The organism is Streptomyces sp. NPDC079020 (genome assembly GCF_044542225.1).
GTDB lineage: Bacteria > Actinomycetota > Actinomycetes > Streptomycetales > Streptomycetaceae > Streptomyces.
This window is the reverse complement of the sequence record NZ_JBITUB010000014.1, coordinates 107,282-164,952: the sequence shown is the minus strand read 5'-3', so window position 1 is coordinate 164,952 and position 57,671 is coordinate 107,282. Positions and strand designations below refer to the sequence as shown.

The window sequence follows — 57,671 nt, the reverse complement described above, 5'->3', positions numbered from 1 at the left end:
AAACGGCTCGACACCCTGCAGAACGTCATCGCCACCGGACGGGCCGGGCTGCTGTTCGTCATCCCCGGGCGGACCACCACGCTGCGGGTGAATGGCCGGGCTGTCGTCTCCACCCGCCCGGAGCTGCTGTCGCAGCTGACCGCCGTGGGAAAGCCGCCGGCCAGTGCGCTCGTACTGGGAATCGAGGAAGTCTACCCGCACTGCCCCAAGTCGCTGCTGCGCAGCGGGGCCTGGAAGCCGGAGCAGTGGTTGCCGACGGACGCCCAGCCGACCTCGGCCGAGGTGACGCTGGCCCAACTGCGGATGCCGGAGCTGACGATCGCCCACATCGAACAGGTGGAGGCGGACTCGCTGAAGTATCGGTACGAGTAGCGGGCCGATCCGCGAGTGAACACCAGCCGGCCGAACCCCCGACCCAGCACGCCGCAGTAGCCATCGTGGGTCAGCCCATTGGTCGGCAACCCGCGATCACGGATCGTGTCCGTTCCCGGGACCGGTCCCGCTCCACTTCCGCGTGAGAAAGGGTTCTGACACCGGATCGGTGGTCCGGACCCGCCGCCCGGGGACTGTCCCCGATCTTACTCGGGAGGGCCGCCCGTGACGTAACAGGTGTCGCTGCCCGGCGGTGGGCTTCCTGGAAGATTCTCCCGGGTCGCATCGGGTGTGCATACGGTGACGGCTGACGAGCTGACAGGTAGGTCCCATCCGGGAAACCGGCCGTCGGCGGAACCTGCGGGCCGGTGCCCAGGCGCATAGGGATGTGGTGTTCGTGGATGTGGTGCGGGAGTCGGCCGGTGCGGGGCGGGTGGTGCTGTGGGAGGAGTCGGCCCGGGACGGCGCGCAGGCGAAGACGCTGATGTCTCCTGGTTTCCGGGTGCGGCTGGCGCGTGAGTCGGGACGCATGTTCGGTGCGGACGGGCCCCGGCACGTAGTGTTCGCCGCCGGATTTCCCGCGGTGTGCGCCGAGGAGTTCGAAGCGGTGCGCCGGGTCGCGGTGGAGGCTGAAGGGGCGGTGAGTGTCGCGGCGGTCTGCCGCGGGGCGCGGCGGGATCTGGAGCAGGCGGTGGCGTCCGTGCGGGGCAGTCGGCATGCCCGGGTGATGGTGGTGGTGCCGCGTCCGAGGCGATGGCGCAGGTGATGGGTCCACCGCACCGCGCCGGAAGCCCTGCAGGCCGGGGCCGATCTCGTGAAGGCGGCCCGTGATCTGGACGAGGGGGTGGCGCGTGATCTGGACGAGGGGGTGGCGGTGGATGTGTGCCTGGCGGACGCTTCCCGTGCCGATCACGCCCTGGTGGCGCACCATGCGCGGGTCATGACCGGTGCGGGGGCGGGGCTGGTCGTCCTGGCGGACACCGTCGGTGCCCAACTGCCGTACGGCTGCGGGGAAATGTTCCGCTGGGTCCGTGCGGAAACCGGGAGTGAGGTGATGCTGGCCTCCCATCTGCACAACGATCTCGGGCTGGGGCTGGCCAACACCTTGCAGGCACTTGGCGCGGGGGTGCGGATGGTGTCCGCCTCCTGGCTGGGCATAGCCGAGCGGGCCGGCATGGTCGCCACAGAGCAGCTGCTGTTCCTGCTCGCCCAGCACTCCGGAGAACTGCGGGGCGAGGACGCCGCGCCGTGGTGGATCCCACCGGATCTGACGCGGCTGCCGGTCATCGCACAGATGGTGGCCGCCGAGACGGGTGTCCCGCTGAGCGTCACCACACCCATCGCCGGGACCGGGGTGGGTTCCCTCTCCACCGGCACACCGTTCGTTCACCCACGGCTCTTCCAGCCCTACGATCCCCAGGAGGTGCTGGGCATCACGCCCCGTGTGGTCCTCACCCACCTGGCCAGTGCCCGGGTCGTCACCGCCGTGGCCACCCGCCTCGGCCACACCCTCGGCCCGGTACAGACCCGCGGCGATGGCCTGGGTGAAACAGCGCGCCTACCGCACCGGCGAGGCCGTGGTCGAGGACGGCGTCTTCGCCGGATACCTCGACGGCCTCACCCACCGGGCGGCTGGAGGCACACCGTGAGCCCCGACGCCGCCGCAGCGCGCGAGGCGGCAGGCATGGACGACGCCCGTCGGGCCCTGCGCGAGGGTACAGCCGTGGTGCTGCCGAACCCGGCACCGCTGACCCACGTAGTCACCGCCATCCGGCCGCACACCGTGAACGAGGCCAAGGCTCGGCCCCCCGGGCAGCCGGTCGCCCTGTGGGCCCACCACGCCGAAACCCTCCACACCACCACCACCGCCTGCACCGACCTCGGCCCCGCGAGCGTGGCTCTGGCCGGCCGGCTGCTGGCCGAGGAACACCTGACTCTGCTCCTGCCGCTCCGCGCGGGCGCCCGTGTGCCGGCCTGGCTCGCGCCCGCGTGCAAGGACGGCCGGGTACTGCTCTTCGGCGCCCGCTGGCAGCCGCTCGTACCGCTCCTGGACGAACACCCCGTGCTGTACGTGAGCAGCGCCAACCGCACCGGCCGACCGCCCGCCCGCCCGCCGCCACCCCTGCCGAAGCACTGTCCATGTTCCCCGCCGCCGTCCCCGTCCTGCACGTGCCGCACCCGGACGACGACCCGCCGAACAGGACGGCCCGGCGGGCGACGACCACCATGTCCCTGCACCCCGACGGCCGTCTGACGCTGCACCGCCACGGCGCCCAGGACCGGCCCTACCCGCACCCGGACGACTACCTCGCCCACCTGCGCATGCGGTACGCACCCTCGTTCACCTGAAGCGGGTCACCTGGCCGCGCGGAAGGCACCCCTCGCGGCCGCCCTCGCCCCGCGCAACGAGACGGCCTGCCATCCCCAAGGGACCGGACCCGTGCGGGAACCCGGATCGCGATCCCGCTCCGGTTCGCCCGGTCGCTCTTCCTTCTCAGGCGGACCGGCGTGAACGGGACCCGCCTCGTATCCGTCGGCATTCACGCCCCGCGCACTGGCCCAATACCACCTCCGTCAAGAACTCGATGCGCACCAGAGACCCCCGGGGTTCGCATATACGAGGGCAGGCAGCCTGTTGCAGGATCGATCGGGCCGCCGGAAATCCTTCCGGGGGCTGTTCGGAGATCCGACCGAGAGGTGTTGAACATGTCCATCACCATCAAGCCCGTCGCGAAGACCGTCATGAGCAAGGTCGCCGGTGCTGTCCTCTGTGGCTGATCCACAGCGGCAACGGTGAATCGGCGCGGGAGGGCGCATCCACCCCCTCCCGCGCCTCCCCCGGTCGGGCCTCGCACGCATTGTCCGAAGGGTTTGGTCATGGCAACCTCGGCGCATGCAGATCACAAGCCTCAGCTTCGGCACTGTACGTTCTTCGTTCCCCATCAGGGCAAGGTTCTGATGATCGTGGGTGATCAGCACTTCAAACTTGAGCAGCACGGCGCCGAGCTGAAGGACTTCCTCAATCTGAAGCGGTATCTCGACGGGCGTCACACGGTCGAGGAGATAGCCAAGATCACCGGTGTGGCCGTGTCCGACGTCCAGGGAATCGTGGAGAGAGTTTCTCGGAACAGAATCTTCTCCGCCAGGAAGACGCCTCACTGGAGAAGATCCCCGCCGACGCCTTCCTGCGGCAGATCGACAAATCGACGGCGATGTGGACCGAGCAGATCGGCTACCACCGTCTCTGGTCAGGGCTGGAGAACAAGGACTTCCGGCGCGAGGTCTTCCTGGGCCTGATCCTGGAGACGTACCACTACATCAACTCCGCCAGCAGGCACATCTCCACGGCGAGCGCGCACTGTACGGACCCTCACTGGAAGCGTCTGCTCTCCGAGTATCTGGCCGAGGAGTACAACCACGCCTGGATGGCCCGGGACAGCCTGGTGAACATGGGACTGTCGAAGGCGGAAGTGCAGAACGCGCACCCCGTCATCAGCACCTGGTCCTGGATCAACAATCTCTGTGAAATCGCACGCGAGGACACCCTCGGATATCTCGCCTGCACAAAGCTGTTCGAAGCCCGTGGCACGGAAACCCTTGAAGGCGCCGAGACGCTCCAGCGCCTCGCGGAGGAATACGGATACCCAAAGGACTGTCTGTCACCGCTGGTCTCCCACGTGGCGGAGGACGTCAAGGCGAATCACACCGGCCTGCTCGAAGAGGCGCTGGAGCATCACTCCCACATTCCCGCCGCTCAGGCCCATCGGGCCGTGAACAACCTTCACGACCTCAAGCACTCATTCGACCAGTACAACGACGGCATCATTCTGTACTACTCGGATGTATCGAACTACATCCCGCGGCTGAAGGTCGACCACTTCAGCCTGTGAGCAGATTCGCCGATTCCGCGACAGTCTCCGGACCGGCCTCCGGGCGGCTGCCGTCGGGGCCGTTCTCACGTCTGTGGGTCGCCTATACGGTCAACGTGGCGGGTGACGAGTTCTACGTTCCGGCTGTGCCGTTGATCGCCTATCAAGTGGGCGCTTCGGCGGGAACCATGTCGATTCTCTTCGCGTGTTCACTGCTTCCGCAAGTGCCCATGGGGGTGCTGGGCGGAGTTGTCGCGGACCGTTCCAACCGGGTGAGCGTTCTTCGCGCCTGGTACCTGTGCTCGGCTCCGACCCTGGCGGCGGTCTGTGCGGCCTTCACTCTCACAGGAGTCCACCTGGCAGGTCTGGCCGCGACAGCCGTCCTGCTCGGAGTGGCCGCCCCGGTCTCCGCCGCCGCGTTCGGCAGTTCCATCCCCACCTATGTGGAAGCGTCGGAGCTGTCCCGGGCCAATGCGATGACCGAGGCGTCCCGGACCGTGTGTGTGGTCCTCGGGCCGGCGGCCGCGGGAGTGCTGGTGGGCCACGTGGCTCCGCAGTACGCCCTCCTGGTCAACTCGTTCTCGTTCGTCGTGGCGTTCCTGCTGTCGTGGAAAGCCCCGACGCGGGGTTTCATGACCGTCATGGGGGCGGCCACCGTTGCTCAGGGAGGCTCCGTCATCGTCGTGGCGCTCAGCGATTCCGTAGTGGTCGTCGCCTGCGCACAGGCTTCGTTCGTGTCCGGGATGCTGGTGTACACGGTCTACTGGCGTGCGATGCGGCAAGCCCATGTCCCTTCGGGGTATCTGGGAAGGGTTTCCGGCATTTGTCGCGCTATCGCCTTCGGCGGGGCATTTCTCGGCAGCCTCGTCTCTGCCGCCCTCCTGAGCGGAACGATGGCCGCGGACACTACGCTGCTCAGTGCCGGGCTGGTGGTGTGCCTGCTCGGAATCGTAGTGACCGCCCGGTCGGTGGTCCGCCGCACGACAACAGCGATGTGAAACAGATGACCTTGCTCCTGGGTGCGGCTGAGCTGCACCGTCTCCTCGACGTCCCCACATGCCTGGCAACGCTGCGGGAGGCCCTGGTCTCCGTTGCCCGCCAGGAGGACGGCGAACGCGCCGGGTACGCGGCCCAGCGCGTCCAGCACGATCTTCCTGCCCCGGGACGGATCGCGGCCGTATTCCCGGGCCTGCTCCCCGGCGTGCCCGCCTACACGGTGAAGGTGAACGCCAAGTACCCCGCGTCCGTACCCGCGATCACGGGTGTGATCTGCCTGCACGACCTGCGGAACGGGCAGTTGCTGGCCCTTGTGGACTCCGGCACCGTAACGGCCTGGCGCACCGGGCTGTCCGCCGCTCTGGGGACCGCCGAACTCGCCCCGCCGAAAGCCGGACCGGCCCGGACCGTCGGGGTCGTCGGCGCGGGCGAACAGGCCCGCCTCACCCTTCGGGGGCTGCACCACCTGACCGGCTTCGACCGGCTCGTCATCCACGACGAACGCCCCGAGGCCGCGGCGCGGTTGGCCGAGGAGTGGACCGCGCGGGGCATCGACTGCCTCATCGTGGACTCGGCCGCACACGCCTGCATGGCCTCGCAGATCACTGTGACGGCCACCTGGTCGCGTACACCCCTGCTGGACCGGGTCGATGTACCGCAGGGCAGTCACCTCACGTCACTGGGCAACGACGAGCCGGGGAAGAGGGAGCTCTCGACGGACCTCCTGCACAACTCCCGGCTGTTCGTCGACGACATCGCTCTGGCCACGACGGGTGGGGTTCTGCACGCCTCGGACATCGACCCGCACGACGTCGGCACCCTGGGCGACGTACTGGCGGGCACGCACCCGGGACGGCACAGCGCGCGGGAGACCACCGTCTACGCGCCGGTGGGCCTGCCGTTCCTCGACCTGGTTCTGGCCTGGCACGCCTACGGGACCGCGAAGGCGTCCGCGGTGGGAACCCACTTCGACTTCGGGAGCCCTCAGCGCCAGCCTCCCGCCACGCCGAATCCGGACCGGAAGGAAGAGGCATGACAGCGGCAGCAGAGCCCGCTCGTCTCCGGGCGGTCTCGTCGGCCGATTTCCCTCCCACCGCGCTCTACCAGAGCCCCTGGACCGTGTCCCTCGCGATCGCCTTCGCCTTCCGCGGGGCCGGCACGTACGTCATCGACGACATCGACAACGCCGGTGTCGAACGCGGGAATGAGGACCAGCCGCTCTTCCGGGTGGTCCGCAAGGAGGTGATGAGCAAGAAGGGGTGGACCAACTGCCGCCCGTTGTCGGCCTTCTGCCCGGACGGGCTGCTCCACCCTCAGCTGGCGCGCGCCGACTACGCCGGGCTGGACCGCATCGTGCCCTTGGCCGTACTGGCCCGGGAGAGGGGTACCACCGTCCCCCGCCTCCTGCGCACCACATCGCTGCCCCACGGGCTGTGGAGTCTGGCCGGACCGGACCGCGCCATCACGGCCGTCCCCCGGCACACGGCGGCGGCGGGGATCTCCGAGATCATCGCGCGCCACGAGGAAGCGGTGATACGCACCCTGCCGCGCGAGCAGGACCGGGCGCCCGCGTTGAGGCGATTACGCCATCTCATGCCGGATCCGGGTTCCGAACCCACTCTGCTGGAGTACTTCCGCACCTGTCGGGGAAGGGCACTGTCCCTGCTGGGGACATCGGCCACGGTGCTGTCCGCGGCCCGTGACCTGCTGCCGGGCGACGGAGGGAAACTGCTGCCCCGCTTCCGGCACGGCGACCCGCATGCCGTCGGCGCCTACAACACCGCAGCCCGGCTCCAGGGAAGCCGCACCCTCGGTCAGGACCACCCCCTGCCCTACTACGTGGTGGACCTTCATGACGGCCGGCGCCTGCCCCTGTCCCACGGCACCGCTGTGGGACAGGGGCAGATCATCGCGCCGAAGATCCTCGCCATGGAGGGTATGGCCAACATGGCCCTGCCCCTGGACACCGCCTCCCGGGCGACGATCAGAGCACGCGAATCGGCCTACCGTGAGCTGGACTCCGGATCCAGCCAGACCTTCTACGAGACGAACTGGCTGCCCGCGCTGCGCGGTTGCCGTACGGAGGTCTCGGTCCACGGCCTGTTCCGCCCCTTCGTGGGCGGACGCGCCAAGGTCCCGCTGGAGGACCTCGCCGACGCTCTCGTCCACGCCGGCCCCCCGGTCGTGGGCCAGGAGGACCTGTGGAACAGATGGGCGGCGGCCGAGACCCTCAAGGACCTCGCGACCTGGCAGTACCCGCTCTTGATGTGGGCCGTCGCCGGAGAGGACTGGCTCGCCCGGCTCCAGGTCCTGCGGTACGCCGCATACGAGAACGCCCCGCACACCTGAATATGGTGGCCGGAAGGACGGCACGGAACCTCTGGAGGGTGATCATGGGCGGTCGGGAAGCGGCGCGGGTGTGGGGGGACCGGTTCCCCGACCCGCTTGTGGTCCGGCAGCGTCGAGGTCCGGTGCCGACGGGCCTCGCACGGCTGGCCGACGGCCTCCGCGACGAGGCGTGCCGGCGGAGGCTGGCGCGGCTGACCATGGGACCGCCCGGCCACCCCTCTCTGGACGGTTCACAGGTCGTGACCGCCACCGATTACCGGCCGTACGAGTCCATGGGCATCTCCGGCTCGCCGGACGGCGACCGTCTCTGCGCGGAGTTCATGGACGCGCTGTTCAGCGACGAGGTCACCAGGAGCGTCCAGGAGAGCGGTCCGATGGCGATCCTGGCCGCCACGCACGCCGTCCGGCAGATCCTGGCCGGCCCCGGCAACCCCGTGGGGGACCGGCTGGCCGCGCTCGCCGCCGCCGTTCCCGCCAAGGGCGGTGAGGCCGGGCCGATCATCGCCGAGTACGTCGCCCGGCACGCCAAGGACCGCACCCAGGCCGCGTTGATGGCGGTCCGTGACTACTGGGGCAGCATCAACACGTTCTGGCTGCCGCGGGGAACCGGTGAGTTCCTGGACCTGTTCGGCGCTGTGTTCATCCTCGCCAGCGCCATCGACTACGCCGGTGCCTCGGACGACTCCGGGGTCGGTGGCCGGGACCTGCACATCAGGGCCGCTGCCGAGGGGACCGTCGCCGTGGCCGGGCGGGCCGCCGACCTCGCACTCCAGGAGACCGTCCTGACGTGCGGGGTGATGCTCGCCAAGGACGCCCTGCGCGATGTCTCCGCCCCGCTCCCCGACCCGCATCGGTACCTGGCCGACGCGGGCGGTGCGCCGACCCCGCACGAGTACCGGTGGGCCCGGTGGTGGGACGCGGCGATGCTGCCCTATTTCCGTCTGGGTTTCGGCTCACCGCCGTACCGGATGCTCGACGACGACGGAGCCGGAACCTTCGACGCCGCGTTCCGCTGCCACCGGATCCGCCGGGCGATCGACAACTCCTACCGCTACAACGAGATCATCGGCATCCTCACCGACTACGCCCACGGGGAGACCTGCAACGAGGCGCTGCTGGCCATCGCCGCGGGAGGAGTCCGGGCACTCACCGGATACGCCCCCGCGTGCGCCCGCGTCGTCGATGACGTCCTGGCGTGCGACTGCGGAGAGGACGGGCACGAGGAGGTGGGCGAGACGGCCATGGGCGCCCTCGCCTGGTACCTGCTCACCCCTCGCTACGACGTCCGCGCCCAGCTGCACGCGCTGTCCACCGCCGGAGGCGGCTTCCGGCGGGAATTCTCCCTGAGCGCGGAGAAGCCACGGCTCGCATCGGTCGCGCGGACCAGGCTGACCGACGGCGACATGCTCCACGGCCCGGGATGGGAACCGCTGTGGTACGAGGACGGCACACCCGAAACGCACTGGGCCGGTCAGCTCGCCGAACGTACCGCGCGACGCGTCGTCACCACCGGCACAGGTACCGGCATCTCCAGCGCCTGTGCCGCCGCGGCGCACAAGGCCATCAGTGCCTGTGCCACGACCGCGCCCGACAGGCTGCCGCACCTGGCACCCCTGTGGCGTGAGCTGTTCCTGACCGCCGCCGCACCCACCATCGACTCCACCGCTGTCGGCACCTCCGCCTCCCACAACGTCGTCACCCGGCTCGCCGGCCTGACAGCCCGTATCTGGTCGCACGTCATCGCCGGCCCCGGAACCGCCCCCACCCCACCCGGCAACGCCGACACCGTCCTGTCGATCGACACCTGCCACGCTGTCCGGGACAGCTACGCCCTGCCTCCCCGGCAGGGAATCCGGAGGGGGATTCCCTGCCTCCCCGGCAGGGAATCCCCCTCCGCCGAGCGTTCATCGGCACACTGACGAGCAGCGCTGAACTCAGCGGAATCGGCCCCTGCGGCCGGCTCATCGACGGAATCGTCACCGCCCTGACCCCGCAGGACCAGGACCAGGACCACGCCCGCGGCCGAACCCGCCGACCGTGACCACGAGGAATGCCGGCCGTCCCACGGAGGACATGTGCCATGAACGAGACCACCCCGAAGGGCGGGGCCACAGGACATCGGGCGTACGGGTGAGAGATCTGCGGCTGATCCCCCCGGCCCCCCACGCGTGGCCTCTGGTGGGCCACCTGGTGACCCTGGCACGGGACCCGTTGGCGTTCCTGAAGTCGCTGCCCGCCCACGGTCCGCTGGTCCGCGTCCACATGGGCCCCGTCCCACTGGTCGTGATCTGTGATCCGGAGCTGACCCGTCAGGCCCTGGTGGACGACCGTCTCTTCGACAAGGGCGGACCGGTGTTCGACCGCTTCCGTGACGTTCTGGGGGACGGCCTCAGCAGCTGCCCGCACCATGCCCACCGGCGGCTGCGCCGACTGACGCAGCCTGCGTTCCATCCCGACCGCCTTCCCGGCTACGCACGAACCATGACCGCCCGCATCGAGGAGGTGACCGGCTCCTGGACGCCGGGACGGACCCTGGACGTGCCCGCCGAGATGATGTCGATCAGCTCCCAGGTCACGGCCGCCACCCTGTTCTCCAACTCCCTGCCCGCAGCCGAACTCGGACAGCTCATCGACGACGTCAGGACGATCGCGGGCGGGCTCTTCCGGCGCATGCTCCTGGCCCCGCCCCTGGACCGGCTCCCCACTCCGGACAACCGTGCCCATCAGCGCGCACATACGCGCCTGCGTCACACCTGCGACCGGATCATCGCCGAGCGGCGCGCCGACGGCACCGACCACGGCGACCTGCTCTCGGCCCTGGTCGCGGCCCGCGACATTGAGGACGGCGGACGCGGTATGACGGACGCGGAGATCAGCGACACGATCCTCACCGTCTTCCTGGCCGGGACGGAGACGACCGCCAGTACCCTCGCCTGGGCACTGGACCTGCTGGCCCGCCACCCCGCGATCGAGCAGCGGCTGCACAGCGAGCTCGGCACCGTCCTGCGCGGAAACCCGGCGTCCCATACCGATCTGCCCTGCCTGGAACTGGCCGGACGCATCATCACCGAAACCCTCCGCCTGTATCCCTCGGCCTGGTTCCTCACCCGCACGGTCACCCATGACACGCAGCTCGGCGGGCACCCGCTCCCCATCGGCACCAATCTCGCCTACAGCCCCTACCTCATTCACCACCGCCCCGATCTGCACACCGACCCCGATACCTTCGACCCCGACCGCTGGGACCCCGAGCGCCCCCAGCCGCCCCGACACGCCTTCATCCCCTTCGCCACCGGAGCCCGCAAGTGCATCGGCGACGCCTTCGCGATGACCGAGGCCACCCTCGCCCTCGCCGGCATCACCTCCCGCTGGAGCCTCGAACACCTGCCCGGCCACCACCGGACCCGCCCCGTCCTGGGCGCGTCATTCGGACCGGGAAGACTTCGGATGCGGGCAACTCCTCGGTAGAGGCGGCGGAGTCCGGTCGCCAGGGGCGGATCGAGCCACGCGTCCTTTCGCCGCCCGGCCCGGCCACCGGTCACAGCGGGCCTCGGGAGTCCCAAGGAGGACCGGACGGGATCGATTCCGGTCCTGATTCCGTCATCGCCTGGGGCGTCAGCTGCGGAGCCGACATCCTCGGCTGGCTCAGCGTCGGCCACGGCCCCGGCACGTGGCCCGTTGTCGTATGGGAGCGGCACGGCTGGCCCCACTGGAAGATCTACGACTTCGGAATGGCGGAGTTCCTCCGGCGCCTGTTCGCCAAGGGCTTCGACGAGTGCCCACTCAGCGATGCCTCACTCTGGGGAGAACCCTCTCCGCACTTCGTCCACTGGCGCGAGGAACAACGGCGGTGGGACTCCGGTTTTGCCCCCTACACAGGCGAACCCGACCCATTCTTCGGCATGGCTTACACCTGATCGCGCTCTCCGTACCGTGATGCATGCGGACGTCCCGACAACGCCGCGAGGTGCCGTAGCTGTCGTCGCGCGCCCGCCAGGGATTGCGGGACAGCCTCTACTCGGTGTTCGCGAGGACGGTTCGCAGATGGGCTCCCAGCATCTCGTGGGACGCCACCTTCTCAAGACCGCATCGCCTGAAGAACGCGAGCCGGCCGGCCGGGTCATGCGGATCGGGAAACAGCACCAGCGCGTCGAGTCCGGCATCGCGTGCGTCAGTGGCGAACCTGCGGAGCAGTGTGCCGCCTATCCGCTCGCGTCGTGTGGCCGAGGAAACCAGAAGGGTCATGACCCTTGCCCGAGGCGCCGGAAAGAGTCCGGGCTCGAAGTCGCTCCGATCGAGAAACGTTCCCTCCACGAAACCGAGGACTGCTTCGTCCCGCACCGCTACGTATCTCTTCTCGTAAAGGTGCTGACCAAGCTTCAGCCTCTCCGCCTGATCCCGGTAGTCCTCAGCGGTGAACAGGGCGTGCAGCGCTTCGCGGTGGGTGTCGCGGTACTCGGTGATCTCTACGGTCATGATGCGTACCGTACGGCCGGAGGCCGACCGCGAGCACTCCCCCAGCGGCCACCGTTGCTCAGGTTGCCGACGAGCACAGGGTTTCGGAACTGTGCGGCGCCTGTCCCCGCTACGCTGGACGACCTGACTCCACGGAGGAGATGTTATGGGGCACGAGGACTGGACGGTGGACCGACTGCATGTCGCGCTCCCCCACTCCGCATCACGCCAACAGCTCCTCCATGACGTCAACCTGACCCCGATCGATGCCCTGCCCGCCGTCCTCGACGGGTGGGCGGCCGCGGCCGAGGACCTCGAAAAAGCGCGGCCGATGATCGAGGCGGCCCGGGTCAGCATGAAGTCCCACGGTGTTCTCCCCGAGGGTCTCGGGGCGCGGGACGTGACCGCGGACATCCTGCGCGAGGCCGGGCCCCGCCACGAGCGGACCGCCCCCACCCAGCACCACGGCAACGACACAGACCCGCAGGGTCACGGCCAGGGCGCGGCGTGACCTACCGGCTCCACATTTCCCCGGACGTCTTCGACATGTACAAGCAGCTTCCCGAGCTTGCCCGCCGGGACCTCTCACTCGTCCTGGTCGACGCGCAGCAGAGCCCACTTGAGCATTCCGAGCCCTACGGTCAGGACGACGGCATCATCCGTACCGTCGCCCAGGGGCACGCCACCGCCGTCATCCTCCTCGGCCACGACACCCGCATGCTCACCGTGCTGGCCATCGCGTACGCCGGGCCGAGCTGAGCCTTCGAGACCTGTGCCGTGTTCCGCTCCTCGTGGCACACGTCATCGCTCGTGCACGAAGACGCCTCTTCGGGTGATGGACCGGCGTGTACGGCGGGCCCGATCCCGTATGGGCAGCACAGTGACCACATGACCATCGAACTCGACGCCGACGTCGCAGAGTTGCCATTCCGCCGCCGGACTCCGCCCGAAGGTGTCCAGATCGCCAGGCAGCTGCTGGCCGGTGTCGGGAACTACCGGATGCGCCGGGCCATCATCCTTCTCGGCTACTGCCAGGACGGGTACTGGCTGCGCCGGTTCACCCACGACCCCACCCTGGCCGGGATCCTCGAACCGGCCGAACACCCGACAGTGATGAACTGGGATCAGGTCGTGGAACTCCTGCGCGCACCGGAGGCCCTCAAGGACGACGGCCTGGAGCCCGGTTCCATGGACCCCCACCTCGTCCTCCTTGAGATCGCCGCGTCCCTCGGCGCGGGCCACCCCGTCGACCTGCGCCGAGCCGCCCGTGTGCTGTCGGCCGCGGAGTGGCGGGACCTGCTCGGCCGCATCGAGCCCGCCGCTGACTTCGCCTGAGAAGTCATTCGGGTATACGCGGGGCCGGTGCTGTGCCATGCAGGACGCCGGCACAGCACCGGCATGGCCCACCGCCCGGCAGTTGATAAAATGATCGTCGTGACAGAGCTGGAAGAGCTGGTGCTGACACCCGGCGAGCGGGCACAGGGTGTCCGAGTCGACAGCGTGATGTTCACCATGGACTGGTCCGGTGAGGATCACCCGGGCCAACTGGCGGCGTTCGCAGCGGACCGAGTACGGACCTTCGGGTCCGAACCGACAGGCGTCGACACCGACGCCGTCTACCAAGCGGCAGAGGACGACCCGACGCTGCGTCGCGGCGATTTCCCGGTCCGCCAGCTCAATCATCTGTCCGGTGTGCTGGCACATCTCGGCTGCACGCTCATGGTGCGGGACAACGGCACCGACATGTACGAGGTACTGGTCGCGCTGACCGGTGAGCGCGCGCTGACCGGGTTGACGTACGAGGGCCTCCCGGTGCGGGCATGGGACTCGGAACCCGAAGAGACCCTGATCAGCCTGAACTGCCCCGACTGCTCACAGATGTTGGTCTGGGAGCTGCCGGCGTCCCAGACCCTGGCCGACGAGCACTGCGACTGCGGAACCGCGTTGTTCGACGCCTCAGGCCACCCGCTGCCCAACGTCACTCTCCACGACTGACCCGCTGAGCGGATACCCGGCTTCGCCGTCGGTCCGACGTCGCCGGCGAACGGTCCGGGTTCGTCGCCACTGAACACGGGTGCACGGGCACTGCCACAGCCCAGTCAGCGACCGCTGCGGAGAGCGTCGTCTCCCACGCGGGTATCCTGCTGCGGAAGTTGCAGAAGTTGCAGGCGATGCAAGTGTTGCAGGTGTCAGGGACAAGCGAAACGCGGTTTCAGCCGGGGGCAACATGGTGCGCGTGCTCAGGACAGTAGTCCCGATCCTCGCCCTGGTGGCGGTGGCGGCGGGGTGTTCCTCGTCCGAGGGCAAGGACGAACAACAGCTGACCGCGCAGCGGGAGAACTACTGCACGCAGTTGGGGGCGTGGCAGAAGGCGCGGAACGCGGCGGACACGGACACGCCGGAGCCGTCCGAATACGACGAGGTCGGGGCCGTGGCCGAGGACGCTTTCCTGGCGATGCGACCTCTCAGGGATGAGACCGTCGGTGGAGGCCGCACCTTGGCCGAGGCGACGGTGGCAGCGATGAACAACAGTGACTCCGAGGCGGAAGGGCGCGTTGTGCAGTACTGCGGAGACGTCGGCTTCGAGACGCTGACCCGCTGAAGGCTGTCCCGCAATCCCTGATGAATCAGCGCGCGGCGTCGCATGCGGTGCGTCGCACGGCGGAGGGGCATCCACTACTGGATGTATCCGGATGCAGCTGAATGTATGCGGACGTCCCGACAACGCCTCGATGTGCCATGGCTGTCGTCACGCACCCGCCGGGGATTGCGGGACAGCCTTGAGGTTCTGTCGTCAGGTGTCACGCCCACATGCAGGAGTGATGCGAGAGTGACGGCGGCTTCGCAGGACTATCACCCCCCATGGGCCGCCCGGTGCTGCGGCGGAACGTAGAGGGCGCTCCGGGGGACCTCGCGGCCCGACTTGGCGTCGACGATCAGCACGCCCCGGCCCTCACGGACGATCTGAAGGTCCGCCCCGACCGGAAAGTCGTAGATGCCGATGAGGGCCGGTTCGATGGCACAGAGCTCGTTGAAGTCGACGGGCCGCCAGTTCTTCGCGTTCGAAAGGTAGTCACCCGTGTCGGTGTCGCCCAGGATGCGCCAGCCATTGTCGGCCGGCTGCCGGGACGGCTTGCGATGCACCCAGCGAATCCGGCTCTCGCCCCCGAGAACGCTCCTCGTCGCCAGGCTCGCTCCGGCACCCGGAATGAACTCGGGGTACGGACGGGACATGCACTCCTCCTGCGGTGATCGGGCGGGGTTCCGTACCCGCCCCGACCGCCGTACGGGCAGGCTCGGCCTTCACCCCTCGGCACAGCGTCGCAACCCGCCATGACAAGACCCGCCGAGTCCGGATCCATCCTACAAAGCAGCTGCTGCCCTTTTCCGCTCCTGGTGCGGGCGGGACATGTGACGACACGGCCCAGGGCCGGACGGCCCGGCCAAATCCCGTTCTCTCGCGTGGCGGATCGGGGTGCGCCGACCGGGATCGGCCACGTGCTGTTGACCGCGCACACCATGCAGCCGGCGGCGGCGACGAGCACCAGCACCGACGGACCGCGAACGATCCCGATCAGCGCGTGCAGCCGTTCGACGGGACTCGACGCCCAGGGAACACAGAGTGCTCAACTGTCAACGGCTACCAGGTTCCGAGCCCGGCGGGGGCACCTCGGTAGGACAAATAGGGAACGCAACGAACACCGGGGCACGGACGTCTGACACCTTCCCCGTCAGGCGGATCGCCGACGCCGCGTCCCGGCCGAGGACCATACACGTCCCCGACTGGCGCGGCGAGGTGCCCGCAGGCCGCTTCTGGCATCCGAAGTGCCCCTGCTGTGAAAGCAGTTCATTCTGTCGACACCCATCGACGCGATGGATAGGTTGATCGTGATCCACTGAATCAGCCGAACGACCAGCAGGGTGATGCACTTGCGCGAAAATACCCAGATCGGCGGAGCATCTGCCGTAAGTCGTCGTACGCTCCTCCGCACCGGCACAGGGATAGCAGCCGCCGCCGCGAGCGGCGGCCTTTCCCTGTTAGCGGCCGGATCGGCGTCCGCGACCGTCCCGACATCGCAGCGCTTCGTATTCGAGGGGGCCGGCGGCAATCCCGTGGTGCGGGCCGCACTGCACCAGCCCTACTGGGCGATGCAGTCCTTCGCCATCGACCATGTCCACGGTCACATCTACTTCGTGCAGACCAAGGTCGGGAGCACGAGCGGCGACCTCTGGATGACCAGGACCAGTATGTCCGGCGTTGTGCTGGGCGCCATGGCGCTCCACGGGTTCGACCACGGTTCGTCGATAGCGGTCCAGCCGGACACGTTCGGATCTCCGTACGTGTGGCTCGCGGGTGACTGGAGGAGCCTGACCGAAGGGACACCCCCCAACAGCCATGTGATCTGCCGCATCAAGTACAGCGACGACAGCGTGCTCGGCTACTCCGACAGCGCGCGCGTCTGGACCTTCCCGATCGGCCTCTCCGACTTCCGGGACTGCCCGAGACCATCGATCGATCCCTACACCAACCGACTGCTCATCCGGTACATGGGAACGACGAGTCCATGGCGCCTCGCACTGTTCGACCTCCCCGCCGTCATCAACAAGGGCATCAGCGACACCACTCCCATCCTCGCCAAGCGTGCCCTCCCCACCAACGCCCAACTCGGACTGGCCGAATCCGACCATTTCCAGGGCGTGACTTCGTATGGCCAGTACGTCTACCTCTCCTACGGTGGGCCGCCCGCGAAGCCGACGGACCCGGCCAAACCGTCCTACCTGGTCCGTCTCGACATGAACAAGACGGGGGGTTCGGTCGAGCAGGTGTTCCAGACGACGGCGGGCGAGTCTCTGTCCGGTCGCGAGCCTCAGGGAATGGCGATCTGGCGTTCGCCGGACGGTCCGCGCCTCGCCTTCGGGTTCTCCAGCAGGGACCCTGACAGTCCGGACCAGTTCCGGGCGACAGTCTTCTACAAGAGCGAGCTCACCGGTTAAGTCCACTGAACCGTAAGCCCGTTCAGGCCTGAGCGATCCCCTCTTCCGGCCGTACGGTACGGGTCACCCCGTACCGTACGGATCCGGGGCCAACAGGCTGACCGGCTGACCGGCTGACCGGTGCCAGATCGGGGCCGGCCGCACGGGCCCTGACAAGGAATCCGACCAGGCAACCGGGCGGCCGCTTGAGGGGCCGGAAACCAGGGTGCTTCACCAGGCCCGTAGAAACTCCACCGAGCCGCATGCGGCCGGCCAAGGATCCGTCAGGCGTCCCCGATGGCGGCTGTCAGCAGGGGCCTTGACGATGCGGTCGACCGGACGGTCGCAGAAGGCGATGACGTCGAACGATGCGGGCCGGGGCGAAGCCGATGAGGCCCCTGGCCGACTTCACCGGCGTACTGCCCCGGCAGAACCCCGGGCCTCCCGACGCTCGGCCGGGAACGCGAACCCGCTCCCCGCCGGGGTCGACTCCCGGCAGATCTCCCCCACATTCGACCCGGCCTTCTCCCCGACCCTTTTACCCCGCATGTCCGCAGGCCCGGCCCCGGCTCCACCGAGCCGGGGCCGGAACCCGCGACGTGCGAGCAGCCCTTCTAAGCTGTCTCGTCAGGGTTGTGGGTGATCAGGTCCCCCGGCTGGCACTGGAGAACATCACAGATCCGCGACAGCGTCGAGAAGCGGATGGCCTTGGCCCGCCCGTTCTTGAGGACGGACAGGTTGACGACGGTGATGCCCACCTGCGCGGACAGTTCGGTGAGCGTCATACCACGCCGGGCGAGCATCCGGTCGAGGTGGATCCGGATGGCATGGAGTTCCTCTTCGGCCATCAGATGGTCCCTTCGAGGTCCTCTCGCATGCGCACACCCTCGCGCATGATCTTCCCCATGATCACCGCGGCAAGGCCCGCGAGGACGAGTTCCTGTGACCCGGACACCGTCGGCCCGGAACCCACGATCGGTGCCATGCTGGCCACGAGCCAGGACTGCGACCAGCCTACGACGAGGCCGGCCAGCGGCGTGCCCACCGCGACGAACCAACCGAGAGCGGAGAGCCGTCGCGACACCGCTTCGGTGAACGGCCCCTGCAACTGGACGGTTTTCAGCAGCCGGCAGAAGAGCAGCAGCGCGAGGGAGCCGAACAGCGGCCAGGGCAGTTCGCTCCCGAGGTCTGCAGCGCGCTGACCTGCTGAGGGGCCGTCCTGACAGAGCCGCGTGGCGCTGCTGGAAGCCTTCACACCTGCGTTGATCGACAGGCTGTCCGGCGCCAGTGAGGCGTTGCTCCAGAAGCCCGTCTGCACGCAGACCGCCCCGTCATCGAGCATGTGCGTAACCCCCGTGCCGACGAACACCAGCCCGGAGAGCACCGCCAACGTGAAGGCCACCGAGGCCAGAGCCCTTGTGAGTCGCGTGTTCATCGCACCCTTCCCTATCGAATATCGTTATGTTCGAGGCTAGTGGAGCATATCGATATTCGACAAGTCCATGGTCGCCGGCTCATCGGTTCTGCACGGCTGCAGGCCAACGGTTGGCTCACTCCACGAGCGGACAGCCCGACCCCCGGACGAGTGCCGGGCCAGTGCGGAAAGCCGGGGTGCCCAGGGGATGAGCGCGGTCCGCATCGCCACCGAACCTACTCAGGTGCACTCAGTTCGAAGCAACGTCATCAGGGTTGTGCGCGACGAGGCGCAACCCGTTGGGCCGGCTCACGCGCGCAGGCCTGGCCGGAATCGCCGGGGCGGGGCCGGGGTGCAGCCGGTGCCGACCGAGGTTTCTCAGGCGTTCTCGGCGTGCTCGCGCATCGCGATCCGGGCCAGCTTCGTCAGCATCATTCCGTTGCGGACCGCGACGAGATAGTTCACGGGGAGACCGTGCATCCGGGTGCCGGGGCCCCGGAGGGGGTGCCAGTCGAGGACGAAGAGGGTGTTCTCGCTCCAGGGGATCAGGTTCATGGCGATACGGGCTGCGCCGAACGGCTCTGCCTTCGCTTCCAGTTCGAGGCGGCGCTGCGGCTCGCAGATACGGACGACGCAGGTGTCATCGAGGGTCAGCGGGCCTGCACCGACCCGGACTTTCAGGCGGGCGCCGACCTCCGGCCAGTGCGGGTCCGCGGCGAGGACACGCCGGGTACCCGTGACCCACTCCCCATAGCGGTGGCCGTCGGACAGCAGGCCCCAGACCTCGGACGGCGAGCTCAGGATCAGACGGCTGTTCCGGGCCATTCCGATCACGCTCCTTCGCCACGGTTCTCCTCCGCCCGATGGCTGGGCGCGACCGCTCCGGGCCACCGGTCCGGGCGCCCACGGGCTTGGCCTCCAGACTCGTACCGACCACACCGGTTCCACAATTCGACAGGCCCATTCGGGGCAGCACCGCACCACGATGGATCAGATGCGGGGGCCCAGCGCGGTGGTGCCGGCATGGCCGACCCTGCTGGCAGGGTGGCCAAGGCAGGCACGGACCGGCTCCGCTCCGGTGCGGCGGACGCGTGGCCCGCAGTTCCCGCAGTTCCCGCAGTTCCCGCAGTTCCCGCAGTTCCCGCAGTTCCCGCAGTTCCCGCAGTTCCCGCAAGGAGCTGGTCTTCCCGGCCGATGAAAGTCCACCAGCCCGGTGCGGACATCACAGGCGGCGTACACCTCGCTCTTCGCGATTCGGCGCAGGCGCCCTCAGAACCCCGACACCGTCGGCATGACCAGCAGAGCAACGTACACCTGCGACGTGACGGTGATCATGCCTTTGCCGATCGGAGCGCAACCAGCCCCGCAGTGGCTTCAGGTCGGGGGCGTCCCATGTCTGATCGTGCGGCGGCCATCGAGACCGACGGCCGCCGTCGAACGAAGGGCAGTCCTCCTGCTGGAGAATCGGGTACTCGCCGCGAACACGGCCCGGGAGGCTTCGGGGGTGACTGGGACGACCCCTTACGACGCCGGCCGTGCCCCATTCACCCGCCAAGCACCGGCGCGCCTGGTGCGCTGCGATCACGCAGTGGATGTCGCCGATGGCGCAACGGGCTGGTCGCCACCGAGAATGCCCCCGGAGATGGGGTACCCCTGGCCACCTCTCGGCGGCGTTCGGCTCCGCGGGGAGCAGAAGGTGGGTCACAGGCCGGGGAACCGTCCGCGTACCGGCTGTACGCGGACGACTCCGACGACGCGGCCATGTGCGTGCCGGACGCCACCGAACGGGCGGAGCGTTGTCGGCCCCGTGCTGCGGTCAGGGACGCCAGTCGAAGGGGAAGTGCTTGCTGGATCCACCGCGGTATTCGTGGGAGAAGTCGAACCCTTCCGCACGGTCGCTCTCGACGACGCCCCAGGTGGCAATCTGACCGGGGCCGACCTCGGCGCCCGGAGCATTGATCAACTGGACTCGACGGGAGGGGTCGGCAGTCGGGCCGGTGAGAGCGACCGCACCGACGGAGACCTTGTCGGCGACACTGGCCCGCCAGTACGAGAGGTCCTCGGCGGAATCGAAGTGGACCGGCGCGTACCGCACCTCGCGCAGTTCGCTGATGAGCGAGCCGAACTGGCCCGGCCAGCCTCCGACATGACCGGCGAAGATCTGCTCCAGCGCACCACGCTGGTCGGGGTCGCCCTTGGCGTCGATGTAGAGCATCACCTTCATCGTGGCGTCCGGATCACCGACCCACATGTTCCCGGCGAACTCGCCCAGTGCCACCACCCCCAGGCCGTCCAGGCGCACGTCGCCGAAGTGCCCCTCGTGAACCTGCCAGACGAGCGTGAAGAGGCAGTCCCCGTGGGTCGGCGTCTGAGCGAACGTACAGGGGCAGGGCAGCGCGCAGCTGCACACGTCGAACCACTCACCCCGTAAGTGCCAGTCGGGCAGCGTGCCGTCATCCGTGCCCGCCCGGACGACGGTGGGGATGTTCTGTGCCGCGGCGGAAGTGGTGCACATCGTGGACCTCCCAGATCATTCATACCCCTAGGGGGTATTTCGTGGACAGGAAGGAGAGTATGACTCGGCACACCCGCGCGTCAACTACCCCCTGGGGGTATATCCGGCGCTTACCGGGTCGCGCGGGCCCGAACCAGCAGCACACCCATCACCCCACCGCTCACCCGGAGGGACCCGTCGCCACACAGGGGCACACGGACGGCACTCCGGGCCGGCGACTTCGGGAACCAGGTCGGCTCTACATACCGTGGGGGGGTATATTGCTGACCCGAGAAGTTATACCCCCCTCCGGTATAGGAGATTGCTATGTCAACCCCAACCGCCCCTCCGAGCCCACGCCGCTGGACGGCGCTCGTCCTCATAGCCCTGGCCCAGTTCACCGTCATCATGGACACGTCCATCATCGGTGTGGCCCTCCCCAAAATGCAGGTTGACCTGGGCTTTTCCCAGGAGGGCCTGTCCTGGGTGTTCAATGCCTACGTCGTTGCCTTCGGCGGGCTGCTGCTCCTCGGCGGACGGCTGTCCGACCTGCTCGGCGCCAAGCGGATCTTCGCAGTCGGCTGGATCGTGATGGCCGCGGGATCCCTGGTCGCCGGTCTCGCCTCCGAGGTCTGGGTCGAACTGACCGGCCGTGCCCTGCAGGGTGTCGGTGCCGCGCTGATCGCCCCGTCCGCCCTGACGTTGCTGATGATGCTCTTCGGTGCCCGCCCCAAGGAGCTGACCAAGGCGCTGGCCCTGTACGGCGCCGCGGCCCCCGCGGGCGGTACCGCAGGAGTCTTCCTCGGCGGTGTCATCACCGAGTACGCCAGCTGGCCCTGGGTGTTCTACATCAACATCCCGATCGCCCTGCTCGTGCTGGCCGCCGCCCCGTCCGTCATGCCCTCGGCCCCGGTCCGTCGCGGATCCGTCGATCTCGCGGGAGCGGCCACCGTCACCACGGGACTGGCCACCGCCGTCTACGCCATCGTCCGCGCCCCCGAAACCGGCTGGGGCTCAGCCCGGACCTGGCTCGTACTGTTGGCCGGTGTGGCCCTGATCGTCGTGTTCATCGCCATCCAGTCCAAGCGCCGCGAGCCGCTGATGCGGCTGGGTATCTGGCGGGCCCCCAACCTGGCCGGAGCGAACATCGCGCAGTTGCTGATGGCCGCCGCATGGATCCCGATGTGGTTCTTCCTCAACCTCTACCTCCAGCAGGTCCTGGGACTGGGCGCCTTCGCCTCCGGCGCGGCCCTGCTGCCCATGACGGTCGCCATCATGATCATGATGATCGTCCTGGCGCCCCGTCTGATGGCCCGCTTCGGAGGCAAGCCGCTGATCGTCACCGGCCTGCTGGCCCTCGCGGGAGGCATGGTGTGGCTGTCCTTCGCCCGGGCGGAGGGCACGTTCTGGGTCGACGTCCTGCCCGCCTCCCTGCTGGCCGCGGCCGGAATGTCGCTGGCATTCATCCCCTCCCTCGGCACCGCCCTGTCCAGTGCGCGCCCCGAGGAAGGCGGCCTGGCCTCCGGCATCGTCAACACCAGCTACCAGGTCGGCTCCGCCCTCGGACTGGCCGCGATGACGGCCGTGTCCGCGGCGTACGGCGCACGCGAACTCGGGAACCCCGGTGCCCTCACCCAAGGGTTCTCTGCCGCCTTCCTCGGCTCGGCCGCCCTCGCCGCCGTCGGCGCGCTCGCGTCCCTGCTCACCCTGCGAACAGCCCCCGCACAGGCTTCCGCTCACAGCGAGGAGCGGCCCGAAAAGGCTGACGCAGCCTGAAAAGACCGGCGCGCCTTCGCGCGCCCGTAACGCATGCCGCCCGATGGGGGAAAGAATCCCTTTCGGGCGGCACAGGGCGTTCAGGGCTCCTGCCGCATACCCCCCGGAACGGCCTCGGCGAGGCGAGGCGAGGCGAGGCGAGGCGAGGCACAACTGAACACGGATACGGACCAGGCACCCGTCGTCGGGGCGCGGAGCGTGCCCTCGCTCACCTGCACCGGATCCGCAGCCTGCCGATCCCCGGGCAGATCGGGGACGACAGCCACGAAGCCTTCCGCACCTCGGATGCCGCGAACTCCCGCTGCCCCGCGCTGGGCTGTCCGTCGGTGCCGACGATCCGGACGGCGTCAGCTTCCGTGTGCGGGCTGGAGGCCTGGGTAGCGTCACCCGGATCCACGAGACCGACCGCTGCGCGCTGAGACTGCGCAGCCCAGAAGGACTGTCATTCCGAGTTCACGCTCCGGGCCAATGACGCCGGCACGGCCGTGCGGTGCCGTCGGACCACGTCGGGCCGCCGCCGCGAAATGTCGTCCGAGTTTCCCGGTGGCGTACTCAGCGGGCGAGCGCCAGGGTGAGCGCTCTACCGGAGATCATCATGCGCTCGCGGACGCCGCCAGCCACAGCATCGGAGCTCGGCCCTTCGCGTCCGGCTGCTCGGGGGCCACAAGGCCCCTGAGCCACGCCCCAGAGCCTGTGCCGCGTCCACGAGGGCGACCTGTGGCGAGGTCAGCCTGTCAGCTGTCCGTGCCCAGAGCCGGCTCCGGCCGGCCAGAAGTGCCGCCGACCAGTCCAGGTCACTGCCGGAAGACATGGCAGGGGCCGTGTCCGACCGGGCAGCGCGCACAGTCCTCCGGGCCGCCTCGAAGATCGTGTCGCCCACCAGGTGGAGCGCCCGGACATCCAGCCGCTCCAGGCCGGCAACCGGCCCCGTATCGGGTGCGATGAGCAAGGTCGCCCGCTGCTCCCCCTCGTCCCATTCCAGGTGCAGAAAGCCGCCCTCGGCCAGGACGGACGGGTCCGGGGACAGGAAGACTACGCACAGGCCGAGGAGCGGCCATTGCGTCAGCCGGGAGGGCGCAAGAGGCTCAGAAGTTCGTCGTCCGTCGGGCGATGAGTGTGGGCGAGCACGTCGCGGAGAAAGCCCACGTCCACCGGACCGTCGTAGCCCCGTACGGTGATCAGGCGGCTTCCGGCGTCCTGGTACAGGGCGAGTCCCGGGTCGCTGTTGTCGGTGTCGTGCGTGACCACTCGGCGCAGCCCGTGGCCGAGATCCGTGCAGGTCACGATGTTCGTGGCGCCGCAGCTCACGACATCGAACGGTTCCGAGCCGTCTCCCTCCTTTCGGTGCATGGCGTACTCGATCATCGGACCGTGGCCGCCGACCTGGGGTCCCTTGCGGAAGGTCACCTTGAAGCTGCCTGCGCCTGCCCAGGCCATCGCATCTGACTCGTCCCGGACGGCGTCCGGAACCAGGAGGGTTTCGGTGGCCCAGGGCAGGGAGCGGGTGAAGTCGTGGAAATCCTGCCGGTCCTTCGCTTGTCGGAATTCGGACGCGAGCCACTGGTAGGTCCCCCAGCCTGCCGCGAGCACGACGAGGAGGACTACGGCCGAGCGGCGGGTAAGGGTGGACACGGCGCAAGGATGCCAGGCCGGCGAGAGCGTGACGTCAGCACGGCCTCGTGCCGCTCGTGCCGCAACGGTCCGGTCTCAGCGACGAGTTCAGAGAACACGCCAGGCGTCAGCCCGGTGGTCCGACCGGCTACGCGCTTCCCCCCAGGGTGATGACGGCCATCCGTTGCTCCACAGGTGCCCGGGATGCGGCCAGTGCCCGGCTGACCGTCTGCTGTGGCGGGGTCGGATGCCCGCCGGGCGACCGCCTGCGCCCGGCGGAGACATCGGGGCCGACGCCCCGATAGGCGCGGCAGTCGGGGCGGGCGGAGCTCGCGGTCCTCAGCGGCGGCAGCCAGGGACGGCAGCCCCGCGCCTTCCCGGCGGAGGCGTCAACAGTCCGACGTGCCGGAGACGTCGGCCCGGCCCCGGCCGATCGCGACCAGCGCGCGGTCCAGGACCTCCTGGACCTGGCCGAGGGCCGAGATCGTGGTCACCAGGCCCTGGGCCCGGTAGTGGTCGACGACCGGCGCCGTCTCGCTGCGATAGACCTCCAGTCGCTTACGCACAGTTGCCTCTCGGTCGTCATCACGCTGGTACAGCTCACCACCGCAGGCGTCGCAGGCTCCTGCCACTTCAGGCGGGCTGTAGTCGACGTGGAAGATGTGTTCGCGGTCCTTACGGCACAACCGTCGTCCGGCGATCCGGCTGACCACCTCAGCCTCGGAAATCCCCAGGTCGAGCACGGCATTCAGCTGCGAGTCCGAGTCGGCCAGGATGCCGTCCAGCGCCTCCGCCTGGGCAGGATTGCGGGGAAAACCGTCCAGCAGGAATCCGCGCTCGGCGTCCGGGCGGGCAAGGCGCTCTTTGATCACTCCGATGGTGACCTCGTCCGATACCAGAAGGCCGGCGCGCATCTGCGCGTGGGCGTTCTGCCCGAGCTCGGTGTCCTGGTCGATGTGCTCACGGAACAGGTCACCGGTGGAGATGTGCTGAATCGACAGATGCGCGGCAAGGCGCACTGCCTGTGTGCCCTTGCCGGCTCCGGGCGGCCCGATCAGGAGGATGCGCATCGATGAAGTGTCCCTTCGTCATGCGTGGCCAGGTTCGATCATAGAATTCGCACTAGCCGGGCGTCATGAGCGCGTAGACGCCTTTGTGCATGCCAGCAGATGACAGACACCATAAGGTTTCTTCGCCCGGGTGCCCCAGTGTTTCCGTGGCGTGCCCCTGCATGCCGAACGGGTTCGGGCGATCGTCGGCCGGGAGCGCGAGCGCAGCGGGCAATGAGCGGTCCGCACTTGCGTGGACCAGCATCAGGGGAGACCACCGAAGACATGATGCCCGCGCCTGTCAGGGCGCCGGCCCCTGGGTCGCCGCCGGGCGCAGGCGGTCGCCCGGCGGGCATTCGACCCCGGCACGGCGGACGGCCAGCCGGGCACTGGCCGCATCCCGGCACCTGTGGAACAACGGATGGCGGCGCCCATGTCCTGACGGGCCTCCCGAAGATCCCGGATCAGCCCCATCCGAGTGATGTCAGTCGCCCAGGCCCTCATCACCCTGGAGAGGCAGCGCTGAGAACGCCCACTGCCTCGAAGGCCGGTGCAGCACCGAGCTGGTGCACAGTTGACGGCTCAGCCCGGTGTCACCGCACCCTCCGGCACTCCGAACCACTCCTCCAGTGCCTCCGCCAGCCCGGCCGCCGGAATCAGTGTCCGTGCCCCCGAGTCGGCCGCCCAGGCCGTGAAGCCGTCCGGGCGGACGAGGACCGCCGCCAGGTCCGGGCGGGACGGGCAGCAAGCCGTCAGGATGTCGACACGGTCGGCGTATCCCGCGGCGAGGGCCCGGAGCTCCGGGTCGTCGGTGAGGTCGAGAAGGAGCGCGCGTCCGGCGTGGAGGTGGTCCGCGAGGCGGCCGTTGCCGGTGAGTTCGAGGTCCGGGGTGCTGCGGCCGGTCAGCGGGTGCCCGCCCGGCAGTTCGTACCGCACCCCGGCACCGTTGAGGCGCCCGGCGAGGTACGTGGTGCCCGCGACCGTCCCCGCCAGGTCGCTGACGATCTCGCGCAGGGCCCGGGACTGGGGGTCCGGGCGCATGGCCGCGACCTGGGAACGCGTCCAGTCCAGGACCCACGCGCCGACCGGGTGCCGTTCGGCGGTGTACGTGTCCAGCAGCCCTTCCGGCGCCCGGCCGCCGATCACCGCGGCAAGCTTCCAGCCGAGGTTCATCGCGTCCCCGATACCCAGGCTCAGCCCCTGGCTCCCGAACGCGGAGTGCACGTGTGCCGCGTCCCCCGCCAGCAGCACCCGGCCCTTGCGGTACTCGGTGACCTGGCGGGCGTGGTCGGTGAAGCGGGTCGCGGTCCGCACCCCGGTGATGGTGACGTGCACGCCGGATACGCGGCGCAGCCGTGCCTGAAGGTCCTCGGCGGTGACCGGCGCGTCCCGGTCGGCCGGCGGGCCGTCGAACTCCACGGTGACGATGCGGCCCGGCATCGGCCCGTGGGCGTACACCCCGGTGTCCGTGGCGGTCCAGCCGACCGTCAGGTCCTCGGCACCGGTCATCTCCACGACCGCCTGATGGCAGGTGATCTCCGGTTCCGTACCCGGGAATTCGAACCCTGCGAGCTTGCGGACCGTGCTGCGGCCGCCGTCGCATCCCACGAGCCAGCCGGCGCGTATCGAACCGCCGCTCGTCCGCACGGTCACGGTCCCGCCGTCCACGTCGAAGCCGGTCAGCTCCACACCCCGGCGTACCTCCACGCCCAACTCGTCCGCCCGCGCGCCCAGCAGCCGCTCGATGTCCTGCTGCGTCACCAGACTGATCTCGCCGGCCGGTCCGGCGTCGCCGAAGTCCGGCTCCGCACGGTCGACCAGGTCGGCGCGCAGCATGATCCCCGCGAAGTGCCCGACGAAACCCAGCCCTTGGGGTGCGCCCCGGTCGCCGTTCCCGCCCTCTTCCCCGCCGTTCCGCTCACGCATGAAGGCCCGGAACCGGTCCATCGACAGCCGATGCGCCTCGGCCAGCGCGGGCAGCATGCCCCGGCGGTGGAGTGCCTCGGCGCTGGGTGTGGTGATCGCCCCGCCCTTGACCGTCGGATCCACTTCGGTGAGGCGCTCCAGGACGGCCACCCGCGCGCCTCCGAGCCGGAGTTCACAGGCCAGCATCAGTCCGACCGGGCCGCCTCCGGCCACTACTACGTCATAGTCCATGGCGCACACTATGGCTGAGGGCTCAAAGGGCCCTTTCACCGCCCTGACCAGCCACAACAGGCGTCGCGTTGTCAAGGGGACAGCTCCGCCGACCGCGCAGAACCGCGCCTCGGCCGGCATATGACGGTCCGGCCGCCGCCCCTCGCGCGGGGTCCCGCTCCGCCGCCGGACACCGTTGGCCAATGCGGTCCGGCGCCACCCCGGGACGTTGCCGCTCCGGTGGAGACGCTCCCGCTCCGCGGGGTGCGTGCCCGTCACCCGAATGGGTCGACGGCACTCCGACGGGCGCGAATCCGCACCGGGAGGCAACCCGGTACACCGACCCGTCGTCCTCAACGACGGGTCGTCTCAAGGAGGTCAAGCGGTGGGTCCGCGCGCCGACATCGTCACACCACTGCCGGAACTGCTCGGGCACCACGCCCGGCACCTCGGGGACAAGGTCTGTTTCCAGGACCGGTTCACACGTGTGACCTACCGGGAGCTGGAACGGCGGACCGCTCGGCTGGCCGGTCATCTGGCAGAACTCGGTCTGGCTCGCGGCTACCGAGTGGCCGTCCTGCTCGGCAACCGTGTCGAGGCGGTCGAGAGCCTGCTCGCCGTCACCCGGGCCAGCGGCGTGGGCGTGCCTCTGGACACCGGGAACACGGAGGAGGAACTGACCCGCCTGCTGGACGACAGCGGGGCTCGGGTGCTCATCACCGATGACGCGTGCCTGGCGCGGCGGCGGACGCTGCTGTCCCGGCCCGGGCTGACCGTGGTGGTGGCCGAGGGCGGCGACGAGGACAGGACCGGCGGCCTGCCCGCCGAGGGGCGCCCCGCCGGGGGCTCGGGCGGCTTTCTGCGGTACGAGGAGTTGGCGGGTACGGAGTCCCTGACACCGGCCCGGGACGATCTCGCACTGGACGATGTGGCCTGGCTGCTCTACACCTCGGGCTCCTCCGGCGCTCCCAAGGGAGTCCTGTCCACCCAGCGCAACCGTCTCGCACCGGTCGCGACGGGCCTCGTCGGCGTCCTGGGCCTGTCCGAACGGGACCACGTGCTGTGGCCGTTGCCCCTCCATCACGCGATGAGTCAGGTGGTGTGCTTCCTCGGGGTGACCGCGGTGGGGGCGAGCGCGGTTCTGCTGCCCCGGTTCTCGGTGGCGGAAGTGCTCGGCGAACTGCGCCGCGATGACGCCTCGTTCACCTTGCTCGGCGGTGTCCCCACGACCTGTTCGGCGTTGCTCGACGCGGTACGGGGCGAGGAGAACGGAAAGGACGGCGGCGGCCTCGGCGGCCCCGCGCTGCGGGGCTGTGTCAGCGCCGGCGCCGCGGCGGGGCCCGGGTTCCGCGAAACCTTCGAGGCCGTCTGCCGCGTTCCCTACCTGGAGCACTACGGCAGCACGGAGGTGGGCCCGGTCACCATGCCGACGCCCGGCGGGGCGGCGTCCGGGACGTGCGGCCGGGTGCTGCCCGGCACCCGCGTCCGGGTCGGCGGTGGCCCCGACGGCCGGAACACGGGCGAGGGCGAGCTGTGGGTCAACGGGCCCGGGGTCATGGCCGGTTACCACAACAGGCCCGGGGCCACCGGGGAGGTACTGAGCGACGGCTGGTTCCGCACAGGTGATCTGGCCAGGATCGATGCCTCCGGTGGACTGGCGATCACCGGCCGGGCAAGTGATCTGATCATCCGGGGCGGGGTCAACATCCACCCTGCGGAGGTGGAGGCGGTACTGCTGCGGCTGCCGGGGGTGGCGGACGCCGCCGTGGCCGGACGCCCGCACCCCCTCTTCGGCGAGGTGCCGGTCGGCTATCTGGTGCCCGCACCCGGTGGCGGCGTGCTGGACAGGGGGCACGTCCTCGCCGCCTGCCGAGCGGAACTGTCCGCCGTCAAGGTTCCCGTCGAGCTCTTCGAGGTGGCGGAGCTTCCCCGTACCCCTTCCGGGAAGACACTGCGGCGGAGCTTGGCCGGTCTGCCCGCACGGGCGCTCGGCGCGGACGCCATCGGGGAGCCGTCGAAGGACCTGCTGGCGCTGGTGCGGAACGAAGTGGCGGCCGTACTCGGCTGTACGGCCGGGGCGGTGGAGCCGAGCACGGCACTGCGGGACCTGGGTATGGACTCCCTGACGGCGACGGTGCTGCGGGAGCGGCTGTCGGCGGCCACCGGCCTGCCGCTCTCCGAGGCGGTCGCGTTCGACTTTCCCACCGCGGCCGCGCTCGCCGCCCACCTCGGTGCGCGGAACGCCGCCGCGCCGGCCGGTGCCGGGTCCGTGAACCGGAGCGCGGCCCGGTCGGACGACGACCCCGTGGTGATCGTGGGGATGGCATGCCGCTATCCCGGAGGCGTGACCTCCCCCGACGAACTGTGGCGGCTGGTGGCCGACGGAAGGGATGCCATCGGCCCCTTCCCCACCGACCGGGGCTGGGACACCCGCGCGCTGTACGACCCCGATCCCGGACGGGCCGGACGGACGTATGTGCGCGAAGGCGGCTTCCTCTCCGGTGCGGACCGCTTCGACCCCGGCTTCTTCGGCATCTCTCCCCGCGAGGCGCTGGCCATGGACCCGCAGCACCGGCTGCTGCTCGAAGTGGCGTGGGAGGCCTTCGAGCACGCCGGTCTGGTCCCCGCCACCCTGCGCGGCTCGGCGACCGGGGTGTACGTCGGACTGATGTACAGCGACTACGCCCGCGGCCTGACGAGGACTCCGGAGCAGGTCGAGGGATACCTCGGCCTGGGCAACGCCGGAAGCGTCGCCTCGGGTCGTATCGCCTACACCTTCGGCCTCGAAGGCCCGGCCCTCACCGTGGACACGGCATGCTCGTCGTCCCTGGTGGCTCTGCACCTGGCGGCCCAGGCACTGCGCCGGGGCGAGTGCGCCTACGCGTTGGCCGGCGGCGCCACGGTGATGTCGGGTCCCTCGTCGTTCGTGGAGTTCAGCCGCCAGCGGGCGCTTTCTCCGGACGGCCGCTGCAAGGCGTTCGGCGCGTCTGCCGACGGCACCGGGTGGGCCGAGGGCGCTGGAATGCTGCTGCTGAGCCGGCTGTCCGAGGCGCGCCGCGCCGGACTTCCGGTACTGGCCGTGGTGCGCGGCTCGGCGGTGAACCAGGACGGGGCGAGCAACGGACTGACCGCACCGCACGGGCCGGCGCAGCAGCGGGTGATCCGTCAGGCCCTCGCGGACGCGCGGCTGGACGCCGGGGACATCGACGCGGTGGAGGCGCACGGCACCGGCACCCGGCTGGGGGACGTCATCGAGGCGGAGGCCTTCTTCGCCACGTACGGGCGGCAGGCACGGCGGCGTCCCCTCCGGCTGGGCTCGGTGAAGTCGAACATCGGTCACACCCAGGCCGCCGCCGGAGTGGCAGGGGTGATCAAGATGGTGCAGGCGATGCGGCACGGCATGCTGCCGCGTACGCTGCACGCCGACGAGCCGACCCCGCGTGTCGACTGGTCGACGGGACGGATCGCGCTGCTGACGGGGCCGGTGGAGTGGTCTGCCACGGACCGTCCGCGCCGGGCGGGGGTGTCCTCGTTCGGGATCAGTGGCACCAACGCGCATGTGCTGCTCGAAGAGGCCCCGGACGGCGGGGAGGCCGCACCGACCGGTGCCGTATCGGACGGCGGGACCGCGAGCGGCCACGACCGGCCCGGGGCGGCGCCGGAATGCGCCGCACCTCCCGGACCAGCCGCCGTGGCCTTTCCGGTGTCGGCCAGGAGCGTGCCGGCGCTGCGGGCCCAGGCGCGGCGGCTGTACGACCATGTGGCCGCCGCGCCCGACGCTTCCGTGGTGGACATCGGGTACTCACTCGCCACCACACGTGCGGCCTTCGACCACCGGGCCGTACTCGTGGCCCGTGACCGTGCCGGACTGCTCGACTCCCTGCGGACCGTGGCGGAGGACGGCGGCCGGCCCGGAGTACACACGGGCACGTCCCGCCGCCAGGGCCCGCCGGCCCTGCTGTTCACGGGCCAGGGCAGCCAGCGCGCGGGCATGGGCCGTGAACTGTACGGGGCGCGGGATCTCCATCCGGCCTTCGCCGATTCGCTGGACGAGTGCTGCGCGCTGCTGGACACGCTGCTGCCGGTGCCCCTGCGGGACGTCATGTTCGCCGCGCCCGGTACGCGGACGGGCGCGCTGCTGCACACGACCCGGTTCACGCAGCCGGCGCTCTTCGCCCTGGGGACGGCCCTGTTCCGGCAGCTCGAGGCCTGGGGGGTACGCCCCGGCCTGGTGGCGGGACACTCGGTGGGCGAGGTGACGGCGGCACACGTCGCAGGAGTGCTGTCCCTCGCGGACGCGTGCACACTGGTGGAGGCCCGGGGCCGGCTGATGGACGCCCTGCCTCCGGGCGGCACGATGGCAGCCGTGGCCGCCGGGGCGGACGAGGTGGCCGCCCACCTCGCCGGGACCGGATGCGCCGTGGAGATCGCCGCCGTCAACGGGCCCGCCTCGGTGGTCGTCTCGGGCGACGAGGCCGCGGTGCGGGAGGTGGCCGCGTACTTCCGCGGGCGGGGCCGTCCGGTGAAGCCGCTGCGGGTCGGCCATGCCTTCCATTCCGCTCGGACGGAGCCCATGCTGGCCGAGTTCGCGGACGTGGTGCGGCGGCTGTCCTTCACCGCGCCGCGGCTGCCGCTGATCACCGCCGTACCGGGCCGGGCGGCCACCGACGAGGAGCTGTGCACACCGGAGTTCTGGGTGGACCATGTGCGCCGTCCGGTGCTCTTCGCCGATTCGGTGGCGCACCTGGGCGTCCGGGGCGCGGCACACTACGTCGAACTGGGGCCGGACGGGGTGCTCACCGGCCTGGTACGCGATTGCCTCGCCCCGGCCCGGCCCGGCCCGTCCGCGTCCGCCCCCACCGGGTCCCTCCCGGCCGGGGCGGACACGGGCGGGGCGGACGACGGCGAGCGGGGTCCGGCACCGCTGGTGCTGCCGACACTGCGCGGGACGCGGCCGGAAGCGGACGCCCTGCTCGACACGCTGGCCGCGCTGCATGCGCACGGCGTGCCCGTCGACTGGCGGGCTGTCTTCGCCGGGCGGGGCGGACGGCGAAGCGCCCTTCCCACGTACGCCTTCCAGCGCCGCCGGTACTGGCTGGAGGCCACCCCGGAGCTTCCGCCCGTGCCCTCGGCGGCCGAGACCGCCCATCCGTTCCTCCGGTCGGTCACCCGCACGGCGGAGGACGACGGGCTGCTGCTGAGCGGGGTGCTCTCGGTGCGCGACCACCCGTGGCTCGCCGACCATGTGGTGGCCGGGGAGATCCTGCTGCCGGGAACCGCCTTCGTCGACATGGCCCTGCACGCCGGTGAGTCGGTGGGCGCGGCGGTCCTGGACGAGCTCGTCCTGACCGCGCCGCTGACCGTGCCCCCGGACGGTGCCGTCGCCCTGCAGGTGAAGGTGTCGGGGGCGGACGGAGCGGGAGGCCGGACCGTGCTGCTCCACTCCCGGCCGCACACCCCGGAGGGTGACCGACCCTGGCTCCGGAACGCCGCCGGCACGCTGTCGCCCGCGCAGCCGTCCGAAGCCCGGGGAACGGCCCCCGCCGGGACCGACGGCACGCCCCGGCCACAGGCGTCCTGGTCGCAGGCGTCCCGGCCGGGCGGGTCCCGGCCGCCTGAGGCGACGGTTCCGCTGCCTGCCGACGGCGCGGGGACCGGACCGTACGACCGGCTGGCCGCCGGCGGACTGCGCTACGGCCCCGCCTTCCAGGGCATGCGCGCCGTCTGGCGGCACGGGGAGGAGCTGTACGCCGACGTCGAGCTTCCCGAAGCGGTCCGGGCGGAGCGCCCGGAGGCGGACGGTCCGGACTTCGTCCTGCATCCCGCGCTGCTCGACGCGGCGCTGCACGCACTGGCCCTGGAAAGCGTGGTCACGAGCGGCTCCGGGGCGGCCGGTCCGGAGGCGGGCGGGCTGTCCCTGCCGTTCGCCTTCAGCGGAGTGCGCGTGCACACCTCAGGCGTACGGCGCGTGCGGGTACGGCTGACTCCGGGGCCCGACGGTCAGGCGCGGGTGGAACTGACCGACGAGAAGGGCTCACCGGTGGCGACGGTCGGTTCGCTGACGCTCCGGCCCCTGCCGCGTACCGGCCCGGCGACGGCGGACACGGTCGCCGGTGCCCTTCACCGGACGGACTGGGTGCCGCTGACCGAGCCGCCCACGCCCGTGGCGATGCCCCGCTGGGGGGTTCTCGGCACGGCCGGCACACCACTGGTGGACGCCCTCGCTCCCCCGGGTTCCGGCGTCCCGGTGTACGCCGGCGCGGCGGCGTGCGACACGTCGTCGGCCGTCGTCGTGGCACCGTGCCCGCCGCCCGGCGCGGCCGGGGACGCGCGGGATCAGGCCGACGGGATGCTGCGGGCAGCGGGCTGGGCGCTGAGGCTCGTACAGGAGTGGCTCACCGAACCGCGCCTGTCCCGCTCCCGCCTCGTCCTCGTGACGTCCGGCGCCGTCGCTCCGGCCGACGACGCTCTCCACGCGGAGGGCGCCGGCCGCGGCGATGACGGCCGGTCCGGCGAAGCGGTGTCCGTACCGTCGCACGCACCGGTGTGGGGTCTGGTCCGCTCGGCCCTGCGGGAGAACCCGGGCCGCTTCGCCCTGATCGACGTGGACGGACACCCCGGTTCCTGGAGTGCCCTGCCCGCCCTGCTCGCCGCGTCGCCACCGGAGGCGGCGGTACGCGCAGGGACGGCATACGTACCGAAGCTGGTGACACCGGCCGGGGCGGCGCCCAAGTCGGGGAAGCGGCGGTCGCTCGACCCGGAGGGCACCGTCCTGGTCACCGGCGGCACCGGCTCCCTGGGCATGCTGGTGGCACGGCACCTGGTCACCGCCCACGGCGTCCGGCATCTGCTGCTCGCCGGCCGGCGCGGGCCCAGTGCCCCGGGGGCCCGGGAACTCGTCGCGGAGCTGCGCGGGGCAGGTGCGGAGGCGGCTGTTCACGCCTGTGACGTCGCTGACCGGACCGCGCTCGCCGCCCTGCTCGACGCGGTACCGGCGGCCCACCCGCTGACGGGTGTGGTGCACACCGCGGGGGTGCTGGACGACGGCGTCGTCACGGCGCTCACCACCGACCGTCTGCGGCAGGTGCTGCGCCCCAAGGCGGACGCCGCTCTCGCTCTGCACGAACTGACCCGGGGACACGACCTGGCCGTGTTCGCGCTGTTCTCCTCGGTGGCGGGCATCTTCGGCTCCGCCGGCCAGGCCAACTACGCCGCGGCCAACTGTGTGCTGGATGCCCTGGCACAGCACCGCGGGCGGCTCGGACTGCCCGGTACGTCGATCGCCTGGGGCCCCTGGCGGCAGAGCGACGGGATGATGGCGCACCTCGGTGAGGCGGACCGGCAGCGGATGGACCGCTCCGGGTTCGGCCCGCTCGGGCCGGAGGAAGGGCTGGCCCTCTTCGACGCGGCCGTGGCCGGGGACGAACCCGTGGTGGTGGCGGCCCGGCTCGCCCCGGCCGCTCTCCGCGGCGCAGACCGGGCGGCGGGCCCGCTGCGGACACCCGCGCCCGGCGCGGACGACCGGGCCGGGGACCGGCGCGGCCGGGAACCGGCACCCGCACCCCCCGGCGGGCCGGGCGAGGCGCTGCTCACCGAGGTCCGGTCCCTGGCCGCCCGCGTCCTGGGCCACTGGGAGGGGGCGAGCGAGATCGGCGAGGACACGTTGCTGGCGGACCTCGGGCTGGACTCGCTGGCCGCGGTCGATCTGCGCAATGAGCTCGCGGCGTGGACCGGACTGGCACTGCCGTCCACGCTGCTGTTCGACTTCCCGACCCCGCGCCTGCTCGCCGCCGAGCTGACGCGACGCCGTGCCGCCGAGGCGCCCGGCTCGGGCGCCGCAGGTGGCGCGGGTGGTGCGGGTGGTGCGGCCGACGGCCCGGAACGGCCTGTGACCGCCGGTCCCCCGGACCGGCCCGCGAGCGCCGGCCCGCAGGGCGACACGCGGGCGGGCAGTCCGCCGGACGTCCGGGTGGGAGCCACCGGCGCACCGCGCGCCGGGGAAGCTCCGGATTCCCTGGGCGTGCTCTTCCGTACCGCGTGCGCCCGGGGACGGAGCTGGGACGGCATGGCGCTCCTCACCATCGCCGGGCGCCTCCGCCCGGTCTTCGACAGGACGGGGGCGCCCGGTGCGACACACGAACCCGTCGTCCTCGCGGCGGGTGGCACGGGAACCCGGCTGGTGTGCTCGCCCGCGCTCAGCGCGCTGTCCGGTCCACAGGAGTACGCGCGACTCGGCGCCGGGCTGCGCGGGCTGCGGCCTGTCTCCGCGGTGCGCCACCCGGGGTTCGAGCCCGGCGAGGCGCTGCCCGCCACACTGGACGCCCTCGTCACCGCCCAGGCCGCCGCCGTCCGCGCGGCCGCGGCCGACGGGCCCCCGGTACTGCTGGGGCGGTCGGCCGGTGGCTGGGTGGCCCATGCCGTGGCCGAGCGTCTGGAGTCCGAGGGTGCCGGACCGGCGGCCGTCGTCCTGCTGGACACCTATCCGCCCGGTCACGGTGACCGGGGGCGGGCGCTCTCGGCGATGACCTCGGACATGCTGCGCCGGGCGGCGGAGTTCGCCGCCGCCGAGCCCGACCGGCTCACCGCCATGGCCGGGTACTTCGAGCTCTTCGGCGACTGGAAACCCGAGCCGCTCACCTGTCCCACCCTGTACGTGCGGGCCCAGGACCTGCTGCCCGGGGCCGAACCCGCCCCGGAGTGGAGTCTGCCGCACGCCGAGGTCACCGTGCCCGGGGACCACTTCACCATGCTGGAGGAACACGCCCGCACCACCGCACTCGCCATCCACCGGTGGCTCGGCGGCCCGGCCTGAGGCGGTCCGGGGGAAGGCGCGGACACGGGCGCGGGTGCGGGGAGAGCGCTCGTGCCGCGGCGGAGCGTCCGCGGGGCGGTGTGCCGGTCACAGCCATCCGGAGCGCTGTGCCTGCAGGGCCATCTGGAAACGGTTCGCGGCGCCCAGCCGGGCCATCAGGACCTGGATGCGGCGGAACAGCGTGCGGCGGCTGATTCCCAGCTCGCGGGCGATGGTGTCGTCGCTCGCGCCGCCCGCCAGGAGCCACAGCAGCCGGCGGTCGGCGGGTGGCAGCCCGCCCGGCCGCGTGGTGCGGCCGTGGAACGGCAGGGCGTTCTGCCAGGACTGCTCGAAGAGTGCAACGAGCGCGGAGAGCAGGCCGCACGGCTGCACGACCAGCATGGTGTTGTGCACGTCGGCCTCTTTGATCGACAACGACACCAGGGCGTACGCCTCGTCGATGATCACGAGCTTGACGGGTACCGACGGCAGCACCCTGGCCTGTTCGCCCGCCTTGATGCACGGCTCGATGGCGTCCTTCAGGTTGCCTGGATACTCCAGTGACGCACGCGAGTACACAACGCGCTGCGTCACACCGCGGGCGAGCGTGGCCAGCGCGTCGTCCGTGGATTCGGGCAGGGGGAAGTACGGCGGTGACTCCAGCTGCCGGATCTCGTGCCGGGCGCTCGCCCAGGCGTGCCGAATCCTGGCGCCGATGGCCTCGCCCGTGACGGCCTCGACGAGATTGTCGTTGTACGCGGCGAGCCGCTGGCGCCGGAACGACTCGAACGCGCCCCCGACGGCGATCCGCGACTCCTCGATCTCGGCCGCCCGGTGCCGGGCGAGAATCTCCAGCCCCGCGGTCGGCGGAACCGGGGCCACCACGTCCCCGCCCTCCTCGGCGGCACTGGCCAGACCGGCGTCGACGAGCGCACCGTACGCCCCGGCCAGTTCCGCACCGCCCAGACCGGACGCGTCCTCGATCGCACTCAGCGGAGCGGGCGCCAGTTCGAGCAGCGCCAGATAGACCCGGACCGCCGCGTGGTCGATGCCCAGAAGCCGGAGGGCCTCGCCGAGTTTCACGTTCGTCATGGACCCGATTATCGATGGCTCCGTGTCCGATCCGTGCCAGTGGCGCTCCCGGGCACCACGCACGCTCCGCAGGGGATACCGTCCGGGAGCCGCTGACGAACGGCGGCAGCGAGGAAGCCGGAGCCGTACCCGGGAGCAGTCCCGTCCCTACGGCTCCCGCCGCCCTCGCCGTTCTGGAAATCCTCCCGGAAGAAGGTGTACGCCGTGGCGAAAGGCCGCCGCAAGAACGGTCTCTACTCGGAGATCTCCGAGGAACTGTCCGCGCTGATGCGGACGGGGTGGGCGGACACCGAGCGGCACGACCTGCGGCCCGGTGAGCAGGCCCCGTACGCCGGCCGCCGCCGCGCCGCGCTCTCCGAGCGCTTCCCCGGCGAACGCCTCATCGTCCCCTCGGGAAACCTCAAGGTCCGTTCCAACGACGACACCTACCCGTTCCGGGCGTACACGGGCTATGTGCACATGACCGGCGACCAGGCCCGGGACGGCGCTCTCGTCCTCGAACCCCGCGCGGACGGCGGCCATGACGCGTTCTGCTACCAGCTGCCGCGGGACAGCCGGGACAACAACGATTTCTGGACCGGTCCCACGGCGGAGCTGTGGATGGGCCGGCGCCGCTCCCTCGCCGAGTCGCAGACCGTGCTCGGTCTGCCCTGCCGGGACGTCCGTACGGCGGCCGACGACCTGGCCGCCTCCGCCGCGCCGACCCGGATCGTCCGCGGGATCGACCCGTCCCTGGAGGCCGCCGTCACCACCGAGGAGGAGCGTGACATCGAGCTCGAAGAGGCGCTCAGCGATCTCCGCCTCGTCAAGGACGACTGGGAGATCGCCGAGCTCCGCAAGGCCGTGGACTCCACGGTGCGCGGATTCACCGATGTGATCGGTGAGCTCTCCCGCGCGATCGCCTCGTCCGAGCGGTGGATCGAGGGCACGTTCTTCCGCCGCGCGCGCCTGGAGGGCAACGCCCTGGGCTACGGCTCGATCTGCGCCGCGGGCGAGCACGCCACGATCATGCACTGGACCGACAACGACGGCCCGGTGCGCCCGGGGGACCTGCTCCTGCTGGACGCGGGCGTGGAGACACGCACCCTCTACACCGCTGATGTCACGCGCACGCTTCCGATCAACGGCACCTTCACTCCTGTGCAGCGCAAGGTCTACGACGCGGTGTACGAGGCGCAGGAGGCCGGTTTCGCCGCGGTCAAGCCGGGTGCCGCGTACCGCGACTTCCACGAGGCGTCCCAGCGTCATCTGGCGGCCAGGCTGGTCGAGTGGGGCTTCATCGAGGGACCGGCCGACCGTGCGTACGAGCTCGGCCTCCAGCGCCGCTTCACCATGGCGGGCACCGGTCACATGCTCGGCCTGGACGTCCACGACTGTGCGCAGGCCAGGAACGAGGAGTACGTCGGCGGTGTGCTGGAGCCGGGCATGGTGCTCACCGTGGAGCCCGGCCTGTACTTCCAGCCCGACGACCTCACCGTTCCCGAGGAGTGGCGCGGCATCGGCGTCCGGATCGAGGACGACCTCGTCGTCACCGACGACGGTCACGAGAACCTGTCGGCGGGCCTGCCCAGGTCGGCGGACGACGTCGAGGCGTGGATGGCCCGGTTCGCCGGCTGACGGCGCACGGCGACCGCCGGGCCTACGACCCGTGGTCGACGCGAGGCCCTTCCCGACGGGGCCTCGATCTGCCCGGTGACCACCGCCGCTCGTGCGGCGGTGGTCACCGGGCAGACCTCACGGTCGCGGCGGCGTCAGGGCCGGGGGCTGTCCGCGAACACCCACCGGTTGCCCGCCAGTGCGTCGTTCTGCTCGGGCGACGGGCCGCGTCCGTGGTGGCGGGTGAAGTCGAAAGGGGTACGGACCGAGGTGGACCAGCCCTTGTCCGCCAGGTGACCGGCGGAATCCGGCCGCGTCCCCCTGTCGAACAGGCTGAGCAGGTCGATGCCGATCTGCTGTGCCGTCGAGGTGTAGAGCGGGCTGTCACGGTACTCCAGCAAGTCCTTGTCGAGTTTGACCTCGAACGCCAGAGCGCTTCCCGGCGCGCTCAGCCGGTCCACCGTGTCGATGAGGTACGTCTCAGCGGCGGCGGTCAGGTAGAACAGCAGCCCTTCGGCCAGCCAGACGCTCGGTGCGGCGGCGTCGAAGCCCGCGCGTCGGTCAGCGCTCCGGCCCAGTCGGCGCGCAGATCGACCGGCACGGGAACGCGCGCTGCCTTCGGGGCGGCCGACAGCCCGTCGAGCACCGTGTGCTTGAACGCCAGCACCTCCTTCCTGTCGATCTCGAAGATCACACAGCCGGGAGGCCAGTCGAGCCGGAACGCCCGCGAATCCAACCCCGCCCCGAGCAGCACCACTTGGCGCGCACCGCCGGTGTGCACCGAACGGAGGAGGAAGTCGTCGAGCACCCGCGTCCGCAGGCCGAAGTAGCGCGCGAACCGCCCCCACAGCGGGTTCGCGTCCCCGTCCGGAGCCTGTTGCACGCGGACCGGCCAGCCGGCGCACGCCGGTGCGGCCAGCACGAAATGCTCCGCGTAGACGTCCTGTACCAGGCTGTCGTGGCGGTGGGTCTCGATCGCCCGCGCTGCGGCGACCAGAAGAGCTGTCAGGCCGACGCCTCCGTCCACGCCATCGCCGCCTGCCCGGCCTGTCCTGCCCTCCCCGTCTTCCACGGCGGTGTTCCAGGGCGTTGTGTCGACCACGCGTACTCCTCGGGAAGGGTTGGGACGGCGAACAGGCACGCCGTTTCTGGGGAAGTGCCGATGGGGGAAGTGGCGTTGAGCGCCTCGTGCGGGGGCCACGGGCTACGGAAGCAGGACGGGCTTGACCACCCGGCCCGCCTCGCAGTCGCGTTCGGCCTCGTTGATATCGGCGAGTGGGTAGGTACGGATCAGCTCGTCGAAGGGAAACCGCCCGGCCTTCCACAGGCCGGTCAGCCGCGGAATCAGCAGGCCCGGCACCGCGTCGCCCTCGCAGATGTGGGAGATTCTCCTGCCCCGGTCCAGGGCTCCCGGCTCCAGCGGGAGCGGGGTGCGGACTCTCGCCACCAGACCCAGATGGCCGGTGGGGCGCAGGGCCCGCAGCGCGTCGTTGATCAGCCGGGGGGAGGCGGTGGTATCCAGCGCGTACTGCGCGCCACCGTCGGTCAGCTGCCGGATCCGGCCGGGCAGTCCGGCCGATGCGGCGTGCAGCGGGATCGCGCCGAACCGTTCGGCGAGGGCCAGCCGTCCGGGGTGCCGGTCGACGGCCACGGTCACCGCTCCGGAGGCGGTGGCCGCCATCACCGCGGACAGGCCCACCGCTCCGGCGCCGAAGACCGCGAGGGTGTCGCCGGGGCCGGTGCCGAAGGAGTTGAGGACCGCTCCGGCGCCGGTGAGGAAGCCGCAGCCGAGCGGACCGAGAAGTTCGATGGGCAGCGAGGGGTCGGCCCGGACGGCGTTGCGGGCCGGAACCACCGCGTACTCGGCGAACGAGGACTGGCCGAACCACCGGGGAGCCAGTGCGCGGCCGGCCGAGTCGACGAAGCGCGCGGCGTTCTCCTCGCGCCCGCCGAAGAGGTTGAGCGAGGCGAAGGAGTCGCAGTGGGCAGGGGCGGCGTCAAGGCAGTTCCGGCAGTGACCGCAGGAGTCGAAGCTCAGCACGACATGGTCGCCGCAGCTCAGTCCGGTGTGCGCGCCTCCCGTCTCCACCACGACCCCGGCTCCCTCGTGTCCGAGCACCGCGGGCAGCGGTGGGCGGCCCGCCGAGTGCCGGACGGCGAGATCGGTACGGCACATTCCGCAGCCCGCGATCCTGACCAGGATCTCGCCGTCGGCCGGTCCCCCGTTCAAGGTCACCTCCTCGACGGCGAACGGGCTCTCGTACGAGCGCAGCACCGCCGCGCCGAATCTCATCGTCACGCCGCCTCCGGACGGTGCACGACGAACGGCCGGAGGTTCCCGTACAGCCCCCACATCCCGCCCGCGACGCCGACACCGCTGTCCTTGATGCCCGCGAAGGGCTGGGCGAGGGAGAGTTCGGCGTGGTGGTTGATCCACGCGGTCCCGCACTCCAGCCGTCCGGCCACCTCCTCGGCCCGGTCGAGATCGGTCCCCCAGACCGAGCCGCCCAGCCCGAAACCGGTGTCGTTGGCCGCCGCCACGGCTTCGTCGAGGCTCTCGTAGGGCAGCACCGGCAGCACCGGGCCGAACTGTTCCTCCGTCACCACCAAGCTGGCGGGCGGGACTTCGGTGAGGACGGTCGGGGCGTAGAAGTAGCCGGGCCGGTCCAGCCGGTGGCCGCCGGCGACGGCTCGGGCACCGTCTGCCAGGGCTTGGGCCGTGTAGCGCTCGACCCTGGTCAGCTGGGCGGCGTTGTTGACCGGGCCCAGCTGCGTGCCCGGGTCGAGACCCGCTCCGACGACGGCGGTCCTCGCACGCTGTGCGAGCGCCTCGACCACGCCGGAGTGGAGCCGGGCCGGGGCGTAGACGCGCTTGACCGCCATGCAGACCTGCCCGCAGTTGCGGAACGCCGCCCAGAACAGGCGGTCCGCGATCCGCTCCACATCCACGTCCTCCAGAAGGATGGCGGCGTCATTGCCGCCCAGCTCCAGGGTGACGCGGCCGAGCGAGGCCGCCGCACCCTCCGCGACGGCCCGTCCGGTGGCGGCCGAACCGGTGAAGGTCACATGGCGGATGCCGGGATGGGAGGCCAGGCGCGCGCCGAGCGGTTCGTGGCCGGTGACGATGGTCAGGACGTCCGCGGGAAGGACGGCGGAGAGGACCGACCCCAGCAGTCGTGTGGACAGAGGAGTGAAGGGGGAGGGCTTGAGCACGATCGTGTTGCCCGCGGCGAGCGCGGGCGCGAACTTCGCCGACGCGAGCTGGAGGGGAAAGTTCCACGGGACGATCGCGGCGACGGGCCCGAGCGGTCGCCAGCGGATCTCGCTGCGGACCGGACGGCCGTCGGTGATGAGCCGGCGCCCGGGGTCGAGTACGGCGAAGTAGCGCAGGCGGGCCGCCGTACGGGCGATCTCCGCGTACGACTCGGCCAGGGGTTTGCCCTGTTCACGGGTGAGCAGGGGTGCGAGGCCGGCTCCGGCCGCCTCCACGGCGTCGGCTGCCGCGAGCAGCGCGGTGGTCCGGGCGAGGGGGTCTGCCCGCCAGCCGCGCCATGCCTGGTGGGCCCGGCCGATGATGGCGTCCAGCTCGTCCGGATGCTGGTCGGGTGCCTCGTCGAAGGCCTCGCCCGTGGCCGGGTCGATGACGGGGAAGCTCTTGCAGGGGGTTGCGGTTCCGTGGCGGGACGGCTGTGTCGCCATGCCGGGGGTCAGCCCTCGGTCGTGACGGCAGCCGCGTGTTCCCGGGCGTGCCGGTCCATCTCCGCCCGGAAGGCGGCCACCAGTTGCGGCTGGATCCTTCCGGCATCGCGGTCGCCGCCCTCGCAGACCGCCCCGCGCACCCCCACGATGTCCGTGCCGATCCGGGTCAGCGCGCCGAGGTCCGCCACCTTCACGCTGCCGGCCAGGGCGGCGAGCAGACCGGCCTCGTGGGCCCGCCGGACGAACTCCGCGCAGGCATCGGGCGGAACGTGGTCGAACAGCCGTGTCCCGTCCTTGACCGCGGTGTCGAGCATGGCCGCGTCGGAGCCGGAGCGCAGGGCGATGTCGGGCAGTGCGAGCGGGCTGACGCAGCCGATCCGGTGCGCGTCGGCGTAGCCCGACGCGACGACGAACGCGTCCGGCCGGTAGTCCTTCACGGCCCGGACGACCCCGCGCATGACCTCGATGGCCTGATCGGGTGTGGTGCATCCGTAGAGGCCGACCTTGATGTACGTGGCTCCGGAGACGGCCGCGCCGAGCGCCGCCTGGGCCACCGTGCCGGGCTTGTACGGCACGTCTCCCACGGTGGCGGACACCGGTTTGTCCGCCGGGACCGCGTCACGGACCTCTCTGATGACCCAGGGGTAGTTCGCGCCGAGCGAGCCCTCGTCGGGCTTCTTGACATCGACGATGTCGAGATGCTCCGCCGCCTTCGCTCAGTCGAGGGCCTCCTCGACGCCGTCCGGGGAGATGAGAAGCAACAATGTGTATCCCTTCCACCGCATGTCCACCCGGCCGGGAGGCAGGTGTTCGCAGCCGCCCGGACCTCCTGGCGGCCTGCTCATCATTCCCGCGGCCCATGACCGCCGGAAGAGCGCGCGGAGTCCGAGCGGGTACTGATGAGGCGGAACAGTGCGCCGTGCACGCCGGTTCGAAACGGTTCCCGTTCGAACAGGTCCCGGGGCGCCGAGGCGGCGTATCCGTGGGGTGGGTCCGGGGACCGGAAGGGCCCGCGCGCAGGATGCGGCGGATCAGTCCTCGTCCGCTCCGGACAGAGCTTCGGTAATCATGCGCGTGGCGAAGTCGGGGTCGTCGGTGATGCGGTTGATGTGTTCCGCGAGCAGGAAGGCCGTGGCTTCGAGAGGGGTCATCTCCTCCTGTGTCCAGTCCCCGTACTGCCGGCGCCACAGGTTGGGGCTCAGGCCGGTGCCCGCGGCGATGACCAGGCCGGCCATGGTGGGGATGGCCTCGGAGGGCACGCTCTTGGGCATCATGCGCATGGTGCCCACGAGGTTGGGCACCACATACTCGATGACGTCCTTGTCGTGCTCCTCGTGTGCCTTCCGCAGCCACGTCATGAACATGAAGATGAGCGTGCACGCACCGTCCAGCAGGTCACCGGCTCCCTTGGGGCCCATTGACGCGGTGAACTGTTCGATCAGCATCTGCTGTTCGGGGTCGGTCTCGGTCTTGCCGGCGTGAATGCCCTTGAGCCGGGAGTCGATCAGCATGAGCGCCGCGCCGACATCGCCGGCGGCGGCGTACTTGGGGTCGCAGGACGATGGCACAGGACTCCTCCTCGGGTGGCTGCGGAAGGCAGCGCGTGTCCGTACAGTAGACGGCCCACGAGGTGCGGGGTGGGCGACTTGTCACCTTTACGGCGGCAGGGTAATGGGCCTGTCCGCGGACCGCTCGCGACGGCGCCGAGGGCACGTTCCTCAGCTGTGCGAGGAGAGGGAGGACGGGTACACGGCGAGGGAGAAGGAATGCCCCGCGGGATCCGTGTAGACCCTGACATCGCGTGGACAGCTGTTGTCCTTGGTGTCGACCGGCCTGGCGCCCAGACCGATCACCTCGCGCTCCGCTTCGTCCATGTCGCCCGGGGGCACCAGGATGCGCAGATGGGCCTGTTGCGCGTCCTCCGGGCGCGGCCAGCTCGGCGGCGCATAGCCGTGGTCGCGGCGGACGGCCAGATGCACACCGCGGCCCCCGACCACCTCCACGAAGTCCGGATCGCTCCCGATCCGGCTTTCCGCGTTGAGCAACTGGCAGTAGAACCCGGCCAGTTCCAGTGGTTCCGCGCAGTCCAGAACCAGGACACTCGTCTTCTCGACAGTCATGTCTCCCGGATACCCCGGGTCCGGCCGCCCACTCCGGCCGGGACGGCGGCGGATACCTGCCCGTCCCTCCGCGTACGCCCGCAGCGCCCCACACACGAGCCTTGACGCATCAATTCTTCGGCCGAAGGATCATCGCGACCACGATTGACGCACTATGCAAGAGCCCAAGTACGCGCGGCGTCAGGAGTGTTGACGCGTTAAGGGCTGGACCATACGGTGCAGACGCCGCCTCCCATCGAGCCGCCGTCGGAGCGTACCCATGAAGCGCCGCACCTTCCTTGCCGGAACCGCCGCCGTGTCCGTGCCCGTCACCACCGTCATCGCACCCCCCGCCGCCTCTGCCGCGCCGCCCGCCGACGCCGACCCCGACGCCGACGCCGACGCCGCGACCGTGCGCCTCGTCGTCGACGGCGTACCGCACGATCTGCCACCGACCACACTGCACCGGACGACCCTCGCGGCCACCGGCACGGCCGGGCAGTCGCGGGTCACCATGACCGATGCGTACAGCGAGTTCTCCATCGCGTTCCCGAGCCCGTACACGCCGCGCCTGAGCCGGGTGTCCGTGTGGCTCACCGGGGTGACGCCGAAGAAGGGCAACCTCTGGCTGAAGCTCTTCGACCACGAGAACGAGGAGTGGGGCACACTCACGAGCCGGATCGACCCGACCGGATTCAACGGGCGGACCAGGGTCACGTTCGAGCCTCAGCGGTTGTCCCGGATGGCATGGAGCGGGAAGGGCGACGGACAGCTCACCTATCCTCTGCGCCGGCTGGTGCTCGTGTTCTTCCCCGACGACAAGCAGTCGGCCGAGCCGTTCGTGCTCGACATCGACTCCATAGAGGTGGCCGGCGACGGCGGGCCGGTGGACACCTGGAGCAGGGCCGGTGCGCTGGAACTGACCAGTGGCACGGACCGGGTCCTCATCGACAGCCGCGGCCGGCTGCTCGACTGGAGTGCCGGCGGCCGGGTCCAGTCCCCCGGTGTGCTGCCGCTCGCCGTGTACTACGACAACGGCACCGGCGTCTTCTCCGACGAGGCCACGGCCGAGGTCGTCCGGGTCGCCGCCGATGAGGCCACCGTCAGGCTCACGGTGCCCGGGTTCTACGCCGCCGACGTGGCGGTGCGGCTCCGTTCAGGACATCTCGAACTGCGCCCGACCGCCGTCCGGAACCTCTGGTCCCGGCCGATCCTGCGCGTCGCCTGCCCCGAAGTGGCCTACCGGGTCATCCCCTCCGAAGGCACCATGCTCGGCATCGCGCCGAAGTGGGGCGGGCTCGCCCATACCCGGTCGGTGCTCGCCGGGGGCTTCTACGCCAACTACGGGATGCCGACCGCGACCCACGACCTGATCCTGTTCGAGGAGGACGACTCCGCGCTCGGGGTGTACTCCGTGCAGCCCGCGAGCGACAAGCCCTACCGCCCGACCCAGTTCGGCTTCGTGGGCGGCCGCGCCCGCGCCGAATCCCTGACCGGGCTGATGCACCGCCTGGACGCCTGGATCGCGCCGGGCACGTCCCACAGGCTTCCGGCGACCCGGCTCGCGACGGGCGGCACCGCGTTCGACCTGTTCGCGGCGTACCGGGCGGACAACAGGATGAACGCCTGGCGCGGGCTCCCGGACAAGCTCGGCCCCCAACTGCACGCGGGGCTCGCCGAATCGGTGCACCTCAAGATGGACCTCTGGCAGCCCACCGGCGGAACCTGGGCGACCGGACGGCCGGAAGCGGCCTTCGAGTACCTGCGGGCGGTACCCGGCGGACCGTACAGCGTCGAACTCGCCAGCTACTACTCCGACGGCCGGCACGACCACCACTACCCGGACTTCCTGTCGTTCGACTACCTCGGCGGGCCCGCGGAGTTCCAGCGGCTCATCGACACCGTCCACGAGCGCGGGAACTATGCCAGCGCGTACACCAATCCGACCTGGTGGCACCCCGACAGCCGAGCGGTGGCCCTGCTCGGCGGCGTCGAACGGATCGGGATCCGGGACGGGCGCGGCAGGCTGGTCACCAAGACGCACACCGACAACCTCGGGTATCTCATCGGCGGCTGGCGGAAGGCACCCCGGGCCCTGATCCTCGACCAGCTCCGTACCTTCCGCGACCGGTACGGCATGGACATGATGTTCCAGGACGAGATCGCGCGCCGGGAGTACGACTACTCGGCGGACTTCGGCGCGCCACCGTACGCGTACTGCGAGGAGATAGTGGAGCAGACCGCGCAGTCGGCCGCGATTCTGCCGATCGGCACCGAGGGGGTCGGCGGTGACCGGCTCTTCCAGAACCTGACGTCGAGCCTCGGCTTCTATCTCAACACCATGCAGGGTGAACGGGCCAACACCTATGACGGGCCCAACCGCAACGGCGTCGTGGTCCAGCAATGGCCGCTGGGCACAGCCGTCATGCACGACAAGATCGCGTTCTACCCGCACAACCTCGACCGCGGCATCGACACCACCGAGAATCTGAGCTGGTCGCTGGCGTTCGGCCTCAACATGCATTACCAGGCGCAGCACATGGAGGCGGACTTCAGGGCGGGGCGCGGATTCGAGATGCTCAAGGGGCTGTCGCTGGTCCAGAAGCGCGTCGCCGCCCGGTACTTCGGGCGGGCGATGACAGCGTTCCGGTACCTCACCGAGGACCTGAAGGTCTCACGCACCGCGTTCGACGGGGGCGTGGAGATCTTCGCCAGCCACGACCTCCAGCCCCGTGCGCTGCCACTGCCCGGCACGCTCGGCACGGTGACCGTGGCCCCGCACGGCTTTGTCGCCTGCGAGAACGGAAGACCGACGTATGCGCTGATCAACGACGCCCATCACCGGCCGGGCCACCTCGCGCGATGGACGGGCGGCCGCTTCGTGCCCGAACTCGCCTGGTATCCGGCGGATCTGGCCGGGTACCGCTCGAACACGGTGCACGCCGACCTCCGGCTCACGGCCACGCCCGGCGAACTCCCCGCAGGAGGTACCGGCCGGGCGGCGCTGTCCCTCGCGGCCTGGGACGGCAGTCCGATCGACCTGACCGGTGCCGAGATCACCTGGGAACTCGACGGCCGCCCGATCGCGCATCTGGACACCGGGTCCGACGGCAGCGTGTGGCTCGCGCCGGACTCCGGTGGAGGTGCCGGATGGGTGACGGTCCGCGCCGTCGTCACCCGCGACGGGGTTCGGGCGTACAGCGGCGTGCAACTGGTCAAGCTCATCGGCTGACACCGCCTGGCATCGTGGTCCGCGCTCGGCGTCCGGCGTCCGGACACGCCCTGTGCCGGAGCCGCCGGCGTACGCGCCCGTCTCCTCACCGGTGAGCGGGCCGGGATGAACACGGCGGTGCCGTACGGCGGACACTCCTCGCCGTACGGCACCGCTTCCCCGGAGGAACGGGCGAGCGCCCCGCCCACGCGCCGTCGGCGCGGGACGCGGGGTCCGGGGTTCAGCCCCGGCTCGCGTCCATGACCCTTCCCGTGAGGAGGGGACCCTCCGACCAGTCGTCCCCGCTGAGGATGTTCACCCGCATCCGCAGGGTCTCCTCCGGTTCGGTCAACGCGTCGGTGACCGTGGGCACGGACACCTCGGCGCTCGTTTCGCCCGCGGGGACAAAGACCCAGAGGGAGGAGCCGCCCGCGGACAGGGGCCGCTCCGGGTCGGCGGACTCGCCGAGCTCGGAGAGCCACTCCTCGTCGACGTCCTTCGTGGACAGCTCCGTGCCCTCGCTCACCGGCAGGAGATCGATACGTGTCTCGATGCCGGTGTCGGCGGGCTCGGAGATCTCCACCTTCCAGGTGAGCTTCCCGCCCTCGGTGACCGAGTCGGCGACCGGGGTCACGGTGAGCGTGGGACGGGGGTCGTCGTTCTCGACGAGCACGCCCCCGAACCCGCCGCCGACCGCCGTGCCGCGCACGGGCTTGGCCGCGACCTCGTGGAGGATGTCGTAGTCGTAGCGGGAGTTGCCCTCGACCGTGATCGACGCCTCCAGGGAACCTCCGGCCCTCACCTCCACCGTACGGACCGTCGATGTGTAGGTCTCCGGGTCGAGGACGGCGAGCTTGACCACTCCGGTGCCCTTGCCGGTGACCCGGACGGGCACCCGGTAGGTGCGGGTGCCGGAGTCGCCCTCCTTGACGGTCAGGCTGCCGATGTCGACGCGCGGGAGCGCGACGGGGCGTACGGCGGGGGTTCCGGGGCGCCAGCCCCAGGCGTCCATCAGCCAGAGTTCGCCGGAGTCGCTGCGCGGGGTGATCTCCAGCGACCGTGTCCGCTTCAGGTCGGCACCGGCACCGACGGCGGCTCCCAGCGGGACGCGGACCTCACGCGCCCAGTGGGCCGCCGTCGACGCGGAGCCGGGAAGTCCGTCGACGGTGACCTCACCGAGGCTCACCCGCTTGCCCGAGGTGTCGGTGAGAGCGACATCGAGCCGGGTGCCCCGCGTGTTCGGCGGCACCATCACCCGCAGGGCGAGCGCCTCGGAGCCCGCCAGCGAGAAGGCTCGCCGCGGCGTCAGCCGGACCGGGGTGCCCAGCTCGGCCCAGCGGGCCGTGACCGCGTTGCGGCCCGGTTCGTCGGTGGCGTTCGTCCAGGACGCGAAGTGCGGCGATCCACCGGGGCCGGAGTCCGGCCCGCAGGCCCGGCCGCTGTGCGTCGTGATCTGTCGGCACACCCGCCCGTTCGTCACCGAGAGCGGGCTGTCGGGCAGGATCGCCGGGGTACGGTTTCCGCCGATCGCGTGGGTCAGCACCCGGGCGGGGCCGGCCGAGGGCGCCCGCCGGCCGGAGCCGTCGAGCAGCGGTCGGACCCGGTCGTCGCCCGCGAGGAAGAGCCGTGCGGCGGCGGCGATGTAGGTGGTGCCCGCCGTCTGCTGCTGCTCGGCGCTCAGCCGGGTGGCGGCCCCGGCCGAGCACACGGGGTCCGGGTTGTCCTTCTCGTCCCAGAAGTCGTCGGCGGCCGGTGCCTCGGCCTGGCCGGGTGTCCACTCCGTGTTGAAGTAGTTGTGGTTGGCGCCGACCATGTACACCGCGCTGTGCAGCGCCGTGCCCCGGCCGATGCCCCGGGTGCCGTCGAGGTAGAGCTGGCCCTGGAGGTCGCTCACATCGCCGTCGCAGCCCGGCAGGATGCTCATGGAGGGCACATCGGGGGTGGGGTTCTGCCCGAAGATGGTGGGGCCGATCAGTACGGTGCCGCGGATCCGCCAGCCCACCGGTCCCCGGTAGCCGTCCTCGGCGGGCGGCGGCGGGGAGACACTGTCGAGGGCGGCCCGGTTGACGCCCTCGCCGCCCCGGGAGTGGCCGACCAGGAGCACCTTGGAGAGGTCCGCGGGCGCCGTCGCGCGCACGGCACCGGGCGCCTTCGCGGGGTCGGTGCCCCAGGCCGCCCAGCGGGCGAGGTGCCGGCGCACCAGGGACGAACGGGCCTGCGCCCCGTAGTCGGCCGTGCGGCCGTCCTGCGCGTTGACGCCGTTCGCGGAGATGGAGACGGTCACATACCCCTGGGAGGCCAGGCGCTCCTGGTCGTGCAGAAAGCCGCGGTAGCTCGGGACCGCCTTGTGGCCCGGCTCGCACGGCCACCGCATCCCGGCGCTGTTCCCGCCGGGCTCGTAGCAGGTGGCGCTGCGGCCGTGGAGGAAGAGCACCATCGGCCGCTTCCCCGGCGCGCCCGTCGGGCCGACGACCGTGGCACGCATCTCCACGGGTTCGGCGTAGCCCGGCAGCTTGACCGGCTTCAGGGCGTACTCACCGCTGGTAGTGCGGTACTTGCCCGCTACGCCGGGGTCGACCGGGTTGGCGGGGAACGGTTTCTGTGGCTCCGGCACGGCCGTCGAGCGCTGCGGGCCGGGAGCCCGGTCCGCCCCTGCGGCGTCCAGCCGCCGCGAACCGGCGACCACCTGGAGTCCGTTCACCGGGCCGGTCCCGGCCCCGTCGAGCCGCAGCCGGAAGGTGCGCTGGTCGGGGGAGGGCTTCGGGATGCCGAGCGTCCGCTCCCCCGAGCGGAACTCGACCAGGGAACCGCCCATGCCCACGGGTTCGGGTGAGTGCCAGACCAGTTCCCCGCCCTCGACGCGCCACCCTTCCGGCAGCCGCTCCCCGGCGACGTCCGCCGTCGCGCCGGGTATGGAGCCGGCGGCCGGCCGCGCGTACGCCGGCCATGGCGCACTCGCCGCCAGCGCCACGGCCGCCAGGGCAGCCGTCAGCGCGCGTGAGAGCTGTCTCACGATGGTGTCTCCTCGTGTCGGTGATGCTCGGCGCCCCGGAAACCTCAGGAGCGCCCCTCGCACCGGGGAGAGGGTGACGTGTCGTCACCGGTTGCCCCACCTCGCGGGTCTGACAGGAATCTGACACGAGTCGGACAGGACCCTCACAAGTATCGGACGGGACCCGGATTCCCCGTACGCGGGACAGCGGCGTCGAGCAGCCGGTCCGGTGGTCGCGGGGCTGTTGGGGCATCTCCTTCCGCCCGACGGACTCGGGGGTACCGGCCACACAGCGGCAGGTACCCCCGAGTCCTTCTCTTTCGGCCAATCACGGTGCCGGGAGCTGCCGTACGGGCCCGGGGGCGCCGACCGGGACCCGCCGGGTCCTCATCGTTGCAGCCGCGCATCCGCCGAGGGCCGCCCCCGGATACGGAGCCGGGCGCTTCGCCTCCGAGAATGCGGCGGAGCACGGCTCCGCCCAGGGCGGGCCGGTTGCTCCACAGGCACCGGAATCATGAACTCTGCATTTCGGTCTACTCGTTGGGATGCGGAAGCCTGAGGTCGGAAGGCGTGGGTGTCTCACCCACCGGTGACGGCAAAGGGCTGCATCACCGGTCCGGAATGCCGGGTCACGGACCGGCGGCCGTGTGCCGGAGCGAATTCTCGGGCGCCGCCTCCCGCGCCGGCCAACGCGACCTCCAGGCTTTCACGCCATCGCGGACAGGTAAGCGGCGCAGCATCCCGAAGGCTCGTACAGCCTTCCGGACCAAGGCCGGATTTCGCCGTGGGCCGGTAATTCCGGACTCCGCGATGCCCTTGTGGCGTCCGCCGACGCCTGGCTAGGCTCCGGCTCGTTTCAATTCCTTTTCATTTTCAGCAAGTTGTAGCTGATTGGTGAAGAGCTTTCTTCACGTCGCGGGCGGAGAGGGGGAGATGAATGGCAGCGACGCCGGCTCCCAGGGCGAGCGACAGTCCGGCTGCTCCGCCCGCGGCCGATCCTCCCGCCTCGCCCCGTGATGTACGCCTGTTCTGGTGGGCGAGCACCGCGGACGCTCTCGGGACCCAGACCTCGGGCATCGTGCTCCCGCTGCTGCTGCTCACGCTGGGGTACTCCCCTGCCGCGGTCGGTCTGATCGCGGGTGCGTCGGCGGCCTTCGGGCTGGTACTGGGACCGCTGGCGGCGGTCCCCGCCGACCGGGGCGCCCGGAAGACGGTGATGCTCTGGTCCGCGGGTCTGGCCGCTCTGGCCATGGCGACCGTGTCCGTCATGGTGGCCATGGGCCGGCCGCCCCTGGTCCTGCTGCTGTGCGCCGTGCTGGTGGAACGTCTCTGCACCGCCGCCTACGACGCCGCGGCCCGCGGGACGGTCGCCATGATCTGCCCGCCGGAGGGCTACCCCCGGCTCGTGGCCCGGCTGCAGGTGGGGGACAACGCCGCCCTGGTCCTGGGTCCCGTGCTCGGGGGCGCCCTCTACCAGTTGGGCCGTGCCTGGCCCTTCGTCGTCGATGCCCTGTCGTACGCGGCGACCGCCGTGTGTGTCGGGTTCATGCGTGCGGATCTGCGGGCGGATCCGCGTGCGGCGGCAGGGGCTGGACCCGCGGCCGCCCCCACGGACCGGCCCGCGGACGGGGAGCACGGCACGGCTCGTCCGGGCCCCTCTCCCGAGGGCCCGGACCCTCGCGCGCGCCGGCTCCGCCGCGCGGCCCTGCTCACCGAAGCGGGCGCCGGCCTGCGCCTGGTGGGTACCACTCCGCTGCTGCGCCTGGTCACGCTGTGGACCGCGGTCGTGAACGGGGCGCTGTCCGCCCTCTACTTCGGGGTGCTGTTCTTCCTGGAGCGTGACGGCCACAGCGGCTCCGCCACCGGGCTGGTCCTGGCCGTTTCCGGGGCGGCCGGAATCGCGGGGGCACTCGCGGCTCCCGCGCTGGCGGTCCGGCTCGGTGCCGCGCGCACGTTCCTCGCGGTGACCTGGCTGCTCGTGCCGCTCGCCGCGGGCCTGGCCGCGGCCCGTTCGCCCTGGGCCTTCGCCGCACTGTTCGGCGGGGTCTGCCTGATCCTGCCCTGCGCCACCGTCGTGCTCCAGTCCAGGACCATCGCCACCACTCCCCCGCACCTCCAGGCCCGGGCCGGGGCAGTCCTGGCCGCCGCGGCGGGCGGCGCCGCAGCGGTGGGGCCCGCCGCGGCCGGGCTGCTCGCGGCACGGGCGGGATCGGCCGGCCCCGCCCTCGGCTGCACGGCGGCCCTCATCGCCCTCGCCGTGTACACCGGCTGGGCCCATCCCCGTACGCTCAAGAACACCGGGAGCACCTCGTGACAGGTCCCTCCGCCACCGATTCCGGGCGCGCCCGCACAGCGGGCGAAGCGCCCCCTCCATATCTGGTCTCCCGGGACGCGCTGCCCGAGGTGTGCGCGACGGATCCGCACCGGATGGTCTTCACCGCCGACGCGGGCGGCCGCTGCGAGGTCTTCACCTGGGACGCCACGACCGCCTCCGCCCGGCAGGTGACCGACCACCCGCTGGGCACCTTCCACGGTTCCATCGACGCCCGGTCCCATGTGTGGTGGTTCGAGGAGGACGCCCACGGCGTGGGCCTCTGGAAGTTCCGGCCCTTCGACGGCGGACCGGCCCGCGACGGTCTCCACGGCGTCCCGGCGGGTCTGGCACGCGGGCTCGGCGTGAGCCGCGACGGCACCGTCGCGGTCGCCCTGGGCGACCCGGAAGGCACCACCGTGTACAGCGGCCCGCTCGGCGGTGAAGCCCACGCGGTGGCCCGTCTCCCCCAGCACGCGAATCTGACCGGGATCACCGCCGCCGGTGACCTGCTGGCCGTCAGCGCGCAGGCCCGCTCCACGAGCGCGGTCACCGTGTTCGGTACCGACGGCACCCGGCACGCCGTCCTGCACGAACCCGAAGGAGCCCTGTGGTCCCTCGGGTTCGGGCCCCTTCCCGGCCGGCGGGAACTGCTGCTCGTACGGGAGTGGCAGGGCAGCTACCTCCTTGCCACCTGGTCCCCGGAGCGGCCGCTCGTCACTCACCTGTGGTGCGCGTTCGACACGGAGATCACCGGGCGCTGGTGCCCGGACGGCCGTGCCGTACTGATCCGCCAGGAACGGCACGGCCGCAGCATCCTGCACCGGGCCGACCTCACCGCCCGCCGGCTGACCGTACTGCCCACGGCGCCGGGCACCCTGCTGGACGCCTCCGAGCAGGTGAACGGCGACGTACACACGCTCTGGACCAGTACCACCACCCCGCCGCGCGCACTCTCCAGCGCCGGTACCGCGCTGCCCTCCCCTCCGCACCTCCCCCCGCGTGTCCCCGGCGTAGCGCGCGATCTGTGGACTCCGGGCCCCGACGGGCCGGTGCACACCCTCGTCACCCTGCCCGAGGGAGTGTCCGCGCCGGCGCCCACGGTGTTCCTCGTCCACGGCGGTCCCGCCGACCACGACCGCGACGCCTACGACGGTGCCCTGCACTCCCTGGTGGCGTCCGGCTTCGCCGTCGCGCGGGTCAACTACCGCGGCTCCACGGGGTACGGGCCGGCCTGGCGGAGCGCGATGACGGAGGGGGTGGGGCTCACCCAGGTCGCCGACCTCGCGTCGGTCCGCGCGGACCTGGTCGCACGCGGCTGGGCGGACCCACGGGCGCTCGCTCTGTGGGGCACCTCCTGGGGCGCCTACCTCACCCTGCTGGCCCTGGGGACCCGCCCCGGCCTGTGGCGGGCGGGCGTCGCCGTGAAACCGGTCGCCCATCTCGCCCACGCGCACGCGACCACCACACCCGCCCTGCGCGCACTGGACAAGCGGCTCTTCGGAGGAACTCCGCAGGAGTTCCCGGAGCGCTACGCGCGAAGCTCTCCGCACACCTATGTCCCGGACCTCGACGCGCCGTTGCTGGTCGTCGCGGCGACGCACGACGCCAAGTGTCCCCCCGGCCAGATCCAGGACTACCTGGACGAACTGGTCACCCACCACAAGCGCCACGAGGCGCTGTGGCTGGACACCGGCCACGACGGATACGACGGCCGGGACCACCTGAGTGTCCTGCGCGGCGCCCTCGTCTTCCTCGACCGCGAACTCCGCGGCCGTCCACGCGCCACCCCCGAAGCGCCCCCCTCCACCAGGCGGGGGGAGTCCGTCCGGCCGGCAAGCGATCCCGAACCGGCCGCGAACGGAACGGCTCGACTCCTCACGGAAAGGTAGACACATCATGCAGAAGGACATCATCAACAACGACCCGCTCGCGGGCGACGAGGAGAACCGCAAGCCGGGCATCAGCATCACCATCACGGTGCCCATCCGCAACGCCGAGGAAGCGGACGTCGAGAACTAGTCGCTCCTGGGGCCGGTCCCGTGCCCGCGCACCGGGCCGGCCCTTCTCCTTCTCCCTCTCCCCGGATCTCCCGATTCCTCCGGTGCCTTGTGCGCCCCTGCCCGCCGCACCACTGCCAAGGAGCCCCCGTGCGTGTTCTGCTGGTCAATATGCCCTGGTCACCCATCGACCTTCCGTCACTCGCCCTGGGAATCCTCAAGCGCAGCGTGGACGAGCGTGTTCCCGGTGCCACGGCGACGGTGCTCCACGCCAACCTGGAGTTCACCGACTGGATCACGGCACGCACCGAGTTCACGCCGACCGACTACGAGTACTACTCCCTGTCCTCGTACTTCATGGGGTGCGGCGACTGGGTCTTCTCCTCGGCCCTCTACGACGACCCTTCGTGGCGCGAGGCGGAGTTCACCGAGGCGATGCGCAACAAGCTGAGCAAGTCCCGGATGAAGATGTCCCATGAACTGCACCGGATGGCACCGGACTTCGTCGCGGAGATCGCTCAGCGGATCGTCGACGAGGCGCCCGACGTCGTCGGTTTCACGTCCACCTTCCAGCAGAACACCGCCGCGCTGGCCGCGGCCAGGCAGGTGAAGCGGCTCGCCCCGCACATCAGGACGGTCATCGGCGGCGCCAACTGCGACGCCGAACAGGGCGCGGCGCTGCACCGCAACTTCCCGTTCCTCGACTACGTCGTCCGGGGCGAGGGAGAGGCCGCGTTCCCCCAGCTGCTCAGCGCGCTCGCCGACGGAGAGAGCCTGTCCGGGGTCCCCGGGCTCTGCCACCGGAGCGAGGGAGGTTCCAGCACCGCGAATCCCATGGCATCGAGTCCGCTGCCGCCCGCGACGATCCTGTCGCCCGACTACAGCGGGTACTTCGAGCGCCTGGCCGCTTCCGTCGCCCGCAACTGGGTCGAGCCCAAACTCGTCGTCGAGGGAGCGCGCGGGTGCTGGTGGGGCGAGAAGCACCACTGCACCTTCTGCGGACTCAACGGCTCCTTCATGCAGTTCCGCAGCAAGAGCCCCGACGTCTTCTACGGGGAGATCATGGACCTGGCGCGCAAGCACCGGGTGCTCGACATGTACGTCGTCGACAACATCCTCGACATGGGCTACCTCTCCACCGTGCTGCCCCGCATCATCGAGAGCGGGTACGACCTGCGGCTGCACATCGAGATCAAGGCCAATATGCGGCGCAACCAGCTGCGTACCCTGGCCGACGCCGGTCTCATCTATGTGCAGCCGGGCATCGAGAGCCTCAACAAACGGGTCCTGGACCTGATGGACAAGGGCGTCAGCGGCTGCCAGAACGTGCGGATGCTCAGGGACGGGGCGGAGACGGGACTGTCCGTCTCGTGGAACTACCTCCACGGTTTTCCCGGGGAGAGCGCGCAGGACTACGAAGGGGTCATCGGCCAGATCCCGGCGCTGGAACATCTCGACCCGCCCGTCGATCTCTCCGCCCGGATCGCCATCGAACGCTTCAGCCCGTACTTCAACCAGCCGTCACTGGGGTTCGACGGGCTGCGGCCGGAGGCGCACTACCGCTTCACGTACGACCTGCCGGAGGAGGAGCTGTACGACCTCGCCTACGTCTTCGAGGCCCCCGAGCGGGGCATCGGGGCGGTCACCGTATCGGCTCTCAACGATGCCCTGGCGCTCTGGAAGGAGCACCACACCGACGCCCGTCTCACCCATACCGACCTCGGTGACCGCATCGTCCTCGTCAGCGCCCGCCGCTCCTTCGACTGGCGGGTGATGGAGCTGACCGACCCGTTCGAGACCGCAGTCTTCCGTCTCCTCGACCAGCCGCACGCACCGGCCTCGCTCCTCCGCAAGGCGACGGTCCGGATACCCGGCCACGGCCGTACCGAGGCGGACGTCGACGCGTTGCTGTCCCACTGGCTGGAACTCGGGCTCCTCTTCACCGACGGCGGCCAGTACGTGCATGTCGCACCGTCCGCCGTGAACGAGAACCTGCTGCGTCTGGACTTCATGCGTCATGCGCACGCGGCACCCGGGCCCGCGTCCCCGGACCCGTCCGCGTCCGGTACCGGGGCGGATGCCGGCGCCGAGCCGGACCGCGACGCCGTACTCGCCTGAGGTCCCCGCCCCGCTGTCGGCCCGACGGCTCCTGTTTCCCTCCAGCCCAGCCCAGCCCGATGCCAGCGAACCCCACGAGCCGGAGACTCCCTGCCATGGAATCAGCCCTCGACACCACCGCGGACACCCTGCGCGTCACGGCCTGGCGCGACTACGACGAAGCCGCCTGTGCCCTGCCCGGCATGTTTCTGGGCAGCCTCGATCTGACCGGCCCCGAGGCGTCCGAGAGCGACCGGCTCTGGGAACTCGGTGCCCGCCGCGTGGCCC

The 57,671-nt window shown here is 70.9% G+C and carries 41 protein-coding genes and 2 pseudogenes (2 of these 43 running past the window's edge); 26 read left to right on the top strand and 17 right to left on the bottom strand.

The genetic code is table 11. From position 1 onward, the window contains the following. From ACIGJO_RS27145 to ACIGJO_RS27095, 11 genes are all read left to right on the top strand, one after another. A protein-coding gene (locus ACIGJO_RS27145; RefSeq protein ID WP_399962381.1) for an MSMEG_1061 family FMN-dependent PPOX-type flavoprotein crosses the window boundary here: on the top strand, positions 1–372 show its 3' portion. 288 nt of this gene lie to the left of the window's left edge; 372 of the gene's 660 nt are visible here — the last part of the coding sequence; its start codon lies off the left edge, out of view; its stop codon occupies positions 370–372. Positions 373–769: 397 nt separating this feature from the next. Then, the gene (locus ACIGJO_RS27140) at positions 770–1,138 is read left to right on the top strand and encodes a hypothetical protein (protein ID WP_399962379.1); all 369 of its coding nucleotides are present in this window, start codon (positions 770–772) and stop codon (positions 1,136–1,138) included. A gap of 48 nt (positions 1,139–1,186) precedes the next feature. Beyond that, a complete protein-coding gene (locus tag ACIGJO_RS27135; protein ID WP_399962377.1) occupies positions 1,187–2,626 on the top strand; it encodes a hypothetical protein in 1,440 nt (479 codons plus the stop codon). Then, positions 2,599–2,721 carry a hypothetical protein gene (locus tag ACIGJO_RS27130; RefSeq protein ID WP_399962374.1) on the top strand — a complete coding sequence of 41 codons (123 nt, stop codon included), beginning with the start codon at positions 2,599–2,601 and terminating at the stop codon, positions 2,719–2,721. The genes ACIGJO_RS27135 and ACIGJO_RS27130 overlap by 28 nt, the downstream gene beginning before the upstream one ends. Before the next feature lie 863 nt (positions 2,722–3,584). Continuing rightward, on the top strand, positions 3,585–4,262 hold the full coding sequence (locus ACIGJO_RS27125; RefSeq protein WP_399962372.1) for an iron-containing redox enzyme family protein: 678 nt from the start codon (positions 3,585–3,587) through the stop codon (positions 4,260–4,262). After that, positions 4,259–5,239, top strand: coding sequence for an MFS transporter (locus ACIGJO_RS27120; RefSeq protein ID WP_399962370.1), 981 nt, complete (start codon positions 4,259–4,261; stop codon positions 5,237–5,239). Before ACIGJO_RS27125 ends, ACIGJO_RS27120 begins: the two co-directional genes overlap by 4 nt. A gap of 5 nt (positions 5,240–5,244) precedes the next feature. Then, positions 5,245–6,273 (top strand): ornithine cyclodeaminase family protein, encoded by a 1,029-nt coding sequence (locus tag ACIGJO_RS27115; RefSeq protein WP_399962368.1) that lies wholly within the window; start codon positions 5,245–5,247, stop codon positions 6,271–6,273. Continuing rightward, positions 6,270–7,586 carry a hypothetical protein gene (locus ACIGJO_RS27110; RefSeq protein WP_399962366.1) on the top strand — a complete coding sequence of 439 codons (1,317 nt, stop codon included), beginning with the start codon at positions 6,270–6,272 and terminating at the stop codon, positions 7,584–7,586. The genes ACIGJO_RS27115 and ACIGJO_RS27110 overlap by 4 nt, the downstream gene beginning before the upstream one ends. A 44-nt stretch (positions 7,587–7,630) precedes the next feature. Continuing rightward, a complete protein-coding gene (locus ACIGJO_RS27105; RefSeq protein WP_399962364.1) occupies positions 7,631–9,505 on the top strand; it encodes a hypothetical protein in 1,875 nt (624 codons plus the stop codon). A gap of 154 nt (positions 9,506–9,659) precedes the next feature. Further along, positions 9,660–11,054 (top strand): cytochrome P450, encoded by a 1,395-nt coding sequence (locus tag ACIGJO_RS27100; protein ID WP_399962362.1) that lies wholly within the window; start codon positions 9,660–9,662, stop codon positions 11,052–11,054. A gap of 263 nt (positions 11,055–11,317) precedes the next feature. Continuing rightward, complete coding sequence (locus ACIGJO_RS27095) at positions 11,318–11,503, top strand: hypothetical protein (protein ID WP_399962360.1); 186 nt, start codon at positions 11,318–11,320, stop codon at positions 11,501–11,503. Positions 11,504–11,600: 97 nt separating this feature from the next. Here ACIGJO_RS27095 and ACIGJO_RS27090 read toward each other — a convergent pair whose 3' ends face one another. Beyond that, positions 11,601–12,062, bottom strand: a complete 462-nt coding sequence (locus ACIGJO_RS27090; RefSeq protein ID WP_399962358.1) for a GNAT family N-acetyltransferase — start codon at positions 12,060–12,062, stop codon at positions 11,601–11,603. A 145-nt stretch (positions 12,063–12,207) separates the two neighbouring features. Between ACIGJO_RS27090 and ACIGJO_RS27085 the strand changes: the two genes are divergently transcribed. The 5 genes from ACIGJO_RS27085 to ACIGJO_RS27065 all read left to right on the top strand — a co-directional run bounded on the left by ACIGJO_RS27085 (position 12,208) and on the right by ACIGJO_RS27065 (position 14,643). Then, positions 12,208–12,552 (top strand): hypothetical protein, encoded by a 345-nt coding sequence (locus ACIGJO_RS27085; protein WP_399962356.1) that lies wholly within the window; start codon positions 12,208–12,210, stop codon positions 12,550–12,552. Further along, a complete protein-coding gene (locus tag ACIGJO_RS27080) occupies positions 12,549–12,800 on the top strand; it encodes a hypothetical protein (protein ID WP_399962354.1) in 252 nt (83 codons plus the stop codon). Before ACIGJO_RS27085 ends, ACIGJO_RS27080 begins: the two co-directional genes overlap by 4 nt. A gap of 129 nt (positions 12,801–12,929) precedes the next feature. Further along, positions 12,930–13,376 carry a hypothetical protein gene (locus ACIGJO_RS27075; RefSeq protein ID WP_399962352.1) on the top strand — a complete coding sequence of 149 codons (447 nt, stop codon included), beginning with the start codon at positions 12,930–12,932 and terminating at the stop codon, positions 13,374–13,376. Positions 13,377–13,466: 90 nt separating this feature from the next. Further along, on the top strand, positions 13,467–14,036 hold the full coding sequence (locus ACIGJO_RS27070; RefSeq protein WP_399962350.1) for a hypothetical protein: 570 nt from the start codon (positions 13,467–13,469) through the stop codon (positions 14,034–14,036). A 232-nt stretch (positions 14,037–14,268) separates the two neighbouring features. Next, a complete protein-coding gene (locus tag ACIGJO_RS27065) occupies positions 14,269–14,643 on the top strand; it encodes a hypothetical protein (protein WP_399962348.1) in 375 nt (124 codons plus the stop codon). A 251-nt stretch (positions 14,644–14,894) separates the two neighbouring features. On the opposite strand, the gene ACIGJO_RS27060 is transcribed toward ACIGJO_RS27065, so the two are convergent. Beyond that, positions 14,895–15,275, bottom strand: coding sequence for a DUF2185 domain-containing protein (locus tag ACIGJO_RS27060; RefSeq protein ID WP_399962345.1), 381 nt, complete (start codon positions 15,273–15,275; stop codon positions 14,895–14,897). An 882-nt stretch (positions 15,276–16,157) separates the two neighbouring features. On the opposite strand from ACIGJO_RS27060, the gene ACIGJO_RS27055 reads away from it, so the two are divergent. Then, positions 16,158–17,036: a hypothetical protein gene (locus tag ACIGJO_RS27055; protein ID WP_399962343.1), complete on the top strand. Its 879-nt coding sequence runs from the start codon at positions 16,158–16,160 to the stop codon at positions 17,034–17,036. A 593-nt stretch (positions 17,037–17,629) separates the two neighbouring features. Here ACIGJO_RS27055 and ACIGJO_RS27050 read toward each other — a convergent pair. The 4 genes from ACIGJO_RS27050 to ACIGJO_RS27035 all read right to left on the bottom strand — a co-directional run bounded on the left by ACIGJO_RS27050 (position 17,630) and on the right by ACIGJO_RS27035 (position 20,944). Further along, positions 17,630–17,863, bottom strand: coding sequence for a helix-turn-helix domain-containing protein (locus ACIGJO_RS27050; RefSeq protein ID WP_399962341.1), 234 nt, complete (start codon positions 17,861–17,863; stop codon positions 17,630–17,632). Further along, entirely contained in the window at positions 17,863–18,450 is a 588-nt protein-coding gene (locus tag ACIGJO_RS27045) for a DUF2975 domain-containing protein (protein ID WP_399962339.1), read from the bottom strand. Before ACIGJO_RS27045 ends, ACIGJO_RS27050 begins: the two co-directional genes overlap by 1 nt. A 357-nt stretch (positions 18,451–18,807) precedes the next feature. Further along, positions 18,808–19,254, bottom strand: coding sequence for an SRPBCC family protein (locus tag ACIGJO_RS27040; protein ID WP_399962337.1), 447 nt, complete (start codon positions 19,252–19,254; stop codon positions 18,808–18,810). A 991-nt stretch (positions 19,255–20,245) separates the two neighbouring features. Continuing rightward, on the bottom strand, positions 20,246–20,944 hold the full coding sequence (locus ACIGJO_RS27035) for a DUF1326 domain-containing protein (protein WP_399962335.1): 699 nt from the start codon (positions 20,942–20,944) through the stop codon (positions 20,246–20,248). A gap of 306 nt (positions 20,945–21,250) precedes the next feature. Between ACIGJO_RS27035 and ACIGJO_RS27030 the strand changes: the two genes are divergently transcribed. Beyond that, positions 21,251–22,699: an MFS transporter gene (locus ACIGJO_RS27030; protein ID WP_399962332.1), complete on the top strand. Its 1,449-nt coding sequence runs from the start codon at positions 21,251–21,253 to the stop codon at positions 22,697–22,699. Positions 22,700–23,761: 1,062 nt separating this feature from the next. On the opposite strand, the gene ACIGJO_RS27025 is transcribed toward ACIGJO_RS27030, so the two are convergent. From ACIGJO_RS27025 to ACIGJO_RS27015, 3 genes are all read right to left on the bottom strand, one after another. Continuing rightward, positions 23,762–24,331 carry a hypothetical protein gene (locus tag ACIGJO_RS27025; RefSeq protein WP_399962330.1) on the bottom strand — a complete coding sequence of 190 codons (570 nt, stop codon included), beginning with the start codon at positions 24,329–24,331 and terminating at the stop codon, positions 23,762–23,764. 368 nt (positions 24,332–24,699) lie between these two features. Then, positions 24,700–25,380, bottom strand: coding sequence for an adenylate kinase (locus tag ACIGJO_RS27020; protein ID WP_399962327.1), 681 nt, complete (start codon positions 25,378–25,380; stop codon positions 24,700–24,702). A gap of 561 nt (positions 25,381–25,941) precedes the next feature. Continuing rightward, positions 25,942–27,516 (bottom strand): FAD-dependent monooxygenase, encoded by a 1,575-nt coding sequence (locus ACIGJO_RS27015; RefSeq protein ID WP_399962325.1) that lies wholly within the window; start codon positions 27,514–27,516, stop codon positions 25,942–25,944. A 364-nt stretch (positions 27,517–27,880) separates the two neighbouring features. Between ACIGJO_RS27015 and ACIGJO_RS27010 the strand changes: the two genes are divergently transcribed. After that, positions 27,881–36,307, top strand: a complete 8,427-nt coding sequence (locus ACIGJO_RS27010; protein WP_399962323.1) for a type I polyketide synthase — start codon at positions 27,881–27,883, stop codon at positions 36,305–36,307. Positions 36,308–36,394: 87 nt separating this feature from the next. On the opposite strand, the gene ACIGJO_RS27005 is transcribed toward ACIGJO_RS27010, so the two are convergent. Beyond that, complete coding sequence (locus ACIGJO_RS27005) at positions 36,395–37,378, bottom strand: LuxR family transcriptional regulator (protein ID WP_399962321.1); 984 nt, start codon at positions 37,376–37,378, stop codon at positions 36,395–36,397. A 204-nt stretch (positions 37,379–37,582) separates the two neighbouring features. On the opposite strand from ACIGJO_RS27005, the gene ACIGJO_RS27000 reads away from it, so the two are divergent. Continuing rightward, entirely contained in the window at positions 37,583–38,995 is a 1,413-nt protein-coding gene (locus ACIGJO_RS27000; protein ID WP_399962319.1) for an aminopeptidase P family protein, read from the top strand. Positions 38,996–39,129: 134 nt separating this feature from the next. On the opposite strand, the pseudogene ACIGJO_RS26995 reads toward ACIGJO_RS27000, so the two are convergent. The 6 genes and pseudogenes from ACIGJO_RS26995 to ACIGJO_RS26970 form a co-directional block, all read right to left on the bottom strand. Beyond that, positions 39,130–40,046 (bottom strand): annotated as a pseudogene (locus ACIGJO_RS26995) (class I SAM-dependent methyltransferase). 132 nt (positions 40,047–40,178) lie between these two features. Next, on the bottom strand, positions 40,179–41,267 hold the full coding sequence (locus tag ACIGJO_RS26990) for an NAD(P)-dependent alcohol dehydrogenase (protein ID WP_399962466.1): 1,089 nt from the start codon (positions 41,265–41,267) through the stop codon (positions 40,179–40,181). A gap of 2 nt (positions 41,268–41,269) precedes the next feature. Continuing rightward, positions 41,270–42,673 carry an aldehyde dehydrogenase family protein gene (locus tag ACIGJO_RS26985; RefSeq protein ID WP_399962317.1) on the bottom strand — a complete coding sequence of 468 codons (1,404 nt, stop codon included), beginning with the start codon at positions 42,671–42,673 and terminating at the stop codon, positions 41,270–41,272. An 8-nt stretch (positions 42,674–42,681) separates the two neighbouring features. Next, positions 42,682–43,458, bottom strand: a pseudogene (locus tag ACIGJO_RS26980) ((5-formylfuran-3-yl)methyl phosphate synthase). Between the two features lie 246 nt (positions 43,459–43,704). Then, complete coding sequence (locus ACIGJO_RS26975; RefSeq protein ID WP_399962315.1) at positions 43,705–44,241, bottom strand: hypothetical protein; 537 nt, start codon at positions 44,239–44,241, stop codon at positions 43,705–43,707. A 150-nt stretch (positions 44,242–44,391) separates the two neighbouring features. Then, the gene (locus tag ACIGJO_RS26970) at positions 44,392–44,793 is read right to left on the bottom strand and encodes a VOC family protein (protein ID WP_399962313.1); all 402 of its coding nucleotides are present in this window, start codon (positions 44,791–44,793) and stop codon (positions 44,392–44,394) included. A 259-nt stretch (positions 44,794–45,052) separates the two neighbouring features. Between ACIGJO_RS26970 and ACIGJO_RS26965 the strand changes: the two genes are divergently transcribed. Beyond that, positions 45,053–48,004, top strand: coding sequence for a hypothetical protein (locus ACIGJO_RS26965; RefSeq protein ID WP_399962311.1), 2,952 nt, complete (start codon positions 45,053–45,055; stop codon positions 48,002–48,004). A gap of 220 nt (positions 48,005–48,224) precedes the next feature. Here the strand turns inward: ACIGJO_RS26965 and ACIGJO_RS26960 are convergent, their stop codons facing one another. Beyond that, entirely contained in the window at positions 48,225–50,996 is a 2,772-nt protein-coding gene (locus ACIGJO_RS26960) for a hypothetical protein (protein WP_399962308.1), read from the bottom strand. A 916-nt stretch (positions 50,997–51,912) separates the two neighbouring features. On the opposite strand from ACIGJO_RS26960, the gene ACIGJO_RS26955 reads away from it, so the two are divergent. From ACIGJO_RS26955 to ACIGJO_RS26935, 5 genes are all read left to right on the top strand, one after another. Continuing rightward, positions 51,913–53,289, top strand: coding sequence for an MFS transporter (locus ACIGJO_RS26955; RefSeq protein WP_399962306.1), 1,377 nt, complete (start codon positions 51,913–51,915; stop codon positions 53,287–53,289). Beyond that, the gene (locus ACIGJO_RS26950) at positions 53,286–55,178 is read left to right on the top strand and encodes a prolyl oligopeptidase family serine peptidase (protein WP_399962304.1); all 1,893 of its coding nucleotides are present in this window, start codon (positions 53,286–53,288) and stop codon (positions 55,176–55,178) included. Before ACIGJO_RS26955 ends, ACIGJO_RS26950 begins: the two co-directional genes overlap by 4 nt. Before the next feature lie 7 nt (positions 55,179–55,185). Further along, positions 55,186–55,308 (top strand): hypothetical protein, encoded by a 123-nt coding sequence (locus ACIGJO_RS26945; RefSeq protein ID WP_329941571.1) that lies wholly within the window; start codon positions 55,186–55,188, stop codon positions 55,306–55,308. 128 nt (positions 55,309–55,436) lie between these two features. Further along, the gene (locus tag ACIGJO_RS26940) at positions 55,437–57,404 is read left to right on the top strand and encodes a RiPP maturation radical SAM C-methyltransferase (RefSeq protein ID WP_399962301.1); all 1,968 of its coding nucleotides are present in this window, start codon (positions 55,437–55,439) and stop codon (positions 57,402–57,404) included. Between the two features lie 95 nt (positions 57,405–57,499). After that, positions 57,500–57,671: the beginning of a DUF5825 family protein gene (locus tag ACIGJO_RS26935; protein ID WP_399962299.1), read on the top strand. 503 nt of this gene lie beyond the right edge of the window; 172 of the gene's 675 nt are visible here — the first part of the coding sequence; it begins with the start codon at positions 57,500–57,502; the stop codon falls past the right edge of the window.

Bases quoted from the DNA above. Each gene is read 5' to 3' on its own strand.
- ACIGJO_RS27110 (WP_399962366.1), top strand. From the start codon at position 6,270: ATGACAGCGGCAGCAGAGCCCGCTCGTCTCCGGGCGGTCTCGTCGGCC.
- ACIGJO_RS27020 (WP_399962327.1), bottom strand. From the start codon at position 25,380: ATGCGCATCCTCCTGATCGGGCCGCCCGGAGCCGGCAAGGGCACACAG.
- ACIGJO_RS26965 (WP_399962311.1), top strand. From the start codon at position 45,053: ATGAAGCGCCGCACCTTCCTTGCCGGAACCGCCGCCGTGTCCGTGCCC.
- ACIGJO_RS27030 (WP_399962332.1), top strand. From the start codon at position 21,251: ATGTCAACCCCAACCGCCCCTCCGAGCCCACGCCGCTGGACGGCGCTC.
- ACIGJO_RS27125 (WP_399962372.1), top strand. From the start codon at position 3,585: ATGTGGACCGAGCAGATCGGCTACCACCGTCTCTGGTCAGGGCTGGAG.
- ACIGJO_RS27060 (WP_399962345.1), bottom strand. From the start codon at position 15,275: ATGTCCCGTCCGTACCCCGAGTTCATTCCGGGTGCCGGAGCGAGCCTG.
- ACIGJO_RS27070 (WP_399962350.1), top strand. From the start codon at position 13,467: ATGATCGTCGTGACAGAGCTGGAAGAGCTGGTGCTGACACCCGGCGAG.
- ACIGJO_RS27130 (WP_399962374.1), top strand. From the start codon at position 2,599: ATGTCCCTGCACCCCGACGGCCGTCTGACGCTGCACCGCCACGGCGCC.
- ACIGJO_RS27035 (WP_399962335.1), bottom strand. From the start codon at position 20,944: ATGTGCACCACTTCCGCCGCGGCACAGAACATCCCCACCGTCGTCCGG.
- ACIGJO_RS26955 (WP_399962306.1), top strand. From the start codon at position 51,913: ATGGCAGCGACGCCGGCTCCCAGGGCGAGCGACAGTCCGGCTGCTCCG.
- ACIGJO_RS27090 (WP_399962358.1), bottom strand. From the start codon at position 12,062: ATGACCGTAGAGATCACCGAGTACCGCGACACCCACCGCGAAGCGCTG.
- ACIGJO_RS26990 (WP_399962466.1), bottom strand. From the start codon at position 41,267: ATGAGATTCGGCGCGGCGGTGCTGCGCTCGTACGAGAGCCCGTTCGCC.
- ACIGJO_RS27005 (WP_399962321.1), bottom strand. From the start codon at position 37,378: ATGACGAACGTGAAACTCGGCGAGGCCCTCCGGCTTCTGGGCATCGAC.
- ACIGJO_RS27045 (WP_399962339.1), bottom strand. From the start codon at position 18,450: ATGAACACGCGACTCACAAGGGCTCTGGCCTCGGTGGCCTTCACGTTG.
- ACIGJO_RS27040 (WP_399962337.1), bottom strand. From the start codon at position 19,254: ATGGCCCGGAACAGCCGTCTGATCCTGAGCTCGCCGTCCGAGGTCTGG.
- ACIGJO_RS27085 (WP_399962356.1), top strand. From the start codon at position 12,208: ATGGGGCACGAGGACTGGACGGTGGACCGACTGCATGTCGCGCTCCCC.
- ACIGJO_RS27115 (WP_399962368.1), top strand. From the start codon at position 5,245: ATGACCTTGCTCCTGGGTGCGGCTGAGCTGCACCGTCTCCTCGACGTC.
- ACIGJO_RS27015 (WP_399962325.1), bottom strand. From the start codon at position 27,516: ATGGACTATGACGTAGTAGTGGCCGGAGGCGGCCCGGTCGGACTGATG.
- ACIGJO_RS26985 (WP_399962317.1), bottom strand. From the start codon at position 42,673: ATGGCGACACAGCCGTCCCGCCACGGAACCGCAACCCCCTGCAAGAGC.
- ACIGJO_RS27095 (WP_399962360.1), top strand. From the start codon at position 11,318: ATGGCGGAGTTCCTCCGGCGCCTGTTCGCCAAGGGCTTCGACGAGTGC.
- ACIGJO_RS27065 (WP_399962348.1), top strand. From the start codon at position 14,269: ATGGTGCGCGTGCTCAGGACAGTAGTCCCGATCCTCGCCCTGGTGGCG.
- ACIGJO_RS27100 (WP_399962362.1), top strand. From the start codon at position 9,660: ATGTGCCATGAACGAGACCACCCCGAAGGGCGGGGCCACAGGACATCG.
- ACIGJO_RS27075 (WP_399962352.1), top strand. From the start codon at position 12,930: ATGACCATCGAACTCGACGCCGACGTCGCAGAGTTGCCATTCCGCCGC.
- ACIGJO_RS27105 (WP_399962364.1), top strand. From the start codon at position 7,631: ATGGGCGGTCGGGAAGCGGCGCGGGTGTGGGGGGACCGGTTCCCCGAC.
- ACIGJO_RS26945 (WP_329941571.1), top strand. From the start codon at position 55,186: ATGCAGAAGGACATCATCAACAACGACCCGCTCGCGGGCGACGAGGAG.
- ACIGJO_RS27050 (WP_399962341.1), bottom strand. From the start codon at position 17,863: ATGGCCGAAGAGGAACTCCATGCCATCCGGATCCACCTCGACCGGATG.
- ACIGJO_RS26970 (WP_399962313.1), bottom strand. From the start codon at position 44,793: ATGACTGTCGAGAAGACGAGTGTCCTGGTTCTGGACTGCGCGGAACCA.